This is a genomic window from Sandaracinobacteroides hominis, from assembly GCF_016464365.1.
Taxonomy (GTDB): Bacteria; Pseudomonadota; Alphaproteobacteria; order Sphingomonadales; family Sphingomonadaceae; genus Sandaracinobacteroides; species Sandaracinobacteroides hominis.
In genome coordinates this window covers 113,574-169,284 of the sequence record NZ_JADCUC010000004.1, presented here as the reverse complement: position 1 = coordinate 169,284, position 55,711 = coordinate 113,574, and the positions used below count along the sequence as shown (strand labels likewise).

The window sequence follows — 55,711 nt, the reverse complement described above, 5'->3', positions numbered from 1 at the left end:
TGAGCAGGCTGAACAGGGTGGGGATGAGGCCGTTTTCGAAGCCGAGGATATAGGCACCCAGCATCCAGCCCTGCGTGAGCGAGGCGAGAAGCGAGCCGGCGAAGAAGAGGAAATTCCAGCGCGGCTTCTTGTGTGCGGGGGCCTTTACCCGGAACTCGAAGGCGACGCCGCGCAGGATGAGGCCGATCAGCATCAGCGCCACCGGCAGGTAGAGCGCGGTGAGGATGATGCCGTGCGCCAGCGGGAAGGCGACCAGCAGCAGGCCGATCGCCAGCACCAGCCAGGTTTCGTTGGCGTCCCAGAAGGGGCCGATGGAGGAGATCATGCTGTCGCGGTGCTCGTTGGACTGGCCCAGCGAGAGGATGCCGATGCCGAGGTCGAGACCGTCGAGGATGACGTAGAGCAGGATGGAAATGCCCATCAGCCCGGCGAAGATGACGGGCAGCCATTCGGCCGGGAGGAACGGGTTCATGGGCGACCCTCCGGCACAGCTTCGGGGGTGAGGACGGGCGGAAACATCTCGCGCTCATCCTCTGGCGGGCCTGCGTCGCCGGCCTTCTTCGCGAGGTGGAAGAGCGTGACGATATAGGCCGCGAGCAGCGCGACATAGGTGGCGAGGTAGAGGAGGAGGGTGGAGAGGACCATCGGCGCCGGCACCTTGGCGACGGCGTCTGCCGTGGTGAGGATGCCGGTGACGAGCCACGGCTGCCGGCCGATTTCGGTGACGTACCAGCCGGCCAGCGTGGCGATCCAGCCGGCGAAGGTCATGCCGACGAGGGTGTAGAGCAGCCATTTGGGCAGCGCCTCGGGGCCGCGCCTGCGCATCAGGAAGCTGCCTGCCCAGGAGACGGCGAGCATCAGCAGGCCGATGCCGACCATGACGCGGAAGCCGAAGAAGACGGGCTTTACCGGCGGGTGCTTGCCGGGGAAATCGTTGAGGCCGGGGACGGTGCCGTCGGCGCGGTGGGTGAGGATGAGGCTGGCGCCGGAGGGGACGGCGATTTCCAGATGGTTCTTGCGCTGCGCCTCGTCGGGCCAGGCGAAGAGGATGAGGGGGACGTTTTCGGCGGTGTCCCAGTTTGCTTCCATCGCTGCGACCTTGGCCGGCTGGTGATGGAAGCTGTTGAGGCCGTGCTGGTCTCCGGCGAAGATCTGGATGGGGATGAGGACGGCGGCGGTGAGGACGCCTGCCTTCAGCACCTTGGCGACGGCTTCGGTCTGGTCTCCGCGCAGCCAGCGCCACGCCGATACGCCCGACAGCAGGAAGGCGACGGTGAGGCCCGAGGCGAGCAGCATGTGGATCAGGCGATAGGGCATGGAGGGGTTGAAGACGACCGCCCACCAATCGGCGGCGTGGACGACGCCGTCGCGGATTTCGTGGCCGGTGGGGGTCTGCATCCAGCTGTTCAGCGCGATGATCCAGAAGGCGGACAGGGTGGTGCCGCCCGCCACCAGCAGCGTGGCGCCGGTGTGCGCCCAATCGGGAACGCGGCGGAAGCCGAACAGCATGATGCCGAGGAACACCGCCTCCAGGAAGAAGGCGGTGAGGACTTCATAGGCAAGGAGCGGGCCGGCGACATTGCCGACCTTTTCCATGAAGCCGGGCCAGTTGGTGCCGAACTGGAAGCTCATGGTGATGCCGGAGACGACACCCATCGCGAAGCTGAGGGCGAAGACCTTCACCCAGAAGCGGTAGGCTTCCATCCAGGCGAAGTTTCCACTGCGGTTGTAGGCGAGCTTCATCCCCAGCAGCATCCAGCCGAGCGCGATGGTGATGGTGGGGAACAGGATGTGAAAGCTGATGTTTGCGCCGAACTGGATGCGCGAGAGGAGCAGAGGACTGAGCTCTGACATCATGGTCTCCGGTGGTTGTGCTTCGCCATTTTGGGGATGCTGGGCCTGTGGGCGCGCGGACGCAAGGCCTCATGGGGTCGCAGCCCGGAACCCGATGGGTTCGCAAGCGCGACTGCGCGCCCGAGCTTATGCGAGACGGCGGGCGCATCCCTACAAGCAGATACAGCGCCCTTTATGGCCGACGAACTGCCGGAACTGCCTGGGGCTGCTGCGGTTCTTCTTTCCGGAGGCTGAATGCCCCGACTATGAACGGAGAATAAAGCCATGACGAAGTTGATGATTGCTGCGATGGCAGCGCTGGTTGCCACCGGCGCTGCGGCGCAGGTGACCGAGACCCCGCCCGCCAACCCTGCCAACATGCCGATGGCGGAACCTGCGGCGCCGCCTGCTGCCGGCCCCGATGAGGCGCGTATCCGTGCCGATCTTTCGGCTTCGGGCTATACCGATCTGCAGGGACTTTCGAAGGATGGCGACGGCTGGAAGGGCACTGCCATGCATGGCGGCAAGCGGGTGCCGGTGAAGATCGGCGCTGACGGCAAGCTCGTCCCGCAGAAATAGGCCGTACGGTCTCCTGACGGCCTGCAGGGTCGCGAGAGAGGGGAGAGGCCCGGTGCAGGAAGGCGCCGGGCCTCTTTTCTGGTGGAACAATGCGGGGGCGCGGGGCGTTGCATGTGCAGATGATCAGAGGAGGCCGAAATGGCAACGCATCGGGAAGACAAGGTTTATGTGGAGCCGGAGCGCCGGGAAATGGTCTATCGCGAGGAGCGTGGACCGGGCGGGGTGATCTTCGGCGTGGTTCTGGTGGCGGTGCTGGCGCTGGCGATAGCCTGGGCGCTGGGGCTGTTCAACGTCGATACGTCGGGCAAGCTGGAAGCACCTGAGGTGGCTGTGACCGGTGGCGAAGTGCCGACGGTGCAGGTTGAAACCGCGGACGTGAACGTGGGCACCGAGAAAAAGACCATTGAGGTGCCGACGGTGAGCGTGACCAAGCCGGGCGACGACGGCAGCGCTTCGAACTGAGGCGTCACATGTGAAAAGGGCCGCTGCGCGGGGAGCGCAGCGGCCCTTTTTTGTTTGTGGAAATAGATTGCCGGTTGGCGAACCATTGGATAAAGTTCGCCATATGGCAAACAATCTCGCGCATCTCGATTCGGCCTATCATGCACTGGCGGACCCGACCCGCAGGGGAATGCTGGCGCGGCTGGGGGCGGGCCCTGCCAGCGTGAAGGAGCTGGCGCAGCCGTTCCGGATCGGGCTGCCGACCTTTCTGAAGCATCTGAAGGTTCTGGAAGCCTCGGGACTGGTGCAGACGCGCAAGGACGGGCGGGTGCGCACCTGCGCCCTGCGGCCGGAGCGGTTGGCCGAGGCGGAAGCCTGGCTGGCGGCGCAGCGGAACCTCTGGGAAGCCCGCACCGACCGCCTGGCGGCGCTGGTGGAGAAGGCATGAAGAAGGGGCCGGCGACCCCTCGTCACCGGCCCCTTCGCTGTTTCCCGATCAGGGGGGCGCGATCGGGAAAAGCTGGCGTCTTGCGGCGCGGGGCGCCGAGGGAAATCAGTTCACGATCATCTGCAGCATCCAGCTGTTCTGCTCGTGCTGGGCGAGCCTGCCGGTGAGCAGGTCTGCGGTGACGACGTCGTTGTTCTTTTCGGCGACATCCACCGCCTCGCGCAGGGTCTGGCAGAGCAGGCCGTTGTCGCGGATGAGCATGCTCACCTGCTTGTCGGCATCGCCATCGCCTTCCTCGTCGCGGATACGGCCCATCTTGCCATAGCTGGTATAGCTGGCGGGCGCCGGCTGGCCGAGGGCGCGGATCCGTTCGGCGATCTTGTCGATCGCCGCATAGAGATCCTCATACTGGGCTTCCGTCAGCTTGTGCAGGCCGAAGAAGTTCGGCCCGGCGACGTTCCAGTGGACGCCCTGCGTCTTGATGAACATCTGGTAGCTGTCGGCGAGCACATGCCCCATCGCGTCTGCGACGGCTGCATAGGCGCCGGCGGAAAGTCCGGTTTTCGGCTTGAAGGCGGCGCCTTCGTGCGTGTCGGTGCGTTTCATCTGCGTAGCCATTATCGGAGCCTTTTTACTATAGCGGGCTTCGGCCACGGACCATCGAGGCGATGATGCCGATCACGAAGAGCGCAATGAAGATGTAGAACAGAATCTGTGCGATTCCGGCGGAAGCGGTGGCGATCCCGCCGAAGCCGAACAGCGCTGTCAGAAGCGCAATGGCCAGAAAGCCCAGTGCCCATCCGAGCATGGCAATTCTCCTTCCGTGAAACATGTATCTTCAGAACGGCCGTCTCTGGGACGATCAGTCTGTGCTGTGGGTTTCCAACGGAGGCGCTTCGGGATTGTTCCCGGAATAGGGGCGATTGCCGAGGTGGATGGTGATGGCGGCGGCGCTGGCGCTGAGCTCCACCTGTTCGAGGCGGCCGCCCAGCTGGCGGGAGATGTTGTCGAGCAGGCGGGCAGCGGCGCGTTCGGGCGGGATGGCGGGGCCGAGGCCGGAGCCTTCGACGCCAATGGTGAGGCCCTTCTCGCCCGCATTCAGCGAGATCACGATCTCTCCGCTGCCGCCTGGACACCCGCGGAGCGCGAGCCGGTCTGCGGCCTCTACGATCCACAGCGTGAGCGGGATGGCGGTGTCGATCACCACGGCATGGTCCTCGATCTCGCACAGGATGTTGAAGCCGGCGAAGACGCCGTCGTCCTGGCTGAGCAGGCGGCAGAGCGGTTCGACCAGCCGCGAGGTGGACAGTGCGGCATTTTCCGAACTGTCGAACAGCAGGCGGTGGACGAGGGCGAGGGCCCCGACGCGCAGGCGCAGGTTTTCGAGGCCGGGCGCGCGGTTGTCCTTGGGAAGGGAGTCGATCTGCAGGCGCACATAGCTGGCGATGATCTGCAGGTTGTTGCGGACGCGGTGGTGCAGCTCGAACGTAAGGGCGCGCTGGTAGCTGAGATTGTCGGACACCTGCTTGTCGCGTTCGGAGATGGCGCGGGCCATGCCGTGGAGATCGGCGGCGAGGCCGCGGATCTCGTCGGGCGCGGCGGCAAAGCGATCGTCGCCGGTGCGCAGCTTGCCTTCGCCGATGTCGTGCGCCAGCCGGCCCAGATGGCCGATCCAGCGCAGGATGGCGCGATTGGCGCCGAACCAGATGGCGACCGAGGCGAGGAACAGCGCCAGCACCGGAAGTGCGAAGGTGGAAGCGGCGATCCACCAGCGCGGGCCGAAGACGCCCGGCTGCGGTGCGGCGTAGATGATATTGTAGGAGGCGCCTGTCGCCTTGCCCTTCAGATCTGCGGTGCCGACGTGCAGCGGGGCGACGGCATAATCCCAGATCTGGCCCTGGCTGTCGCGGACGGAGCGGGCGTTGCTGCTGTCGGTCGGCAGGGGGATGCGGCTCCAGCTGACCGGGCGGCTGGAGGCGACCACCCGTCCGTTGCCGTCGACGAGAAGGACGATGGTATCGTCCCGCGAGTTGCGGGTGGCGATCAGCCGCTTCAGCCAGGCGAGATCGATGGAGGCGCTGAGCACGCCCTCGAACTCTCCGTCCGGGCCGTTGACGGGGAGCATGGCCCACAGCACCTCGCGCTTCGAGAATTCGCCATAGAGCGGCTTGGAGACGTTGAAATGCGTGCGAGGCATCTGCGCCCAATAGGGATAATGGGTGATGTCGCCGCCGATGGCTTCGGGATTGCTGGCGCAGCGGATGCGTCCGTCCGCGTCGATGAAGGTGAGATAGGAATAGACCGGGAAGGCGCCGACGATGGTGGCGAGCGGCTTGCTGCAGCGTTCGGCATCGGACGAACGGACATCGGGGTTGGCGGAAAGCAGGGTGAGGATGCCCTGGGCGGCGTGGATGACGTTCAGCTCTGACGAGGCCGTCAGGGCTGCCGCCTCGGCCAGTTTCTGCTGCTGCTCCTGCGCATCGAGGCGGATGCGGGCGACGCCGTTCCAGGTGGCGAGGATGGCGAGTGGCAGCAGCGAAACCGCGAGGATGATGAGCAACACCCTGCGGATCCCGCTGCGGCGGGTTATTCCATCCAGACCGGGAAGGGAGATCCGCTCGTACGGCACCGGTTGTCAGGTAGCCGGAAGCGAGGGATCGGATCTTTCGGCGCGAGCAGGTCGCGACGGTTGGTCTTCGGGGCCATCCATGTAGCGCTTCAGTGCGGTGCGGCCGCGGGTTATGCGGCTTTTGACGGTGCCGAGCGGGCAATCCATCACGTCGGCGATTTCCTCCCACTGCAGTCCGGATTCCATCAGCACCAGCGCTTCGCGCTGTTCTGCCGGCAGGGTGGAGAGGCCGCGCTGCAGATCTGCGAGCAGGATGCCGCCGCCCTGCGTGGGCATGCTATGCTGGGTGTGGGCGGGGACATCGGGATCGTAGGGCACGAACCGGCGGGCGACGACGGCCACGGTGTAGAAATGGTTGCGCAGGATGCGGAAGATCCAGGCGCGGAAGTTGGTGCCGGGGGTGAAGCTGTCGCGTGCGGCCCAGGCCTTTACCAACGCCTCTTGCGCGAGATCGTCGGCGAGATCGCGGTTGCCGCAGAGGCCGCGGGCGAACGCGCGCAGCGACGGGACGATGGCGACGAGATCGGCGCGGAAGCGGGCGTCGTTCGAGGCACCGCGGCCTTCGGCCGGCCTTTCTGCGGTGGCCATCATGCCTGGCCCTCAGACTGGGAATTGGTCGGCGTGGCACGCGCGGCGTCGACACGATCGAGGATGTCGAGGAAATCATCGGGGATCGGCTCGGCCTCGGCATCGGCCCACAGCCGGCGCAGCCCGTCTGCGATTGGGTCGGCCTTTCCCGGCGCTGTCCGGCCGCGCGGAACGTCTGCCGCCTTCAATTCCGGCCCCGAAGGCTCCGGACGCTTGTGGTTATCCATAATCAGACCCCTGAAATCCGCCTGCCACGCACCTACATGTCACGCGGCCGTTGTGCACTGTCTGACCGGGAACGGACCATGGCCGGTAAAGTTCCGCAAACTTTTCTCAGGGCTGCGGAACTTTTCCCAAGGCACGCGGTTTTTGTGCGGAACAATTTCACGCCAGAGGGGACATGATGGGCAATACGAGTTCGATGCGAGACCTTCTGGGACCGCAGCTGCCCTATCTTAGGCGCTATGCGCGGGCGCTTTCCGGATCGCAGAAGAGCGGGGACGCCTATGTCCGCGCGGTGCTGGAAACATTGGTGGAGGCGCCGGACACGCTGGCTGGCACGACCCACCCCAAGCGCGATCTGTTTCGGCTGTTCCACGCCTATTGGTCTCCGCACCAGCAGGCCGGCGGGCTGCCGAACGCGGGCCGCCATGCGCTGCTGCTGACGGCGGTGGAAGGGTTCGGCATGGAAGATGCGGGCGCCATTCTTGGGATAGAGCAGGCCGACGTGGCGCAGGCGGTGGCCAGTGCGCGCGCGGAAATTGCCGCCGCGATCCGCTCTCGCGTGCTGATCATCGAGGATGAGCCGGTGATCTCCATGCATCTGGAGCAGATCGTGGAGGATATGGGCCATGACGTGGCGGCGACGGCGATGACCCGCGACGAAGCGGTGGCCGAGGCCGAGCGGGTTCGGCCCGACCTGGTGCTGGCCGATATCCAGCTGGCCGACGGTTCTTCGGGGCTGGATGCCGCCAGGGACATTCTGGAGCGCTTCGATGTGCCGGTGATCTTTATCACCGCCTATCCCGAGCGCCTGCTGACCGGAGAGCGGCCCGAGCCGACCTTCCTGGTTACCAAGCCATTCGAACCGGAAACGGTGGTGGCGACCATCGGGCAGGCGCTGATGGCGCGCTATCCGGAGCTTGCGCCCGCCGCCTGACCGGGAACAATCGGCGCCCGCAAAGGTTGTTGTGATGCCGCCTCCGGCCGCTCCCCTGCGGGTCTGGAGGCGGTACCGGAACAAGGTTCGCGAGGGAGCTGGGCGATGATCAAGAGCACAAGCGCCGAGGCGCGGGATATCGCGAGCGAGGGCGACGATTTCGAAACGGCGTTGACCGATCCTGCGGCCTATTATGCAGATCCGGAAGCCATTGTGGCCGATCCCGGATTGTCGCACGCCCAGAAGAAGCGTTTTCTGACGGAATGGGAGCAGGACCTGACCGACCGTCAGGTGGCCGATCAGGAAGGCATGACGCCGACCGATCCGGCGCTGCAGGATGCGGATGCCGAGCTGCTGGACCGCATCCGCATGGCGATACAGACTCTGGAGACGGAATCCGACAGCGAGGGGCCGACACCCCGGCGCTGGTGGCAGCGGCTGCGCGCTGCCTGAGGACAGGAGCGACCCTGAACTGCCGGCGGTCTTGACCGCCGGCATTTTTTTGCGTCTGGGGGCGGCCGCCCTTGCCTGGGCTGGCTTGCGGTGCAGAGTGACGATCATGGATAGCCGAAGCGCATGAACATGCTGGGGAAAACGCCCATCTCCCGCCGGCATATCGCCGAATGGTGGACGCTGGGGCTTGGCTTGCTGCTGGTGATCCTGGCTGGCGCGATGACCGTGCGGATGGTGCGGCTGAACGCGGAACAGAATGCCAGCGTGGCGCATACGCTGGAGGTGCTGGCGGCGGGTGCGGCGCTGCACATTGCCGTGACCGAGGCCAATTCGGCACAGCGTGGCTATCTGCTGACCGGGCATCCGGTCTTTCGCCAGCGCTATGAGCGGGCGCGCGCCGATATCTGGCCCAATGTCGACCGGCTTGGCCGGATGACGCTGGACAACAGCGCGCAGCAGGCGCGCGTGCAGAAGATGCGGCAGGTATTGGCGGCGCGGCAGGCCGAGTGGGATACGGTTGGCCGGATGGCCGACACGGGCGACGTGAAGGGGGGCGCCGGCCGGCAGCTGGTCGGACTGGAGCTGACCGAGGATTTCCGCAACATCCTGCAGCAGATGACGGACGATGAGAATGCGCTGCTGGCGCAGCGGCGGGCGAGTGCGGACGCCAGCGGCGACTGGGTGTTGATCATCGGGGTTGGCGGGCTGGGTATGGCGGCGATGCTGGTGGGGCTTTCCATCACCACGCTGCGCCGCCGGGCGGCGGAGCTGGAGACGGCGAACGCGGAGGTGCGCCGGCTGATGGGCGGGCTGGAGGATCGGGTCGCCGAACGGACGCAGGATCTTGCCGAGGCGAATGAGGAGATCCAGCGCTTTGCCTATATCGTCAGCCACGACCTGCGCAGCCCGCTGGTGAACATCATGGGATTTTCCGCCGAGCTGGAGGAAGTGCAGGGACAGGCGGCCCAGCTGGTGGAGCGGCTGGAGCGGGAAGCGCCCGGCCTGCTGGCGGACAGCGAGCGCGAGGCGCTGTCGGCGGAGCTTCCCGAAGCGCTGGCGTTCATCCGCGCCTCTACCGCGCGGATGGACCGCCTGATCAAGGCCATCCTCTCCATTTCGCGCACGGGGCGTCGGACACTGGCTGCGGAGCGTGTCGATCTTTCGGCGCTGCTGGGCGGACTGGCGGTGACGCAGCAGGCGCAGCTTTCAGAGACGGAGGCGCAGCTGACGGTGGGGCCCATGCCCGAGATCGAAAGCGACCGGTTTGCGCTGGAGCAGATATTCGCCAACCTGATCGACAATGCCGTGAAATACCGGCGGGACAGCGTGCCGCTGACGATCGACATCACGGCAGAGGATCTGGGCAGCAAGGTGCGGGTAAGCGTTGCCGACAATGGCCGCGGCATCGCCCCCGCCGATCAGGAGCGGGTATTCGAGCCTTTCCGCCGGGCCGGCGTGCAGGATCGGCAGGGCGAGGGAATTGGCCTTGCGCATGTGCGGGCGCTTGCGCGACGGCTGGGCGGCAGCATATCGCTGGAAAGCATGTCCGGAGAGGGGAGCCGGTTCCTTGTAACCCTGCCGAAGAAACTGCCGCAGACCTGGGTGGCAGAGGAGTGAAGATGCCTGACAGCAAGAACCATCGCCATGTGACGATCCTGATGATCGAGGACGACATGGGCCATGCCCGTCTGATCGAGAAGAACATCCGGCGCGCCGGCGTGTGCAACGAAATCGTCCATGTGGCCGACGGCACCTCTGCCATGGAGAAGCTGTCGAGCGGGCTGGCGGCGGATGAATGCCCGCTGCTGGTGCTGTTGGACCTGAACCTGCCCGATATGAGCGGGGTCACCATCCTGGAGCGGCTGAAGGCGGATGCGCGGTTGCGGCGGATTCCGGTGATCGTGCTGACGACGACCGACGACGCCCGGGAAATCCAGCGCTGCTATGATCTGGGGGCGAACGTCTATATCACCAAGCCGGTGGACTATGACCAGTTTGCCACTGCAATCCGCCAGCTGGGGCTGTTCCTGTCCGTGATGCAGGTGCCAGAGCCCAACGCATGAGCGCGAAACTGCGACTGCTCTATATCGACGACGACGCCGCCTTTGCCCGGCTGGTGACGCGCGCGCTGACCCGGCAGGGCTTTGACGTGGTGCATGCGACCGACGGCGCGGCCGGCCTGCAGGCGCTGGACTCCGTGGAAGCGGGCGGAGGGCCGTTCGATGCAGTGGCGCTGGACCATGTGATGCCGGGCATGTCCGGGCCGGAGACGCTGGACGCCATCTGCCGACGCAAGCAGCCGCCGCCAGTTATCTATGTGACTGCCGCCGACGAGGGGAAAGTTGCGGTGACGGCGCTGAAGGCGGGCGCGGCGGATTATGTGCTGAAGGACCTGGGCGGGGTGTTCTTTGACCTGCTGGGGGAAACCATCCGGCAGGCGGTGGTGAACCAGCGGGCGCGGCGGGCGCAAGCGGCGGCGCAGGCGGAGATCGCCGCCGCGCGGGATCGTGCCGAGGCGATGCTGCAGGAAGTGAACCACCGGGTGGCGAACAGCCTGGCGCTGGTTTCGAGCTTTGCCCATCTGCAGGCGGCACAGATGCCCGAGGGCGACGGTCGCGATGCAGTGATGGACCTGAAGCGGCGGATTGCGGCGGTGGGGCAGGTGCACCGGCGGCTGTATACGTCGGAGGATGTCGGGCGGGTGGAGCTGAGCTCTTACCTGCAGGGGCTGGTCGACGAGCTGCGCGCCACGGTCGCCGACGAATGCGGGGTGACGGCGATCCGGCTGCAGGCGGAGACGGTGCTGATGCCCACCGACAAGGCGATTGCGCTGGGGGTGGTGCTGTCGGAGCTGGTCACCAACGCCTGCAAATATGCCTATCCGGATGGCTTCGGCGGCGAGATCGCGGTGAGCTTGCGACGGGAGGACGAAGACACCCTGCTGCTGGTGGTCGCCGATGAGGGGGTGGGCTTTGCGCAGGGGCAGGTGCGCGGGTCCGGCCTTGGCCGTCGGATCATCCAGGCGATGTCGAAGAGCCTGAAGGCCGAGTTGCGCTATGAACCGGCCGAGCAGGGCACGCGGGCGGTGCTGAAGTTCCCGGCCGGGTGAGAGCCGGCCGGGAGACTTTATGGCCTAGCGGACGCTGCCGCGACGGATCAGGTTGACGATCCCCAGAAGGACCACCGCACCCAGGAAGGAAACCAGCAGCGAGCGGATATCGAAGGCGCCGCTGGTGATCGGTGCGCCGCCCAGCAGCGGGGTCAGGAACCAGCCGGCAAGGACTGCGCCCAGAATGCCGACGATGACGTTCATGATAAGGCCCTGCTGGCCGTCGGTACGCATGACGATGCTGGCGAGCCAACCGAGGACGCCGCCAACAATCAAAATGATAATCCAGGTCATCTGCTTCCCTCCATGTGGGACTTCGGGGATCGGCCTTTGGAGCCGGCCCATTTTGGTCGGTCCTTTTTGAACCTGCGGAAAGAACGTCTGGCCGCAGATATTGTTCCATCGCACGAAAAAGGGGCGGCACCCTTGCGGATGCCGCCCCCCTCATGACGCCCCCGGGGGGATGGGGACGCCTTGATCGAAGCTGTTACTTCTGATCGCGGACGGCTTCTGCCTTGTTATCGCCCTTCGCTTCGACGTTATCGGCCTTGGCCTCGGCCTGGGCACGAATGTTATCCGCCTGCGTTTCCATGTTGGCGGCAGCCGCATCGGCCCTGGCTTCGCCGGTCGCCGTCATGCTGTCGCCCGTTGCCTCAACCGAATCGGCCTTGTTCTCCAGCGCATCGGCCTGAACTTCGGCGTTGTCGCGGATGGCGTCTGCGGTGGCGTCGGCGTTTTCCTCGATGGCGTCGGCCTTCTTTTCGGTGGCCGACTGGTTGCAGGCTGCAAGGCCGAGCAGCATCGCTGCTGAAATAAGCTGGATCTTCATATCCTGTCCTCTTCCCTCTGACACAGGTCGCGCGCGACCGAATTTGTCGGCCGTTACCGGGCTGAACCGGGGAAGGAGGCAAAGGTTCCCGATTGCGGAACGATTGCCATCGCGTTAGCGGTAACAGGAAAACTGAGGGGAGAGGCGGATGCTATCGCGACGGGCGGTTCTGGCGGCAGGAGCAGGGCTGGCGGCAGCGCCTTCGATGGCGGCGGGCGGCGGCCCGGTGCAGCCGAGCTGGGCGTCGCTCGCCGAACATGCCCGCGTTCCCGACTGGTTCCGGGATGCGAAGCTGGGGCTGTGGTCGCACTGGGGACCGCAGTGCGTGCCGGAGTTCGGCGACTGGTACGGCCGGCAGATGTATATGCAGGGCAACCCGTTCTACGCGCATCATGTGAAGACCTGGGGTCACCCGTCGTCGTTCGGCTTCATGGAGTTCATCGGCCGCTGGCGAGCCGACAAATGGGAGCCGGAGCGGCTGACCGAGCGCTACAAGGCAGCGGGGGCGAAATATATCGTCTCCATGGCGAACCACCACGACAATATGGACCTGTTCCAGAGCAGCCATCACGCCTGGAACAGCGTGCGCACGGGGCCGGGAAAGGACATAGTCGGCACCTGGGAAAAGGCGGTGCGCAACGCCGGGCTGAAGTTCGGCGTTTCCAACCACAGCTCGCACGCCTGGCACTGGTGGCAGACCGCCTATGGATATGATGCGGAAGGGCCGCTGGCGGGGGTGCGCTATGATGCCTATCGGCTGCGCAAGGCCGATGGTGCCGGCAAGTGGTGGGAGGGGCTGGACCCGCAGGAGCTTTACACCGGGCCGTCGATGGTTATCCCCGACGGCATCCGCAGCATTGCCGAGATGAACGCCTGGCACGAGGCGAACGACGGGCAGTGGCTGGAGACGGTGCCGACGAACAACCCCGGCTTCGCACCTAACTGGCTGGCCCGGCAGAAGGAGCTGGTCGAGCGCTACGATCCCGACCTTGTCTATATGGATAATCACGCCCTGCCGCTGGAGCAATATGGGCTGGAGGCGGCGGCGCATTATTATAACCAGTCGATCGCCCGGCGCGGGCGGATGGATGTGGTGCTGACGGGAAAAAAGCTGTCGGCGGAACAGCGGCGCGCGATTACCGACGATGTCGAGCGCGGTTTCGTGGAGGGGATTCGCGCCGAGCCGTGGCAGACCTGCACCTGCATCGGCAGCTGGCACTATGATCGGCCGCTGTATCTCCGGAAGGGCTACAAGAGTGCAGAGCAGGTGGTGCAGCGGCTGCTGGATGTCGTTTCGAAGAACGGCAATCTGCTGCTTTCCATTCCGCAGCGCGGCGACGGCAGCATCGACGACGAGGAGGAGAAGATCCTGGACGCGATGACGCGCTGGATGGCGGTGAACGGCGAGGCGGTGTTTGCCAGCCGGCCGTGGAGGCGCTTTGGCGAAGGGCCGACGCAGGCGGTGGAAGGGATGCAGAACGAGGAGAAGGCGAGCGCTTTCACAGCCAAGGATGTGCGCTTCACGGCGCGCGACGGGAAGCTCTATGCGGCGTTTCTGGGCTGGCCGGAGCGGCCTTCGCGGGTGGTGTCGCTAGCGGGTTTGCCGGTGGAGCGGGTGACCTTGCTGGGGCGCGGAGCGCTGCCGTTCCGGATGGGAGCGGGCGGGCTGGAAGTGACTTTGCCGGCGAAGCGGGATGGGGAGTTTGTGCCGGTCTTGCGGTTGGAGGGGCCGGGGCTGATCTAGAGCCGGCTTATTGCGGCGGCGGCGAGCGCGATCAGCCGAGGATGCCGGGCAGGTCGAGGCCCTTGTCGCGGGCGCAATCCAGCGCGATTTCATAGCCCGCGTCGGCGTGGCGCATGACGCCGGTGGCGGGATCGTTCCAGAGCACGCGTTCGAGGCGGCGGGCGGCTGCCTCCGTCCCGTCGGCGACGATGACCATGCCGGCGTGCTGGGAATAGCCCATGCCGACGCCGCCGCCGTGGTGCAGCGACACCCATGTGGCGCCGCTGGCCGTGTTGAGGAGGGCGTTGAGCAGCGGCCAGTCGGAGACGGCGTCGGTGCCGTCGCGCATGGCCTCCGTCTCGCGATTGGGGCTGGCGACGGAGCCGCTGTCGAGGTGGTCGCGGCCGATGACGACGGGTGCCTTGAGTTCGCCGCTGGCGACCATTTCGTTGAAGGCGAGGCCGAGCCGGTGGCGATCGCCCAGACCGACCCAGCAGATGCGGGCGGGGAGGCCCTGGAACCTGATCTTCTCCCGCGCCATGTCGAGCCAGCGGTGCAGCGGGGCGTTGTCGGGCAGCAGCTCCTTCACCCTGGCGTCGGTCTTGTAGATGTCTTGCGGGTCGCCCGAGAGCGCGGCCCAGCGGAAGGGGCCGATGCCGCGGCAGAAGAGCGGGCGGATGTAGGCGGGGACGAAGCCGGGGAAATCGAAGGCGTTGGTGACGCCCTCGTCTTTCGCGACCTGGCGGATGTTGTTGCCGTAATCGACGGTGGGGACGCCCGCGGACTGGAAATCGAGCATGGCGCGGACGTGGGTGGCCATCGATGCCCTGGCCGCCCGTGCGACCGCTTCGGGGTCACGCTCCCGCTTCTCGATCCATTCGGCGACTGTCCAGCCGGCGGGCAGATAGCCGTTCACCGGATCGTGGGCGCTGGTCTGGTCTGTGAGCAGATCGGGCCGGACGCCGCGACGGAACAGCTCGGGGAGGATTTCGGCGGCGTTGCCGAGCAGGCCGACGGAGGTTGGGGTTCTGGCGCCGGTGACGATCTCCATCGCGTCGTCGAGGCTGTCGGTTGCGCGGTCCAGATAGCCGGTGCGCAGGCGCATTTCGATGCGGCTTGGCTGGCATTCGATGGCGAGGCAGGAGGCGCCGGCCATCACCGCCGCCAGCGGTTGCGCGCCGCCCATGCCGCCTAGGCCCGCCGTCAGCAGCCAGCGGCCTGAGAGGTCGCCGCCATAGTGCTGGCGGCCCATTTCGACGAAGGTTTCATAGGTGCCCTGCACGATGCCCTGGGTGCCGATGTAGATCCAGCTGCCCGCCGTCATCTGGCCGTACATGGCGAGGCCGCGCCTATCGAGTTCGTTGAAATGCTCCCAGTTTGCCCATTTCGGGACGAGGTTGGAGTTGGCGATCAGCACGCGCGGGGCATCGGCGTGGGTGCGGAAGACACCTACGGGCTTGCCCGACTGGACGAGGAGGGTCTCGTCGTCGTTGAGGCGGCGGAGGGTTTCGACGATCTTGTCATAGCTTTCCCAGTCGCGCGCCGCGCGGCCGATGCCGCCATAGACGACCAGCTCCTCGGGGCGCTCTGCCACGTCGGGGTGGAGGTTGTTCATCAGCATGCGCAGGGGCGCTTCGGTGAGCCAGCTTTTCGCGGTGCGTTCCGTGCCGGTCGCCGGGCGGATGATGCGGCTGTTGTCGAGACGGGTCATGTGCTGGGCTCCGTGGCGAAGGCTAGGCAGGCGGCGAGGATGGTTTTGAGATCGGCGATGACAGGCGTTGCCGGATCGAACGGCGGCGGCCAGTTTTCCGGACCCGGTCTGGCGGGCTCGGAGAGATAGGCGCGCATCGCCAGTTCCATCTGTATCGCGTGATAGCCGTCCGCTGGGCGGCCATAGTGGCGGGTTGTCCAGCCGCCGCGGAAGCGGCCGTTCAGGACATGGGTGCGGCCGGTGGATTTCGTGGCGGCGACGACTGCGGATTCCAATGCCGGGTCGCAGGTTTCGCCGCCGTTGGTGCCGATGTTGAAGACCGGAAGTTCGCCTTCGAACAGGCGCGGGACATGGCTGATGATGCTGTGGGCGTCGTAGAGGACGACCTTGCCGTGGGCAGCGTGCAGGCGGGCCAGTTCGGCGGACAGGGCGGCGTGGTAGGGATCGAAATAGGCAGCGCGACGGCGGGCGATTTCGGCGTCGCCGGGGGTTTCGCCGCTATAGAGCGGTTCGCCATCGAAGGTGGTGCTGGGGCAGAGTTCGGTGGTGGTCTGCCCCGGATAGAGCGACGCACCGGAGGGATCGCGGTTCACGTCTATCACGCTGCGGGAAATGCGGGTGCGGACGAGGGTGGCGCCGATGTCGGCAGTGAAGGCGTAGAGCCGGTCCACCCACCAGTCGGCGTCCTTGCGGGCGAGCCAGGGCGAGACGAACTGCGCCTCGATATCGACCGGAATGTCGGTGCCGGTGTGCGGCAGGCCGATCACCAGCGGGGCGGTGCCGCGATGGATTTGCAGGAAGTCGTTCATGCGAGGGTGGGGAGATCTGCGCCGGTGGAGGCGATCAATGCGCCGGAGCGGATGAGGGCGTTGGCGGCCTCCATGTCGGGGTGGAAGTGGCGGTCGTCCTGCAGCATCGGCACCTTGGCCCGGAGGGTTGCACGGGCGTTTTCGAGGTGCTGGCTGGAGCGCAAAGGGGCGTGGAAATCGCAGCCCTGTGCGGCGGCGAGCAGCTCGATTCCGACGACGGCCTGCGCGTTTGCGGCCATCTCCAGCAGGCGGCGGCTGCCATGCGCGGCCATCGAGACATGGTCCTCCTGATTGGCGGAAGTCGGGATGGAATCGACGCTGGCGGGGGTTGCGCGCTGCTTGTTCTCGGAGACGAGGGCGGCTGCGGTCACCTGCGGAATCATGAAGCCGGAGTTGAGGCCGGGGCGGGGGGTGAGGAAGGCGGGGAGGCCGGAGAGCGCCGGATCGACCAGCATGGCGATGCGGCGCTCGGTGATGGAACCGATTTCACACAGGGCCAGCGCCAGCATGTCGGCGGCGAAGGCGACGGGTTCGGCGTGGAAATTGCCGCCGGAGAGCGCCTCGTCGGTGTCGGGGAAGATCAGCGGATTGTCGGAGACGCCGTTTGCCTCGGTGGCGAGCGTGGTGGCGGCTTGTCGCATGATATCCAGCGCTGCGCCCATCACCTGCGGCTGGCAGCGCAGGCAATAGGGGTCCTGCACGCGGGCGTCATTTTCCAGATGGCTGGCGCGGATGGCGGAGCCGGCCATCAGCCGGCGCAGCGCATCGGCCGTCTCGATCTGGCCGGGCTGGCGGCGCAGCGCGTGGATGCGCGGATCGAAGGGGGTATCGGAGCCTTTCGCCGCCTCGGTCGCGAGCGCGCCGGTGACGAGGGCGGACTGGAACAGCTGCTCGGCTTCGAACAGGCCGGCGAGCGCGTTGGCGGTGGAGAATTGCGTGCCGTTGAGGAGGGCGAGGCCTTCCTTCGGGCCGAGGGTGAGCGGCGTGAGGCCGGCGGCTTGCAGCGCGGCGGCGGCGGGGAGGCGCTGGCCGGCGACCTCCATCTCGCCGACGCCGATCATCGCCGCTGCCATGTGGGCGAGCGGGGCGAGATCGCCGCTGGCGCCTACCGAGCCTTGCGACGGCACCACGGGCGTGAGGCCGAGGCGCAGCATGGCCTGCAGCAGGGCGATGGTTTCGGGCTGCACGCCAGAGGCGCCCTGGGCGAGGCTGGCGAGCTTCAGCGCCAGCATCAGCCGGACGATGGCGGTGGGCGATGGCTGGCCGGTGCCGGCGGCGTGGCTGAGGACGATGTTGCGCTGAAGCGTGGCGAGGTCGGCGTCGCCGATGCGGAGGCTGGCGAGCTTTCCGAAGCCGGTGTTGATGCCATAGACCGGTGCGCCGCGGGCGAGGATGCGGGCGACGGCGGCAGCGCTTTCGGCGACCAGCGGCGCGCAGGCGGGATCGAGGGTGACGGCTGCGCCGCGATAGATGGCGCGCCATTGTGCCAGCCTGACGGCTCCGGGCTTTAGAATCAGGCTCACGCCAGGGTCTCCCTATCGGTTGACAGGCCGCGCCAGACGCGGGTGTGCAGCGGGTTGGCGGCAATGCGATAGACAAGCTCGGCCGGGCGCTCGACGCTCCAGATGGCGAGGTCGCAGCTCTTGCCGGGTTCCAGCGTGCCGGTTTCGCCGGCGAGGCCGAGGGCGCGGGCGGCGTTGCGGGTGACGCCGGCGAGGCATTCGTCGACCGTCAGGCGGAACAGCGTGGCGCCCATGTTCATCGCCAGCAGCAGCGAGGTGAGCGGCGAGGTGCCGGGGTTGCAGTCGGTGGCGATGGCGATGGGGACGTTGGCGGCGCGGAGCGCGTCGACGGGGGGCAGCTGCGTTTCGCGGGTGAAGTAGAAGGCCCCGGGCAGCAGCGTGGCGACGGTGCCGGCGCGGGCCATGGCGGCGATTCCGTCGGCGTCGAGATGTTCGAGATGGTCGGCGGAGAGAGCGCCTGCCTTGGCGGCGAGTTGCGCGCCGTGGAGGTTGGAGAGTTGTTCGGCGTGGAGCTTTACCGGCAGGCCCAGGTGGCGGGCGGCGTCGAACACGCGCGCGGTCTGGGCGGGGGTGAAGCCGATCCCTTCGCAGAAGGCATCGACGGCGTCGACGAGGCCGGCGTTGGCGGCGGCGGGCAGCATGTCGGTGCAGACGGCGTCGATATAGGCGTCGCTGTTTCCGGCATATTCGGGCGGCAGGGCGTGGGCGGCGAGGAAGGTGGTTCGGACACGGACCTGGCGGGCTTCGCCGAGCGCCCGGGCAGCGCGTAGCATCTTCATTTCGGCGTCGCGGGTGAGGCCGTAGCCGGACTTGATCTCGATGGTGGTGACGCCCTCTGCGAGGAGGGCGTCGAGGCGCGGCAAGGCGCTATCGACCAGTTCGGCCTCGGTGGCGGCGCGGGTGGCGCGCATGGTGGAGACGATGCCGCCGCCGGCGCGGGCAATTTCCTCGTAGGAGGCGCCCGCCAGCCGCAGTTCGAACTCGTGCGCGCGGTTGCCGGCGTGGACGAGATGGGTGTGGCAGTCGATTAGGCCTGGAGTGATCCAGCGGCCCTCGCAGGCGATGGTCTCGGCAGCCTCAAAGGCGGGCGCGTCGGCTGCCGGACCGGCGTAGAGGATGCGACCCTCCGCTGCAGCGATGACGCCGCCCTCGACGATGGCATGCTTGGCGAAGTGGGGGCCTTCGCCCGCCATCGTCGCCAGCCGCGCATCTTTCCAGAGCCTGTCGCACCGCATGTCCGAATCTCCCGAGGGGGCCAGGATTGCACTGTTATCTGATAATGTATAGACATAATTGCGGAGGCAGCGAACGATGACTCGAAAATCCCTGCATTTTACGCAGATGCTGCAGCCGGGCGGCTGGGCGGATAACGTTCGGATCGGGCTGGCCGATGGCCTGATCGCTTCCGTGGAAAGCGGGGTGTCGGCAGCAGCCGCGGACGAGCGGCATGGCGCGGCGCTGCCCGGCCTGCCGAACCTGCACAGCCATGCCTTTCAACGCGGCATGGCCGGGCTGGCGGAAGTGCGGGGGCCTTCGGATGACAGCTTCTGGACCTGGCGGGAGACGATGTATCGCTTTGTCGAGCGGCTGACGCCGGACGACCTGCAGGTGATTGCGGCGCTGGCCTATGTGGAGATGCTGGAGAGCGGCTTCACGCGGGTGGGCGAGTTTCATTACCTGCACCACGACCGTGATGGGCGGGCGTTTGCCGACCCGGCGGAGATGAGCGGGGCGATCGTCGCGGCGGCGGGCGAGAGTGGAATCGCGCTGACGCACCTGCCGGTTTTCTATGCGCATTCGGGTTTTGGCGGGCTTGCGCCGGGCGAGGGGCAGCGGCGGTTTATCCATGATGTCAGCGGATTTGCGGCGATGCTGGAGCGGTTGCGTCCGTTGCTGGCGGGGTTGCCGGATGCCGTGCTGGGGGTGGCGCCGCACAGCCTGCGGGCAGTGACGCCGGACGAGCTGGCGGCGGTGGCGGGATTGGTGGACGGGCCGGTGCATATCCATATTGCCGAGCAGGTGAAGGAAGTGGCGGATTGCCTCGCCTGGAGCGGGGCGCGGCCGGTGGAGTGGCTGCTGGCGCATGCGCCCGTCGACCGACGCTGGTGCCTGGTGCATGCGACGCATCTGGTGGACGCGGAAGTGCGTGGGCTGGCTGCCAGCGGGGCCGTTGCCGGGCTCTGCCCGATTACCGAGGCGAATCTGGGGGACGGGTTGTTTCCGTCGGCTGCGTTTCTGGCGGCGGGCGGGGTGTTCGGGGTCGGGTCTGACTCCAATGTGCTGATCGATGCGACGGAGGAGCTGCGGCTGCTGGAATATGGGCAGCGGCTGGCGGGACGGGCGCGGAACGTGATGGCGCCGGCGGGTGGATCGACTGGCGGCGCCTTATGGCGCGGGGCTGTGGCTGGCGGGGCTCGGGCATTGGGGGCTGTCGAGGGGCTGGCTGTGGGGGCTCCGGCGGATTTCGTGACGCTGGATCTGGCGCATCCGTCGCTGGTGGGGCGGTCTGGCGATGCGTTGCTGGACGGGTTGGTGTTTGCGGCCGGGCGGGGCGGGATCGACGGGGTTTGGCGGCGGGGCCGGCGGTTGGTGGAGAAGGGGCGGCATGTGGAGCGGGAGCGGATTGCGGCCCGCTATCGGCGGGTTTTGGCGGGGTTGCTGGGTTGAAGCCGCTGAACGAGCGGATCCGGCTGGATATCGAGGGGCGGATCATGTCTGGGGCCTGGGAGGCGGGGCGACGCATTCCGGCCGAGCATGAGCTGATGGCCGAATATGGCTGTTCGCGCATGACGGTGAGCAAGGCGATTTCGGCGCTTGCGGCGCGGGGGCTGGTGGAGCGGCGGAAGCGGGCGGGAAGCTTTGTGGCGGCGCCGCGGGTGCATCGGGCGACATTGGAGATTCCGGATATTTCGGCCGAGATCGAGGGGCTGGGGCAGGCCTATCGGCTGAACATTCTGGAGCGGGCGGAGCGGGTTGCCTCTGCGGAGGACAGGGATTTGCTGGCGGTTGCCGGTGGGGCGGTTCTGGCCCTGGATTGCCTGCATCTGGCGGATGGATCGCCGTTTGCGGTGGAGGCGCGGCTGATCAATCTGGCCATTGTGCCGGAGGCGCGGGAGGTGGATTTTTCGGTGGAGAGCCCGGGGCGGTGGTTGCTGGGGCATGTGCCGTGGACGGATGCGCGGCACCGGATTTCCGCCGTTGCGGCCTGTGGGCGGGTGGCCGGCTTGCTGGGTCTGGCGGTGGGGACGCCTTGCCTGTGTGTGGAGCGGTGGACCTGGCGGACGGCCGAGCGGATTACCTATGTGCGGCAGACGCATGCCGCGGGGCATGCGCTGACGGCGCGCTTTGTGGCCTAGCTGTGGTCTGGCGGCGCATATGCGGGCGGCTCGCAGGATGGCTATCGTCCGCTCCGGGACAATCGGTTCTGGATCGGCGGTGGTTCCGGGAACGCGAGTCACGCTGTCCCCGGAACTAGCTGTGCTGGAATTATTGTAGTGGGGGCAAGTGCCATTCACCCCGCATTGCGGCTTCCGAGGGGCCGTAGATGCGGCCGACCAGGCTGTATGGCCCCAGCGGCGCAGGCAGCCAGTTGGACTCATTCTCGGCGCCGGGCGATTCATGGCTCACATAGATGGTGAGCGAGCCGTCCGCGCCCATCTTCAGGCCCTTGGTGCGGTCGCCGATGGAGTAGCGGTTGATCGCATTGTCGTAGAGGAAACGGTCCGGCAGCGTATAGAGTGTGGCAGACCAGAAGAACTTGGCCTCGGGCAGCGTTCCCGGGGCAAAGTGAATCTTCGACGGCTTCGTGCCGTCGCCGATATAGCCGCCATACCAGGCTTCCTCGATGGAATTGCCGTAAAGGCCCATCGCGGCGGCAACCGCGCGTTTCATATAGTCGTTGCCGTTTTCCTGCCGTGTGCCGAACAGGCCGTTGGAGCCCTTGGTCACATCGACGACCTTTTCCAGCGAAGCGGCGGCATCCGCCACGCCGGCATCGATTGCGGCCAGCAGCGCTGGATCGACCTTTGCTGCGTCCCAGGCCCGGCCCGGCCCGATGCCGATGTCTTCGAAGCGCTTGCGCAGATCGATTTCGCTTGGATCTGCCGGCTGGGCGAACTGCAGGAGAAAATTGAGGTAGGCGATGAAATCATGGCCACGGGCGCGGGCGGCATCATACTTGGGAAAATCGATTGCCGGTGCGGCCGGGGGCGCGGCCTTGCCGAGAAAGGCGCTGAGCGGCTGCAGCTTCATGCCCGCCTGCACGGCTTTTACCGCGGGGACGTCGTCCGGGCCATCCAGCTGCGTGCGGGTGAGCGTGCCGACGATGTCGGTTTCGGCGTGGAAGGCCTGGGTGATGCCGGCGGGAACTTCGCCCTTCCAGCCCGGCCCTGCGAAGAGGAAGTGGCCGGCGCCGTTGCCGGTCGCGCGGGAGCCGACATAGGCGAAATTATAGGTGAAGAGGTCGACCCACTGGCTGACATAGTAGCGGCCGGCGGGCACATCGGGGACGCTGAGAACCCAGGGTTCGGCGCGGAGGTCGAGCCAGGCCCAGCTATAGGGCGTGTCGTTGTTGGGGGTGACGACGTCGTGGTTCTTTGCCGTGAAAGGCTCGGAATAATGGCGATAGCGGCCAAAGCCCCCGACATATTCGGGGGCGCTCGAATCCACCGCCTGCTTGTACCAGGTGTTGTAGTTCTCGATCATCGGAAACGCGTATATCCAGGCTTCTGCGGCAATCGCGCGGGCCTGCTCTGAGCTGATTTTTGTCATGGGAGTCTCCTTGATTGTCAGGCGAGATCTACGCTTGGCGATTCCCAGCTTCCGTCGAGCAGTTCGGGCTTGGGCAGATAGTAGCGCAGCGCCAGCATGAACGGCCCATCCGGCGCCGGAAGCCAGTTCGCCTCCCTGTCGGCACCGGGGGAATCCTTCTGGATATATATCGTCAGGCCGCCATCGGCATCGCGTGTGAGGTCGGGCAGCATCGGGGCGTTTATCAGGTAGCGGTCGATCGGGTTGGCGACCAGCAGCTGATCGGGGAGATTGTACATGGTAAGCGACCAGAAGGCGTTGACCGGCGGAAACTTGCCGGCGGCGAAGCGCAGGGTGTAGCGGCCCTTGCTGCCATCCAGAGGCTTGCCGCTGCTGTCGGTCTCCAGGATGGGATAGAGCGCTTCATCGCGGGAGTTGGCGCCGATGCCCATCTGTGCGCCCACCGCGCGGGCGACATAGTCATTGTGGAGATACGCACGGGTTCCGAACAGCGTGTCCATCTTGCCCTTCTGGGCTTCGCGACGGTCGTCGATGCGCTTTTGCCCGTCCGCCATGCCGGCTTCCAGCGCGGCGCGGAATTCCGGTGTGCGCGTGGCGGCATCGAAGTGCTTGCCCGGTATGATTCCGATCGACTCGAAGCTGGCGCGAAGTTCGGCCTCGCTGGGATGGGTGGGTGCGAAGGGGAGCAGGAACGCCAGGATGTCGAAGAACTCCAGCGACGTTCGCATCGGCTTGGGCATGAGCGGTTTGGGCCAGTCGATAGACGGTGCGGCCGGGGGTGGCGCCTTCCCAAGAAAGGCCGATAGCGGCTGCACCTTGTATTGGGCCTGGATCGCCTTCACATTTTCGAGGTCGGCGGGATTGAACAGCTGGGTGCGGCCGACGACGTTCACCATCTGCGTTTCGGAGCGGATCACCTTGGTGATGCCTGCCGGCGCGTCCCCCTTCCAGTCGGGGCCGGCAATCAGGAAGTTCCCGCCGCCATTCCCCGTTGTGCGGGTGCCGATATAGTCGAAATTGAAGGTGTAGAGATCCATCAGCTGGAAGACGAAATAGCGACCATCCTCCATGGGCGGGATGCTGATGACGATCGGCTCCGCCCTGAGATCGAGGCCGGCAAAGCTGTAGGGCGTATCGGAATTGGGGGTGACGAACGCCCGGTCTTCGGGCGTGAAAACGCGCGCGATGTTGAGGATGGAGTTGAACGGCCCCTTATATTCCCTGCCGCCCTTGTCGACCGAAAATGCATACATGGTGAGATACATATCGACCATCGGAAAGCCGAAGACATAGGCTTCGGAGGCGATCTTGCGTACCTGAGGAAGATCGGTGGCGAGGGATTCCGGCATGTGCTCGCTCCAGATATTGGTGTTGTCTCGGAGCATAGAACGAGCTTCAAGCGTTAACCATAACCGAATTGATTCATCTGTAAGCCGATCCGTCAGAGGCTCGTTTCGCTACGGGCGGCGCACGACCAGCGGTTTGCCGGTGTAGGTGATTGGGGTGCCTGTTGCCGGGCTGTCCAGACCCACGCCTTCTCCCATCCAGCGCACCACGATCTGGCGGGTGGGTTGCATGTTTTTCCAGCTGCCGGTGCGGGGGCCTATGGTTAGCGTGCCTGTGCTGTCGTCGTAGCTGAGGGGGATGCGGCTGTAGCTGCCTTTTTCGAAGGCGTGGGTTTTGCCGTCGTCTTCGTAGAGGCTGAACTGGCCGTTGGCTCCGGGGTAGACGAGGAGGGTGAGGGGGGCGTCGGGTTTTTCGTCTACGTACTGGGTGACGGGGCCGGTGGGGATGATGCTGCCGGCGCGGACGTGGACGGGGAGTTTTTCGGCGGGGGCCGCTACCTGGACGGTCTGGCCGCCTTTCAGGCGTTGGCCGGTGTCGAGATCATACCAGTCGGTGCCGGCGGGGAGGTAGACCGGCCGGGTGCGTTGCTTGAAGACGGTGACGGGGGTGATCATCAGTTCGCGGCCGAAGAGATACTGGTCGCCGATGGATTTTACCTGTGGATCGGCGGGGAAATCCATGACGAGGCCGCGCATCAGGCTGCCGCCGTTGTAGTGGGTTTCGGCGGCGAGGGAATAGATCCAGGGCATCAGCCGGTAGCGGAGTTCGGTGTAGTGGACCATCGCGGCGCGCATGGGCGAGCCTTCGGGGGAGATGTTGTAGATCTCGCGGTAGGGGGCTTCGCCGTGGCTGCGGAAGAGGGGGGTGAAGGCGCCGAACTGGAACCAGCGGAGGTTGAGCTCGCGCCATTCGTCGAGGTGGGCCGGGTCTTGCCTGGTGAAGCGGTCTTCGAGGGCGAAGCCGCCGATGTCGTGGGTCCAGTTGGGGACGCCGGACATGGAGGCGTTGATGCCGGCGGGGATCTGTTCGCGCAGATCATCCCAGCGGGAGGCGATGTCGCCTGACCAGATGGCGGAGCCGGTGCGCTGGATGCCGCCGAAGCCGGAGCGGGTGAGGATGAAGGGGCGGGTGTTTGGCGTGAAGCGGCGCTGGCCCTGATAGACGTTGGTGGCGTTGGGGACGGAGTAGCTGTTGTAGAGCGAGGCGCCGGACTGGCCGGGGATGGGGCCGGAGGGGTTGGGGCCCATGATCCAGCCGCGTTCCTCTGGCGAGAGGTTGGAGTGCATGTCGGGTTCGGAGGCGTCGAGCCACCAGGCGTCTACGCCGAGCTTTGCCAGGCGTTCCTGCATCTGGCGCCAGAAGAGGCGCTTTCCGGCTGGGCTGTAGGGATCGTAGAAGCTGTTGAGGTAGCCGGGGCCGACCCAGTCCTTGTTTCCCATTTCGATGTTGCGGGTGTACATGGCGCCGGCCTTGTCCAGCTCCTTGAAATTGGCCGTGGTGGGGTAGAATTTCGGCCAGACGGAGATCATGAAATTGGCGTTGAGCGCGTGCACTTCGTTGAGCATCGCCTGCGGATCGGGGAAGCGTTTGGCGTCGAACTCGTGGCTGCCCCAGTTGGGGTCTTCCCAATAGCGCCAGTCGAGGACGATATTGTCGAGCGGGATGTTGAGCTTGCGGTAGGTTTTGACGACGTCGACGATTTCGGCGCTGGTGTTGTAGCGCTGGCGGCTTTGCCAGAAGCCATAGGCCCATTTGGGGAGGAGGGTGGCCTGCCCGGTGAGCTGGCGGTAGCCGGCGATGACGCCGTCCATGTCCTTGCCGGCGACGACGTAATAATCGACCGCCTGCGCGAGTTCGGAGGTGAGGGTCAGGGCGTGGCGCTCGTCTTCGGGTTGGGGGGCGCTGTGGTGGAGCGAGATGTAGCCGGCGTTGGGCTCCCATTCGATGCGGATTTCGACGGGCTTGCCTGCCGTCATCTGCAGGTCGAAATTATGATACCAGGGGTGCCAGTTCTGGCGCCAGCGGTCCATGACGAGTTTGCCGTCGGCGTAGAGCTTGAAGTAGCTGGAGCCGTAGAGGCGGAAGCGGTGGAGGCCGGAAGTGGCCGGGGTGACGCGGCCGCTCCATTCGACGCGCTGGGTTTGCACGGCGTTGCCGGCGGTGTTCTGGCCGCCTTCGGCGGCGACGGTCTGCGCCCTGGCGGCGGCGGGCCAGTTCCTCAGGTCGCGGATGTGCTGGTAGTTGATGCTGCGCTCGCTCTGCTGAACGGCGAGCTTGTCGTTGAGATAGTAGCGGGCGGTCCAGCCGGGGCTGCCGTCGACGCCCTCGACGGCGAGGCTGGTGGGGGCTTCGCCGGCGAGATCATAGGGCTTGGGGTTGCCGAAGCGGCTGATCGAGTTGTTGTCCCACAGCAGGCCGTAGTTGCGGGTGGAGACGACGAAGGGGATGGCGATGACGAAGTTGTATTGGGCGAGTTCGACGTCTTCGCCATTGTAGTTGAACTGGCCGTTCTGGTGCTGGCCGAGGCCGTAGAAGCCTTCGTCGGTGCCCTTGTTGAAGCGCTGGGTGATGCGGAGGAACGGCATGCCTTCGCTGCTGGTGGGGGTGAACTGGGCTTGTTGCGCTTCGGTGAGGATGGGCTGGCCTGCCGCGTCGGTGAAGCTGACATTGCCGTCTGACAGGCGGACGGTGGCGGTCAGCGCCGGGGTGGAGAGGGTGACCTGGCCGTTGGCTTCAGTGGTGGTGAAGCCTGAGGTTGCGGGCTTGGCGATGACCTGGATGCTGGGGGGGAGCTTCGGGTCGGGGCGGTCGCTTTCGATGACGCGGATGAGGCCGTTGCCATAGACCTTCAGCTCGACGCGCTTTTCGGAGCCGGTGGTGGGCTGGACGACGAGTCCGGTGGGGGTTTTCTGCCAGGCGGCGAAGGCGGGGGATGCGAGGGCGGTGGCCAGCAGGAGGGTTGCGAATTTCATGTGTCTCTCCGGTTCAGCGGATGCTGGCGAGGGTTACGCGCAGGACTTGCTGCGCGCCGGTGAAGTTGAGGCCGTAGTCGGTCTGGTCGCCGTTCCAGAGGCGTTCGAAGACCCATTTGCCGTCGACATAATGGCCCTCCTCGACGCGGTTGAAGAGGAGCTGGTCCTTGCCCGGGTTGGTGAGGGCGAATTCGATGCGGGCGTTGAAGCCGGTGACCAGATATTCGTCGGGGCCGAGCTGGGCGACCGCGAGGCCGCCGGAGGGCCATTCATTGCCCCTGGGCGCGTCCATGCCGAATTGCGGGCGGCCGAAGGTGACGGTGGCCTTGTATTTGCCGAGGTCCATCGTCTGGGTGTGTTTCGCAGCCGGGTCGGTGGGTTCGGCTACGCCCCAGACCTTGCCCTCGGCCGCGGCCTTGGCCCAGACGCCCTGCATCGGGGCGAAGAGCTGGTAGGTGCGGCCGAAGGCGGCGAGCGTTTCCTCGCTGATCTTCGGCGCGCCCAGCGGGAAGTTGGAATAGCCGGTGGCGTCCATGCCGAAGGGGGAAAAGCCGATGGCGTTCTTGCCCAGCGTGGCGAAGAAATAGCGGGCATATTCCTTTCCGTTGCCGGTTTCGGCGACGAACAGGGGGTTATCCGGCCGGGCATAGTGGCGCAGGAATTCGAGATAGGCCTTGTGGTCGGGGTTGTAGATGTCGGGCGAGACCCAGTCGATGTGCGGGGCCGATGCCTTCCAGACGTCGATGACGGCATGGGACGGGCCGCCGGAGGCGAATGTGTTCGGGTCCTGCCAGCCGAACGGATCGCTTTGCAGCGCGGCGTTGGCATACATGGGGAGCGGCTTCACCGCCTTGCCGGCGGCGGCCACGGCATCGATGTAGCTGGCGACGGCCCAGCTGTGGAAATAGAGCTCGGCGTCGCGGCCGAAGAGCTTGGTCCAGTTGCCGGGGCCCTTCCTGAAATATGTGCGCACAGCCTCGGGAACAGGCGCTGCAAACAGCCGGTTCGCCTCCGGGCTGTAGTCGCGGGCGCTGCGATAGGTGCCGGCCTCGTTCTGCACCTGCACGACGATGACGGTGTTTTGCGGATCATTCGCCTTCAGATGCTGCATCAGCTTCACGAAGGCGCGCTTGTCGGCCTCCAGTGTCGATCTGGCGAAGGGGGACAGCGCGTAGTGGGTTTCGCCTTTCGCATCGAGCATCCGCGGGAAGCGCTTGTTGTCGAGCTTTACCCAGGCCGGGGTGTAGTTGGGGCTGGTGTTCTTCCAGGTGGCGAACCAGAGCAGGATCAGGCGCTTGTCGTTGGCGCGGGCCTCCTTCAGCAGCTGGTCGAGGAAGCTGAAATCGAACTTGCCCTCGGTCGGTTCGATCTGTTCCCAGGCGATCGGCACCTGCACGGTGTTGGCGTGCAACTGGTTCACCACCGGCCAGACCTTGGGGAGAGCGGCGGGCCAGGCGCTGCTGTTGTTCACCTGCGCGCCAAGCACGAGGAACGGCTGGCCGTCGACGAGGAGGGCGTGATTGCCGTTCTTCGTTTCCAGCCGGGGGAGTTCGGCGGAGAGGGCGGGGGCCGCCAGAAGAGCGGCTGCGAACGCCAGGCTACCAAACCGCATCGAGTTCCTTTCCGGGTGTGAGTTGAGGCGCCCGGCAGTGGGCGTCGATCCATTGCGATTGCGTGGGCATGGCTTGGGCGGCGCTGGCGACTGCGCCGCGCATGCCGGTGAGGATACGGTCCAGTTCGGTGGGGCGGCGGTCGTCTGCCAGCGGGTCGTGGCCGATGGGGTCTATGCCCTGCCCCAGCAATACCGCGAGCCAGCTTGCCTCCTGAAAGACGTCCAGCTCGCGCGGGAGCAGCCGGCCGGAGAGGCGGAACATCTCGATCTTGTCGGCCAGCGTATCGGGGATCTGCATCTCGCGGCAGCTGCGCCAGAAATCGGAGTCCGTGCGCTCGTTGGCCCTATAGTGGAGGACGAGGAAGTCGCGGACGCGCTCGAACTCGATCACGGTCTGGCGGTTGTATTCAGCCGCGATGCGCGGATCGAAACGGGCGTCTGGGAACCAGTGCAGCAGGCGGGTGATGCCCGACTGAATGAGGTGGATGCTGGTCGATTCCAGCGGCTCCAGAAAGCCCGAGGCGAGGCCCAGCGCGATGCAGTTGCCGTGCCAGAAGCTGTCGCGGCGGCCGGTGGTGAAGCGGAGCGGGCGGGGATCGTCGAGCGGCTGGCTGTCGAGGTTTGCGAGCAGGGTGGCGGCTGCCTCGTCGTCGGAGAGATGGGCACTGGAATAGACGATGCCGTTGCCGGTGCGGTGCTGCAGCGGGATGCGCCATTGCCAGCCGGCCTTATGCGCGGTGGAGCGGGTGAAGGGCGTGGTTTCCGGCACCTTGCCGCTGGGGACGGCGAGTGCCCGGTTGCAGGGGAGGTAGCGCGTCCAGTCGTGATAGGGGACGCCGAGTGCTTCGCCGAGAAGGAGCGAGCGGAAGCCGGTGCAATCGAGGAACAGGTCCCCGGCCAGGCGGCCGCCGTCGTCGAGCTCGAGGGCGGCGATGTGGCCGTTTTCGGGGTTCAGCTCGACATGGGCGATCTTGCCTTCGCGGCGCAGGACGCCGCGTTCGGTGGCGACGGAGCGCAGGTGCCGGGCATAGAGCGCGGCGTCGAAATGGAAGGCGTAGGAGAAGGTGGAGAAGATCGAGCGTGGATCGTCGCCGGGGCGCTGGAAGCGGCCGAGCATGGCCGCCTGCGTGGTAAGGGAATAGGCGGCAAACGGGCTTGGGTCGCCAAGCTGGCGGGCGCGGAGCCAATGCTGGTGAAAGGGGGCGGCGCCGAAATCGTCGCCATAGCGGCCGAAGGGGTGGAAGTAGCGGTGGCCCTGGTTCAGCCAGCCGACGAACTCGATTCCGAGCTTGAAGGTGGCCTGCGTTGCCTTGACGAATTCGTCTTCGGCGAGGCCGATCAGGCCGTTGAACAGGTGGATGGGCGGGATGCTGGCCTCGCCGACGCCGACGATGCCGATCTCGTCGGATTCGACGAGCGTGATGCGGACGCCGGGGACGAGGGTGGCGAGCGCGGCGGCGGCCATCCAGCCGGCGCTGCCGCCGCCGGCGATGACGATCTGGCGGACGGGCTCAGCGCTCATGCGGCTTCGCCGAGGCTGTCGGGGGCGGCGCAATGGCGGCGGATATAGGCGGCGTGCAGGGGGAGTGAGTCTGCGAGGTGGGCGATGTCGCGGCGGCGGTTGGCCAGCGTGCGGGCGATCAGGCTGGGGTCGGCGCTGCTGGCGCTGGTGTGTGGGACGATACCATTGCCGAGGAGGATCGAGACCCAGCTGGGTTCGCGGTAGCTTTCCTGTTCGAGCAGCGGGATTTCGGCCTGGGCCTTCCATGCTTCCAGCTTGGCGCTGAGGGTGTCCGGGAGGGCCATGTTGGCGACGTGGCGCCAGAGCGGCTCGGGCCGTTGGCTGGGGCTGTAGTGGAGGATCAGGAAGTCGCGGACGCGCTCATACTCGTTGATGGTTTCGCGGTTGAAGCGGTCGGCCAGTTCGGGCGCGAAGTTGCGGTCGGGGAAGAGTTCGGTGAGGCGGAAGAGCGAGGTCTGGATGAGCTGGATGCTGGTCGATTCGAGCGGCTCCAGGAAGCCGCCCGAGAGGCCGATGGCGACGACGTTGCGGTTCCAGAACCGGCGGCGGCGGCCGGTGGTGAAGCGCAGGATCCGGGTTTCGGCGAGCGGTTCGCCCGCGATCCCGGCGAGCAGGACGTCGCGGGCGCGGTCGTCTGTGGTGAAGGCGCTGGAATAGACGTGGCCGTTGCCCTCGCGGTGCTGGAGGGGGATGCGCCACTGCCAGCCGGCCTCCTTGGCGGTGGAGAGGGTGGCGGATGGCGGCGGGCCGGCGCGGCTGGTGGGGACGACGACGGCGCGGTCTACCGGGAGCCAGTGGGTCCAGTCTTCGTAGCCGGTCTGGAGGGCCTGTTCGATGAGGAGGCCGGCGAAACCGGAGCAGTCGAGGAAGAGGTCGGCGGCGAGGGTGCGGCCGTCGGCAAGGGTGACGCTGGCGACGTGGCCCGTCCGGGGGTCGAGCGCGGTGCTGGTGAGGCGGCCTTCGATGCGGGTTACGCCGCGGTTTTCTGCGTAGGTGCGCAGGTAGCGGGCATAGAGGGCGGCGTCGAAGTGGAAGGCATAGGCATAGTCTGCCGCCAGTTGCCGGCTGTCTGCGGCGGGCGGCGCGAAGCGGCCGCGGGCGGCGATGGCGGCGGAGAGTGACAGCTCGTCGATGGGAAAGGGCTGGCCGGCGGCGAGCCAGTGGTGGTGCGGCGAGAGGCCGTCGATGGCGGCGCCATGGTCGCCGAAGCCGTGGAAGAAATGATTGCCGACATGGCCCCAGTCGCGGAAGCCGATGCCGAGCTTGAAGCTGCCGTTGGTGGCGGCGACGAATTCATTTTCGTTGAGGCCCAGCGCGGCGTTGAACTGGTGCAGCAGGGGGACGGTGGCTTCGCCGACGCCGACGGTGCCGATCTCCTCGGATTCGAGGAGGGTGATCCGGGTATCTGTTCCCTTGAGGAAGCGGGCGAGGAGCGCGGCGCTCATCCATCCGGCGGTGCCGCCGCCGACGATGAGGACCTTGGCGATGGGGTGGTCGGACATGCGCTTATCCATCTCCCGAAAAGCGGACAGCCGGGGGAGGCCCGGCTGTCCAGGGTTCGGGGTGGGTATCAGAATAGCAGGTTGGCACGGAAGGCGATGCGCCGATCGGTATCCGTCCAGCTGTAGCGCGGGTGCAGATCGGTGCCGCCGACATCGAGGTAGGTGCGGGCGTTGAGCAGGTTGGTGATCTGGATGCCGGCCTTCAGATTCTTGGTGAACTGATATTGCAGCGAGCCGTCGAGCTGGCCGAAATCCTCGAACCAGACCGGGGCGTTGAGGTTCGCCGCCGACGTGGTGAGCAGGTATTTCGAGCGCCAGTTGTAGGCGAGGCGGGCGGAAATGCCGAACATTTCATACATGCCGGCGAGGTTGAAGCTGTGCTTCGACATGCCTTCGAGCGGCAGCGGGCGATCGGCGTTCACGATCTGGTTGGGATCGAGCGAGTTGACGGCGAGGTTGGAGCCGCCGGTGGAGTCGACGAAGGTGTAGTTGGCCTGGATGCCGATGCCGGCCCAGCCGCCGGGCAGGAAATCGGCGAACTGCTGGGCGGCGAGTTCGAAGCCCTTCACCTTGCCGCTGGGGCCGTTCATGTTGCGGGTGACGTCGAAGGTGACCGTCTGGCCGTTGTTGGTGAAGGATTCCTGGGCGACGCCTGCATAGACGAAGTCCTTGATGTCCTTGTAGAACAGCGCGATCGTGAGGCTGTTCGAGGCGCCGTGATACCATTCGGCGCTGAAGTCGATCTGGGTGGCGATCGTCGGCTTCAGATAGGGGTTGCCGCCGGTGCCCGTGCGGGCGGCGACGGCTGGCGGTGTGCCATCGCTGTTGAAGTTGAAGCTGAGCGAGTTGAACGGCACCATCTGCGCGAAGTTCGGACGGACCATCGCCTGGCCGATGGCGAAGCGGAGCTGCACCTCGTCGGTTGCGAAATAGCGGAAGTTGAAGGTGGGCAGCCAGTTTTCGTACTTGTTCTTGTAGCTCTGGTCGTCGAGCCGGATGCCGCCGCCGCCGCCGGTGAAGGCGACGGCTTCTGCCAGAGGCTGGCAGGCGGCCGGGTTGCCCGGGTGCGCGGCGATGCAGGCAGGCAGGCTGTTGGTCACCGGGTTCACGATCAGCGTGCCGGTGGCGGTGTTGTCGGTGCGGACGTAGCGGATGCCGATGTTGCCGTCGAAAGTGCCCCTTTCGCCGGAATCCGGCGAGCCGAAGCGCAGCAGCGCATAGGCGGCCTTGGTTTCCTCGGCCTGGTTGGTGATGCCGCCGGTGACATTGTCGGCGCCGCCGGTTGCCGTTTCGTAGCTGGCCGGCGTGAGCGGCGACCAGCCCCAGCCGGCGCTCAGCGTGCTCTTCAGATAGTCATAGGCGGCGACATTGTTGTGGACGAGATCCGGGGTGCCGAACCAGCCGGCAGTCGGGACGGCGATCTTGCCGCGGAAGAAGTTGTTGTAGTTGAACAGCTCGACCTGATTAGGGAGGTCGCCGTTTGGCGGATTGCCCTGTTCGTCGAGGAATACCGCATTGGGGCCGCCGCCCCACTGCTGCTGGCTGAGCAGGGCCCAGTTCCAGCCGGTCTGGCGGGTGATCGAGTTCTTCTGGGTGAAGCGGACGCCGGCCTTCAGCGACTTCAGGAAACCGCCCTCGTCGAAGCGGTAGTCGATGTCGGCGCGCTGCGCCCAGGAACCGGCCTCGTTATCCTCGATATGGTCCATCGCGGCGGCCCACCAGTAGTTGGACTTGTCCGCGAGCGGAGCGCCGGCTTCGGTCACCGTCATGCTGGGGGAGTTGCCGCCGGTTTCCCAGCTGATCGTCGGGCGGGCGCCGTTGTAGAAGCCCTCCTTGACGCCGAACTGGGTGAAGGAGGTCATCGAGAGGATCTTGGCGGTGGAATGCACGCGCTGGACATCCGCCGAGATCGTGAATCGATCGCTGATATCGTAGGACCAGTTGATCGAATAATCCTGGGTAACCTTGTCCTGCTTGCCATAGCGGGTGTTGAAGGTAAGCGGCTCGGCGGTCAGTTCGCCCTCCACCAGCACGTTGCGATCGTCGAACTTGTAGTTCGGGTTGGTCATGCTGGCCGGATTGGTGACGCTGCCCACGGCATTCTCGATGTCGCGCGGGGTGGCCTTGGCGTAGACGCCTTCGAAGGTGAAGGTCATTTCCGGGATCGGGCGCACCTGCACGACGCCGTTCAGGGCGACGCGGCGCTGATCCCAGTCGATGCGGCGGAAGCCGACGGAGTTGGGCATATAGTAGGTGGTGCCGGCGACCATGTTGGGTGTGGCGTTGGTGGCATTCGGCGTCAGCGGCTCGTAGCGGCCGAGCTGGATGGAATCGGTGCGGTTGCCTATGTTGTTGATGCTGCCGGAGAAGAGGATACCGAATTCGCCGCCGGAGACATCCCACTTGTTGGAATAGAGGGCGTTGCCGGAGAACCAGCCCTTTCCGCGCAGGTCGCCATAATTGTAGTCGCCGGAGAGGGCGATGATCTGGCCCCTTTCCGAAAGCGGCTTGCGGGTGCGCAGGTTGACGACGCCGCCGACGCCGCCCTCGATCATGTCGGCGGACGGGTTCTTGTAGACGTCCACCCCGGCGACGAGATCGGCGGAAATATCCTCAAAGCTGAGCGAACGGCCGTTGGAGGCGGAGAAGGTATCGCGGCCGTTGAGCTCGGAGCGGACCCAGGAGAGGCCGCGCACGAAGATGCCGCCGCCTTCAGCGGCCAATCGGGCCGGATCGCGGTTTTCGTTGGTGCGTTGCAGGGTGACGCCGGGGATGCGCTGCAGGGCTTCGGACACGGAGCGGTCCGGCAGCGAGCCGATATCGGACGCGGTCACCGAATCGACGATGACCTCGGCGTTCTTCTTGATGTTGCGGGCGTTGGTGGCGGCGGCGCGCAGGCCGGTGACGACGATTTCCTCGCCGTCGCCCGGAGAAGCCGGGGCATCTGCCGCGGCGGCGACGCCGGGCGCCGTTTGCGCGTGGGCCGGAAGGGCAAGCAGCGAGACAGCCATCACGCAGATGGAAGCGCCCGACAGCAACAGGCGGGTGCCGCCGCCCGAAGCCCCGGATGCGACTGTGGTATCCCGATCGAAACTGGCCATTATCCACTCCCCTTGACGCCTTTGCGGCGCATCAACATTGATTTCGGTGCCGGATCCGACGCGCCCCCTTGGGGGTGGCCCGACCATCCGGACGCAGTTTCATTCCGCATTTTTTCGTTAGCGACCGACCGCAGATACACCGGCGGAATCAGCCACCACCACTCCGAATGATAGCGCTACCGTTTTGAACGGTGACTGTAAACAGGTTTATCGTATAAATCATTTCTGCCGGTTGGTGTGGCCGCCTTGCATCAGTGCCTTCCGGGCAATCGTCGCCTGTCGGGCGATTGCCATGGTTCGCTGCAATATCAGACAATAGGCCGCTTCAGGCCTGGCGGAGATTGTCCCAGGCGGTGCGGAAATCGGCGGCGTTTGTCGCGACCTCCGATGGCTCCAGACCGGGGCGGAACAGCGCCGAGCCGAGGCCGAAGCCGGCGGCGCCTGCAGCCAGCCATGGCGCCATGTTGGCGGGGGTGATTCCACCCACCGGCAGGACGCGGGTGGCGGTGGGGAGGACGGCGCGCATCGCCTTCAGCACGGCTGGCGACGCTGCCTCTGCCGGGAACAGCTTCAGCGCGGTGGCACCAGCGCGCAGTGCCGCGAAGGCTTCGCTGGGGGTGGCGATGCCGGGGATGCCGATGAGCTGGCGGCTGGCGGCTTCGGCGATGACGGCCGGGTTGCAATCGGGCGAGATGATGAGGCTGCCGCCGGCCGATTGCACGCGGGCGACATCGGCCGGATCGAGGACGGTGCCGGCGCCGAGGACTGCGGCGGTGCCGAGACGGCTGGACAGCCGTTCGATGCTGTCGAGGGGGCGCGGCGAATTCAGCGGCACCTCGATCAGGGTGAAGCCGGATTCGACCAGCGTGTCGCCGATTGCATCTGCCGTTTCGGGGGTGAGGCCGCGCAGGATGGCGACGAGCGGGAACCGGGCGAAGGCTTGCTCGAAGGTCATGGCTGCAGTTCCCGGATGCCGGCGAGGAAGGCGGTTTCGCTGTCGACCTGTGTGGTGCTGCCGCCAAGCACTTCGATGGCGGTGGCATAGAGCGTTGAAAGCGGCGGGTTTGCGAGCAGGTGGACATGTGCGCCGCTGGGCATTTGCGCTGCGACTTCGGCGCCGATGAGCAGGCCGGAAGCATAGGAGGCGGCATCCGAATCCGGCGCGAGGCCCAGCACGCTGCGGGCGCGGATGGAGAAGAGGCTGGCGGCCAGATCGCGGCGGGCGCCCTCTGCCACACCGCTGAGGAAGGCCGTGCCGGGGGTGGCGTCTTGCCCGGCGAGCTGGCGGGCGAGCAGGCTGTGCTGGCGCAGCAGGGCGTAGAGCTCGCCGGTCATCGCGGTGGTGAAATCGGCTATGCGGCCGCCCTCCAGCCTAGCCCATTTGCTGTGGGTGCCTGGTTGCACCACGAGGGCATCCGGCGGCACCAGGCCGGCTGCAACGGCGCCGAGGACCTGCACTTCCTCGCCGCGCATGATGTCTGCCGCTGCCGCCACGCCGGGGACGATGGCGGTGCGGGTGTCGACATGGAGCAGCCGCGCCCGAAGGTCGGCGAGGCCGGCCGGCAGCGGTGCATAGGGCGCTTCTCGCCAGCCGACGGTGGAACCGGCCATGCCGGCGATACGGACGGGAAGGTCGCCGAGCCGGGCGCGGATCGCGGCGAGCTCGGCGGGATAATCCTGTGGCTTCAGCTGGCCGGCGCCCTTGCCGTCGCGTTCGGTGGCGGTGATGTCGCCGCCTTCGAGGCGCCAGACCCTGCGGTTGCTGGTGCCCCAGTCGATGGCGAGGAAGGCGCCGCCGCTTACCACCAGCTGGCGTAGAGGGCGATGAGGATCGCCACGACCGCGAGCGCCGCGACGTTGAAGCTGGTCGGCGTTGCGGTGGACACCCCCCTGGTGACGATGCGGTTGGTCGCCGCCGGTTGCGGGCGCGCCAGCGAGACGATGACGGCGAGCGCCAGTGCAGCGAAGAAGACGATGGCCATCCGATCGATGAAGGGGATTTCCGGCGCCAGGAACTTCAGCAGCAGCGAGCCGCCGAACGAAACGACCGCGGCGGTAAGGGCGCCGGCCTCTGTGGCGCGCGGCCAGAACAGGCCGAGCAGGAAGATGACGACGATGCCCGGCGTGAAGAAGCCGGTATATTCCTGGATGTACTGGAAGGCCTGGTCGAAGCTGCCCAACAGTGGCCGGGCGGTGACGATGGCGAGCAGGATCGCGACCGCGGCGGCGGTACGGCCGACGGTGACGAGGCGATGCTCGGAGACGTCCTGGCGCTGGGCGCCCCCTTTTTGCGCATAGAGATCGAGCGTGAAGATGGTGGCGATGGAGTTGATCTTGGAGGCGGTCGACGCGATGATCGCCGCCACCAGCGCTGCGAAGACGAGGCCGAGCAGGCCGGGCGGCAGCAGGCGCATCATCGTGGGATAGGCTTGATCGGGGCGCTCCAGATTCGGTGCGAGCACGACGGCGGCAATTCCGGGCAGGACGATGATGACCGGCATCAGCAGTTTCAGGAAGGCAGCGAAGACGATGCCCTTCTGCGCTTCCGCCAGCGATTTCGCGGCGAGCGCGCGCTGGATGATATACTGGTTGAAGCCCCAGTAGCTGAGGTTGGCGATCCACATGCCGCCGATGACGACCGATAGGCCGGGGAGATCGCGATAGAAGGGATGGTCCCTGGAGAGGATCATGTCGAAGTGGCCGGGCTGCAGTTCGGTAAGGCGGTGGAAGCCGGCGATGATGCCCTGCCCGCCGCTGATTTCGTTGAGCGTGAGGCCGGAGACGATGAGGCCGCCGAGCACCAGCAGCGTCACCTGCACGATGTCGGTCATGGCGACGGCCTTCAGCCCGCCCCAGAGCTGGTAGAGGAGGGCGAAGAGGCCGAGGCCGATGAGGGCGATGGTCTGGTCGAGGCCGGTGACGCCGGAGACGGCGATGGAGCCGAGCCAGATGATCGAGGTGAGGTTCACGAAGATGTAGAGGCCGAGCCAGAACACCGCCATCAGCGTGCGGATGCGCGGGCCATATCGTTCGTTCAGGAACTGCGGCATGGTGTGAATGTCGTTGGCGAGGAAGATCGGCAGGAACCATTTGCCGACGATCAGCAGCGTGGCGGCGGCCATCCATTCATAGGAGGCGATGGCGAGGCCGATGGCATAGCCGGAGCCGGACATGCCGACGATCTGCTCGGCGGAGATGTTGGCGGCGATGAGCGAGGCGCCGATGGCCCACCAGGGCAACGCCTTGGACGCGAGGAAGTAATCGGTGCTGTTGCGTTCGTGGCCGGCCTTTTCGCGGGACACCCATTGGGCGAGCGCGAAGATGCCGATGGCGTAGGCGGCGACGACGACCAGATCGATTGTGGCAAGACCCACGGACACTTCCCCTCCCGGCGGGGCGCATTTTTGCGCTTGCGCTTGTCGATTGATTTATACGACAAAACGATGGAGTAAAGAGAGATCGGCGCGGCCCACGCGATATTGCCCGCCGGCTGCAAGGGAGAGCATGCCGAACAACGCCAACGCGAACGGAGGGGAAGGCCTGGGCCGCAACCTGACGCATGGCATGCTGGACGTGCTGGGGCGGGCGATCGTGACCGGGCGCTATGAAGCGCGGCCTTTCCCGACCGAGGCGGAGATTGCGAAGGCGCACGGCGTCAGCCGCTCGGTGACGCGGGAAGCCGTGAAGATGCTGACCGCCAAGGGGCTGGTGAGCGCGCGGCCGCGGCAGGGCACGATCGTGCAGCCGCCCGCCGCCTGGAACCTGTTTGACAGCGATGTGCTGCGCTGGATCCTGGAGCGGAAATTCTCCGTCGAACTGTTGCGGCATTTCAACGAGCTGAGGATCGCCATCGAGCCGGAGGCGGCTTCGCTGGCGGCGCGGTACCATGAGCCGGCCGACCTGGAGCGGATCCGCGAGGGGCTGGCGCGGATGGAGGCGGCCGAGCGCGGGCTGGACGATACGCTGGAGGCGGACATCGCCTTTCATGTGGCGGTGCTGCAGGCGTCGCAGAACCCCTTCTACAACCAGTTCCGGCAGATGGTGGCGACGGCTTTGAAGACCTCGATCCGCTTTACCAACCGGATCAAGGGACGGTCGGCGAGCGTTGCCGATCATGGCGCGGTGGCGGAGGCGATTGCGCAGGGCGATCCGGAAGCGGCGCGGGCGGCGATGCGGGGGATCATCGGCGATGTGCTGGAACTGATCGACGAGGCCGCCGATGTGCCGGGGGTGGAGCCCTAATGGCTGTCGCGCGGTAGGCCCTTTTCGGCGAGGCGCTGATATTTGACGGCGTTTTCCAGCACGGCGCCGGTTTCGAACTGGCCGACGAGGTTGCGGTGGATTTCCTGCCAGGGCGTCTGCGAGGCCGGGATGTAGCTGTCGTCGATGCGGCGGCTGGCGAGTTCGGCTTCGCTGACGAGGAGGTCGACGCGGCGCTTGCCGAGGTCGACGCGGACGCGGTCGCCGCTGCGGATCAGGCTGAGGCCGCCGCCGACGGCCGCTTCGGGGGAGGCGTTGAGGATAGACGGGCTGCCGCTGGTGCCGGACTGGCGGCCGTCGCCGAGGCAGGGGAGCGCGTGGACGCCGGCGCGGATGAGGGCGGCGGGCGGGCGCATGTTCACCACTTCGGCGCCGCCCGGATAGCCGACCGGGCCGGCGCCGCGCATGATGAGGATGCTGTTTTCGTCGATGCCCAGCGAGGGATCGTCGATGCGGGCATGATAATCTTCGGGGCCGTCGAAGACGAAGGCGGTGGCCTCAAAGGCGTCCGGATCGTCCGGGTTGCTGAGATAGGCGGCGCGGTATTGCGGGGTGATGACGCTGCGCTTCATGACGGCGCTGTCGAAGAGGTTGCCCGAGAGGATGGTGAGGCCGGCCTTTTCCATCAGCGGATCGGCGAACGGGCGGATGACGCGGGCGTCCTGCGTGCGGTCGGCCTCGACGTTTTCGGCGACTGACTTGCCGTTGGCGGTGAGGGCGGAGCCATCCAGCAGGCCGGCGGCGAGGAGTTCGCCCATGACCGCCGGGACGCCGCCGGCGCGGTAGAAATCCTCGCCCAGATATTCGCCCGCCGGCTGCATGTTGACCAGCAGCGGGATGTCGGCGCCGTGGCTTTCCCAATCGGCGAGCGTGAGTTCGACCCCGATGTGGCGGGCGATGGCGTTCAGGTGGATCGGCGCGTTGGTGGAGCCGCCGATGGCCGAGTTGACCCGGATCGCGTTGAGGAAGGCAGCGCGGGTGAGGATGTCGGACGGGCGGCGGTTGGTTTCCACCATTTCCACGATCTGACGGCCGGTTTCCCAGGCGCATTGCTGGCGGTCGCGGTGCGGGGCGGGGATGGCGGCGGAGCCGGGTAGCGACATGCCAAGCGCCTCGGTGAGCGCGTTCATCGTCGTCGCCGTGCCCATGGTGTTGCAGAAGCCGGTGGAGGGGGCCGAGGAGGCGACGAGGGCGATGAAGCCCTTGTAGTCGATCTCGCCGGCAGCGAGCATTTCGCGTGCCTTCCAGATGATGGTGCCGGAGCCCGTGCGCTCGCCCTTGAAATGGCCGTTGAGCATGGGGCCTACGGACAGCGCGATGGCCGGGATGTTCATGGTGGCGGCCGCCATCAGGCAGGCGGGCGTGGTCTTGTCGCAGCCGATGGTGAGGACGACGCCGTCGATCGGATAGCCGTGCAGCAGCTCTACGAGGCCGAGATAGGCGAGGTTGCGATCGAGGCCGGCGGTGGGGCGCTTGCCGGTTTCCTGGATCGGGTGGACGGGGAATTCGATGGCGATGCCGCCGGCTTCGCGGATGCCCTGCTTCACGCGATCTGCCAGCACGATGTGGTGGCGGTTGCAGGGGGCGAGGTCGGAGCCGGTCTGGGCGATGCCGATGATGGGGCGGCCGGATTGCAGTTCTTCGAGGCTGAGGCCGTAGTTCAGGTAGCGCTCTATGTAGAGCGCGGTCATGTCGGGGTTTTCGGGGTTGTCGAACCAGGCGCGGGAGCGGAGTGGCGGGCGCGCGGCTGCGCGGGATGGCAGACGTGCGGCTGCGCGGGATGGCAGGCGTGCGCCGTCGGCTGCCGGTTCGTCTCCATTGGGTCCCATGGTCTCTCCCGCAGCGTTGTTATTCTGCCTGCGGTCGGGTGATAGCGTGGGGGTTTGTGTTTAGAAAGAGATTAATATGATAAAAGGCGGAAGCGGCCGAGGCCTTTGGGCTTCGACAAGCTCAGCCTGAGCGGGGGGAGGCTAAACCTGAGTAGGGGGAGGCTCAGCCTGAGTGGGTGGAGGCTCAGCCTGAGTGGGTGGCAGCTAAGCCTGGGTGGGTGGAGGCTCAGCCTGAGTGGGTGATGGGTGGTCAGGTGATGGGTGGCTATCAGCAGGTGTGGATGTCTGATCCTCCCCCCCGTTCCTGCCCGGGCAGCGCCCTATAGGCCCAGCAGAAGCCTTGCCATCAGGTTTCGTTGGATTTCGTTGGAGCCGCCGTAGATGCTGGCGGCTCGGTTATTATAGTAGCGCGGCATGGCGGTGAGGCTGTGTTCGGGGCCGACGGTGGGGAGCTGGCTCATCGGCTGGCGGGCCGCGGTTTGCTCGACCGAGCCGTAGAGGCTGGCAGCTTCTATCCCGAGTTCGTCGATCTTCTGCATCGCCTCGGTGCTCTGCACCTTGAGCAGGGAGGAGAGCGGGCCGGGATTCTTGCCGCCGGTGACGGCGGAGAGGATGCGTTGTTCGGTGGCTTCTATGGCGGAGAGGGTGATTTCCATCTCGACGAAGCGGCGGCGGAAGGCCGGGTCTGAAAGCACGCCTTCGCCCGAAGCCTGTTCCTTCACGCGCCTGAGGCCGGCCTTCAGGCCTGCCGAGGCGCGGCCGCCGCGTTCGAATTCGAGGAGAACCTTGGCCACGGTCCATCCATCGTTCTCGGCGCCGACGCGGTTGGCCTGCGGCACGCGGACATCGTCGAAGAAGACTTCGTTGAGGTCGTGATCGCCCGAGAGCGAGAGGATGGGGCGGACGGTGATGCCCGGCGTCTCCATGTCGATCAGCAGGAAGGTGATGCCCTCCTGCGGCTTGCCGGCGGTGGAGGTGCGGACGAGGCAGAAGATGCGGTTGGCGAAATGGGCGTGGGTGGTCCAGATCTTGGAGCCGTTGAGGATGTAATCATCGCCATCGGGCACGGCGGCCATGCGCAGGCTGGCGAGATCGGAGCCGGAGCCGGGCTCGCTGTAGCCCTGGCACCAGTAGTCCTCTCCCGAGAGGATGCGGGGGAGATAGTGCGCCTTCTGCCCGGGGGTGCCGTAGCGCATGAGGACGGGGGCGACCATCTTCAGGCCCTGCGGCGCGAGCGACGGGGCCGATGCCGCGGCGCATTCGCTGGCGAAGATCCAGCGCCGGGTTTCGCTCCAGCCGGTGCCGCCATATTCGACGGGCCAGTCGGGGGCGACCCAGCCGCGCTTGTGCAGGATCGCCTGCCAGGCGAGGTTCCACTGCTTGTCGATGAAGACGGAGGTCTGGCGGGCGCCTGCCTCGCGCAGTTCGGGTGTCAGTTCGCTGGCCAGGAAGGCACGGACTTCGTCGCGGAAGGCGAGGTCCTCTTTCGAGAAGTCCGCAGATGCGAGATCGGGCTGCATCAGTTCACCCTGCGGGTCTTGCCCGCCCAATAGGGCTCGCGCAGTTCGCGGCGGAGGATCTTGCCCGAGGCGTTGCGGGGAAGGGCGGCGATGATGTCGACCGACTTCGGCGCCTTGAACGAGGCGATGCGGCTGCGGGCGAAGGCGATGATGTCTTCCGGGTCGATCGTCATGCCGGGCCTGGCGACGACGACGGCCTTTACCGCCTCTCCCCATTTCTCGTCGGGGACGCCGATCACGGCGACTTCGGCGACGGCCGGGTGGCCGTATACGGCGCTTTCGACTTCCGCCGGATAGACATTCTCGCCGCCGGAAATGATCATGTCCTTCACCCGGTCCTGGATGAAGAGATAGCCGTCCGCGTCCATGTAGCCGGCGTCGCCGGTGCGCAGCCAGCCGTCTTCGGCGACGGTGGCCCTGGTCGCTTCGTCGAGCTTCCAGTAGCCGGCCATGTTGGCGTAGCTGCGCGTGGCGACTTCGCCGACCTCGCCGCGCGGGAGCTCGTTGCCGTCGGCGTCGACCACCTTGATCTCGACTCCGGGGAGCGGCAGGCCGGCGGCGCGCATCCGCTGGTTGCCGGCGGGGTCGTGGTCTTCGGGGGGCAGGTAGACGATGGTGCCTGTCGTCTCTGTCATCCCATATTGCTGGCAGAAGCCGCAGCCGAACACCTCCATGCATTCGCGCAGCAGGTCGAGCGGGATGGGGGAGGCGCCGTAGAGGATATATTTCATCCGGCTGTAGTCGATCTCGCGGGCGCGCGGCTGGCGGACGACGATCTGCAGCGCGGCAGGCACCATGAACATCTTCGACACCTTGTCGTGCTCGATATAGTCGAGCACCTTCAGCGGATCGAATTCGCGGGCGACGATGCCCTTGGCGCCGTTGACGAGGCCGACGAGGCCCCAGCCGGTGCCGCCGATGTGGGCGACGGGCATGGCGACGAGACTGATGTCGTCGGGGCCCCAGTCGTTCCATGGCATGGGGTTCGCCATGCTGATCTTGCGGCCGGTGAGCAGATTGTCGTGCGTGAGCATAGCGCCCTTGGGCTTGCCGGTGGTGCCCGAGGTGTAGAGCTGGATGGTGACGTCGGAGGATTTGACCGTTGCGGCGGGTTCGCTGGCGGGCTGGGCGTCGCGCCAGGCTTCGAAGGCCGGGGTTTCGGTGGCGATCACGGGCCGGGTGTCGCCCAGCGTTGCCGCGTGGACCTTTACCAGATCGACGAATTCCGGGCCGACGAAGAGGATCTGCGCCTCCGCATTTTCGACGATGTAGGCGATCTCGGGCGGGGCGAGGCGCCAGCCGACGGGGACCATGACGATGCCGGCCTTGGCGGCGCCCAGCAGCAGTTCGAAATACTGGTCGCTGTTCTTGCCGACATAGGCGATGCGCTGGCCCTGCCGGACGCCGGCGGCAAGGAGGGCGTTGGCGATCTGGTTGGTGTGGGCGTTCAGCTGGGCGAATGTGGTGGAGCGGCCTTCGAACTCGAAGGCGATCGCCTGGGGCCGTTCGTCGGCGTGGACGCGGACTATGTCGCCCAGCGTGTGCATCCGCTCGAAATTCACCTTCGCCATCTCAATTCTCTCCCTCAGGCCTCCGCCGGCCTGCACTTGATGGTACAAGCCGGCGGCAACTGCGCCTGTTCATTCGCAGGGGTGCCGCCCCTGGAAGTTGAAGCGCCGCGGACACGATGGATATCGGCATTGTCGCCATTGCCGCCCGCGCCGGGGTGAACCATGCGATGATCCGCTATTTCTTCGGCAGCAAGGAAGGGCTGCTGGTGCGGGTGGCCGATCCGCTGCGGGTGAAGCATGTGGCCGAGGGGCTGCTGCAGCCGATTGCCCATGCGCAGGCGCGAATCATTGCGGAGGGGGTGGCCAGTGGCGCGTTCCGGCCGATCGACCCGAAGCTGTTCTACTTCAATACCATCGGTGCGGCGGACGGGCTCTATTCCAACCGCTTCACGCTGTCGGCGGTGTTTGGCGGCATTCCCAATGCCGATCCGGAGATGCACATCCGCTATCGGGAGCAGACGGTCGAGATCCTTCTGCGCGGGCTGCTGGCTTAGGCGATCAGTCCGGCCAGCAATTGCCTTGCCAGCGCGGCGATGTTGCTGCGGTGGCTTTCGCCCAGATCCTGCCAGCCCATCACCGGCAGCGAGATCGGCGCCTGGGTGGTGAAGGCCGTGAGCGAGGCGAGCAGCATCAGCGCCCCGGTGCGTTCCTGTTCGCCGGCAGACTGGTGGCCGCGGGCGATGGCGAGGAGATCGGCGACCAGCAGGATGCCGGGCTGCCACAGCTCCTGGTAGAGGAGGGAGAAGCCCGGGCCCTGCTCGGTCATCTCGCGCAGGACGAAATCGGTGCCGAGGCGCTGTTCGGGGTCTGCGGCGATGGCGGAGACCAGCGCATCGAGCAGCTGGCCGAGCAGGACGGCGGCGGCACTGGACGACAGGCTCTGCGTGTCTGCCGCGCGGCGGGCGCCCAGTACCAGCGGCAGCATATGTTCGCGGTAGGAGCCGACGATCGCCTCGGCGCAGGCGCGGTGCAGGCCTTCCTTGTTGCCGTAGTGGTAGGCGATCACCGGAAGCGTCACGCCGGCGGCTGCGGCGATCATGCGGGTGGTGGCGCCGGCATAGCCTTCGCGGGCGAAGGCGCGCATGCCGGCTTCGAGGATGCGGCGGGCGGTGGCGTCTGGCGCGGGCTGGTGGAGCGGGGCGCGCGTGCCGGGGGGTGTGGCGGTGGCGGCGGCTGCGGATTCCATGGGGATTTGCATAGCATGAACTGGCTTGCGGCATAGCCTATCAGTTGATAGGCTCGTGTGGAGGCGTGTCGGATGAACGCACAGGAGCAGATTTCTCCGGCCGGGAAGGCCGACGGCGCCCGCGAGCTGAGCTTCGATTTCCGCAATCCGGTGGGTGAGCCATCGCTGGTGCCGCCGGACGGCATCCAGTGGCGGGTGTTCCGGAATCCGATTGCGCTGATTGGGATCTGACACTGGCGGACCGCCTGGCGCTGCCGGGCGATTTCTCCTGGCTGTCGGCTTCAGCGCAGCAGCGGATCCTCGCGACCAAGCCAGCCTGACAGCCAGCGTTCGGCCATGGCGCAGGCATCGGCCGAGGTGAAGGCGCCGGCATCGAGCGAGAGTTCGAGCCAGAGGCCGTCGACGAGGGCGGTGACGGCGATGGCGGCGGTCCGGGCTTCGGCGGCGGGAGCGCCGGCTGCGCGGAGCAGCTCTTCCAGTTCCGAAAGGGAGGCCGTGTAGATCTGCCGGTGCAGGGCGGCGATGTCGGGCCTTGTCTTCACCAGGCTCCAGAAGGCGAGCCAGGTCGCCAGCAGCTCCGGCGCGGATATCGGTGGGGCGAAGCTGCCGGTTACATAGGCGCTGAGGCGGGCGCGGGGATCGCCGCCGGCGGCCTCGACGGCGGTGGCGAGCGCCTCGCTCACCTGTGCTGCGACATGGACGTAGGTTGCGGCGATCAGCTCGTCGATGCCGGCGAAATAGTGGCGCAGCAGCCCCGGCGAGACCCCGGCGCGGGCGCATATGCTGCGGACGGAAACCCCCGTTGCGCCATCCTCGGCGAGGCCGGCGGCACAGGCTTCTATCAGCGACTGGCGGCGATTGTCCGGATCGCGGACGAACGGAGCGCGGGACGACATTTGTCCCGTGTAGCAGCATTGCGCCGGCCACGCGAGCTTGTTATACATCTGTGCAACAACGGAGCGGATAATGGCCTCGCAGCTTGACGAAACAGCAGATCCGGATGCCGGCTGGTCGCTGCCGGCGTGGATCTATCGCGACCCGGAATGGTATGCGGCCGAGTGCGCGCGGGTGATGCGGCCGTCCTGGCAGATCGTCTGCCATCTGAACGACATCCCGAATGTGGGGGACTGGCAGAGCCTGGAATTCCTGGGCGAGAACATTCTTGTCGTGCGCGGCGAGGACGGTAGCCCGCGCGCCTTTACCAATGTCTGCCGGCACCGCGGCTCTCGGCTGGTCGATGGGGATTCCGGCTGCGCGAAGAAGCTGGTCTGCCCGTATCACGCCTGGGTCTATGAGCTGGACGGTCGCTTGTCGGGCGTGCCGATGAAATCCTCCTACCCGCCGTTCGACATGGCCACGCACGGGCTTTCGCCGGTGGAGCTGGAAATTTGGCGCGGATTTGTGTTCGTGCGGCTGGCCGGCGGTTTGCCGGGTGTTGCCGAGATGATGGCGCCCTGGGATGCGGAAGTGGCGCCTTATCGTTTCGAGGACATGCAGCCGCTGGCGCCCGTGCGCCGCCGCCGCCGCGAGGTGAACTGGAAGAATCTCTGCGACAATTATTCCGACAATCTCCACATCCTGCCGGCACATCCCGGGCTGAAGCGGATGTTCGGGCCGAACTATGTGACGAAGGCCGCGAAATGGTCCGACTGGCTGGGCGGGCCGCTGCTGGAGCCGGGCAAGGGGGCGAGCTGGTCGGAGCGGGTCTATCACCGCTTCCTGCCGCATGTGCCGCACCTGCCGCCGGAGAAGCAGAAGCATTGGTGGTATATCAAGCTGTGGCCCAACATCGCCTTTGATATCTATGCAGACCAGATCGATTTCATGCAGTTCCTGCCTGTCGGGCCGACGACGACGGTGCTGCGCGAGATCAGCTACGCGCTGCCAGACGACCGGCGCGAGATGCGCGCGGCGCGCTATGCCAACGGCCGGGTGAACCGGCTGGTGAACGCCGAGGATACCGAGCTGGTGAGCCGGGTACAGGCGGGCATGGCCTCCGAGCGCTTTACCGTGGGACCGCTGTCTGAAAGTGAAGTCTGCCTGCGCAGTTTTGCGTCGAAGCTCCGCAATCTTATCCCGGAGGCGCGCCTCCATCATCCGCCGGCTCCGGGCTGGAGCCGCCGCCATCTGCAGGGCGCCTGACATGACGAAAAAATACGATGCCGTAATCCTCGGCGGCGGGCACAATGGCCTCGTCTGCGCCTTTTATCTGGCGCGCGCCGGGCTGAAGGTGCGGGTGCTGGAAGCGCGCGACATCATCGGCGGCGCCTGCGTGACCGAGGAGTTCGCCCCCGGATTCCGCAACTCTACCGCCAGCTATACCGTCAGCCTGCTGAGGCCGAAGGTGATCGCCGACATGAAGCTGGCCGACCATGGCTTCCGCATCATCGAGCGCACCATCTCCAATTTCTTCCCGATGGACGGCGACTATCTGAAGCTGGGCGGCGGCACGGCGCGGACGCAGGCGGAGTTTGCCCGTTTCTCGAAGAAGGACGCCGAGACTTTCCCGGCCTATGAGGAAGCGCTGGAAGGTGTCGCCGAAGTGCTGCGGGCGATTTCGCTGAAGACGCCGCCGAACGCAGGTGGCGGTGTGCGCGCGCTGCTGGCCGCGGCCTCTCAGGGGCGGCCGATCCTGGGGCTGGATATCGAGGCGCAGCGCGATGTGCTGGACCTGTTCGTGCGCTCGGCGCGCGATTTCCTGGACGGCTGGTATGAAAGCGATGCCGTGAAGGCGGCGTTCGGCTTCGACGCCGTCGTCGGCAACTATGCCAGCCCCGATACGCCGGGCTCCGCCTATGTGCTCCTCCACCATGTGTTCGGGGAAGTGAACGGCAAGAAGGGGATGTGGGGCCATAGCGTGGGCGGCATGGGCGCCATCACCCAGGCGATGGCGAAGGCCTGCGAACTGGCCGGCGTGGAAATCAGCCTGGAATCGCCTGTCGCCGAGGTGCTCGTGAGCGGGGGCAAGGCCGTGGGCGTGAAGCTGGTGGGCGGCGAGGAGATCGCCGCCGATATCGTTGCCGCCAACGTGGGCCCTGCGCTTCTCTACAGGAAGCTGGTGAAGGAGAGCGACCTGCCCGCCGACTTCGTGCGGCGCATGGCCACCTTCCGCACCGGGTCCGGCACCTTCCGCATGAACCTTGCGCTGTCGGAACTGCCCGACTTCTCCGTGCTGCCCGGCAAGGAAAAGGCCGAGCACCACACCAGCGGGATCATCATCGCCCCGACGCTGGACTATATGGACCGCGCCTTCACCGACGCGAAGATCGGCGGCTGGTCGAAGCAGCCCATCGTCGAGATGAAGCTGCCGACGACCGTCGATTCGTCGCTGGCGCCGGAAGGCATGCATATCGCCAGCCTGTTCTGCCAGCAGTTTGCCCCCGAGCTGCCGGATGGCCGCAGCTGGGACGATGCCCGCGAGGAAGCCGCCGACCATATCATCGACTGCGTGACCCGGCACGCGCCCAACTTCAAGTCCAGCATCATCGCCCGGCAGATCCACTCGCCGCTCGACCTTGAACGCAAGTTCGGCCTGATCGGCGGCGACATCTTCCACGGCCGCATGAGCCTGGACCAGCTGTGGTCGGCGCGGCCGATCCTGGGATATGGCGAATACCGCAGCCCGATCGACGGGCTCTATATGTGCGGCTCCGGCACGCATCCCGGCGGCGGCGTTACCGGCGCGCCGGGGTATAACGCAGCGCACGAGATTCTCGCGGATCGGAGCTTGTTCGGGCGCTTGTTGCGCCGGGCTTGAGGGGTGCGGGGTTTGGAACCCGCCCCGCCTCGAAGCCCGATCGCGATTTTCAGTCGACCATTTCGGCGACGATGCGGCGCAGTTCGCGCCGGCTGAGGGTGCCTTGCACCCGGTTTTGCCGCGCCGCATTGGCGGCGCGTTGCCCGGCCTTGGCCGGACGGTTCATTTCAATTTGCATGTCATTCCCAAGGGCGCGTTTCGTGCGCGCCTCTTCTGTTCAAGTTATGTGTATTCAGCGCCGGAATGGCCCCTTGCGAGGTCCGCCGCCGCCGCCGCCCACCGTCTTTTCACGGAAGATGATGCGGCCTTTCTCAAGGTCGTAGGGCGTCATTTCGACAATGACGCGATCCCCGACCACTGACCGGATGCGATGCTTGCGCATCTTTCCGGCCGTATAGGCAATGATGCGATGGTCATTCTCCAGACGAACGAAGAAGCGTCCGTCCGGAAGAATTTCCTCGACCTGCCCATCCATCGTGAGCAGCTCTTCCTTTGCCACAGGCTCAGGCGAGCTTCACGTTGACGGCCGACATCTTGCCGCGACGATCCTGTTCCAGCTCGTAGGTCACGCGTTGGTCGCGATCGAGCGTTTGCAAGCCCGCAGCTTCCAGAGCGGTGATATGCACGAAGCTGTCACCCGAACCGTCTTCGGCGGCGATGAAGCCATAGCCCTTGTCGGCGTTGAAGAATTTGACAGTACCTGTCAGCATTTTGGTGTCCTTTCCGCGAACACATGAGTTCCGTCCCGCAAATTGCAGGGGGAGCGAGGTAGCGATGAAAGGAAGACTTCGACCTAGGGAAAGCCACTCTATTCGCAAGGAATACCGGGCTCTAACAGACACTCAAGCTTCGTCTCAACCGACGTCAGCATCCCCTACATGGGCGTTTTGTCGCAAAATGGCAAGAGCGGCGCGATATCGGCACTGCGGGTGGCTTTCAAAGCCCTGGTCGCAACGCTAGGTTCCGCCTCCATGCGCAGCCTGATCCCCGCAGCCGCCCTTCTCCTCACGCTTGCCTCGTGCGGCAAGGTTCAGGAAACCGTCGATGCCCTGCCGGTCGCTTCCGGCCTTGTCGCCCGGACACTGTGCACCGCCATCTTTGTGCAGGGGCGAAGTGAAGAGGATGTGCGGCCCTTTGAGCTCGGGAAGTCGCTGGATTCCCGGCTGGGCCTGATCAAGGCGAGCGTGGACCGGGAAGCGGGCGAGGTTTCCGCCGGGCCTCTGGGCATGAACTCGATGACGGCGGGCCACACCCCCGGGCTGGGCTGTGCCGTCGCCCGCCCCGGAGAAGGGCCTGGCACGCCGTCCAACATGCCCATCGATCCGCGCCCCTGGCCGGCGGGCGACACGGTTTCGCCCGTGCCGCCAAAGATCGCCAACCCGGCGGCGCTCGATGCTGCGATCGCCGCCGCCTTTCGCACCGGCAGCTATGGCAATCCGGCGGTCGATCCGGTCACCCGCTCCATCGTCATCATCCACAATGGAGAGCTGGTGCGTTCGGTGAGTGCGCGGGGCTTTACCCCCAACACGCCGCAATATTCCGCCTCCATGGCGAAGACGATTTCCTCGGCGCTGGTCGGCATCCTTGCCGCGCAGGGGAAGCTTGCCGTCGCCGACACCGGTCTGCTGCCGGAATGGACCGTCGATCCGAAGGACCCGCGCCGCGCCATCAGCATCGACAATCTGCTGAACATGGAATCCGGCCTTGGCTTCAACGAGGACTATGGCCCCGGCGGCGATCCGGCGCAGATGCTCTATGCGGAAAACTCCGCCTCGCTGTTTGCCGCGGGCAAGCCGCAGCGCGATCCGCCCGGCACGCGCTGGTATTATTCGAGCGGCGACACCAACATCCTGATGCGGGTAGCGCGGTTGAAATCCGGCCTGAGCGACGCGCAATGGGATGCCTTCCCCCGCAACGCGCTGTTCAACCCGCTGGGCATGCGAACCGCCATCTTCGAGCAGGATGCCGGGGGCGATTTCATCGGCTCCACCTTCGTCTTTGCCGGCGCGCTGGACTGGGCGCGCTTTGGGCTGATGCTGGCGGACGGTGGCATGGCCAACGGCAGGCAGGTGGTTCCCGCCGAATGGGTGGCGCGGATGTCGACGCCGACGGCGCTTTCAGGCGGGCGCTATTCCACCCAGACCTGTTTCCGCGGTGGCGTGCCCGGGCAGAAGGGGCGGACGCTGGAGCTGGCGGGCTATGCCGGGCAATATGTGACCATCGTGCCCGAAACCCGCACGGTGATCGTGCGGCTGGGCTTTCAGCCGGATCGCTCCGCCTGGGATCAGGAGCGGTTTCTGAAGGCTGTTTTCCCGGCGCTGGGCGTGACCGCGCCGTATGAAAACCGCAAGGAAGACTAGCCTATCGCCGGGTTCGCCCTGCCCTACCCCGGAGAGCAGGTGCCGGCCCGATAGCCTGACATCACCAGCCCTGGTAGCGCGGCCCGGCCGCACCGATCCTGTTCCGGGGGAGGGAAGGCGCCTTTTCGGGCGCGCGGCGGATGGGCGTGGCCGGGCCGGTCATTCCGGGGAGAGGTGAACTCTCCCCGGAGGAACGCATCAGAAGGTTGCGCGGAAACGCACGCCGAAGGTGCGCGGCGGCGCCAGATAGGCGTTCTGGTCGCCGGTCTGCAGCGGGGTGGCGAACAGTTGCGAGGGGTAGATCTCGTCGAAGAGATTCTGTGCCCAGACTTCTGCCGTCACGCCCGAATGCAGGCGGATGCCGAGGTTGGCGTTGACGAGGCCGACGGCATCGCGGCGGGCGAGCGAGGCCGTGTTGATATATTGCGGCCCGCTATACTGGTACTGCACCCGGCCGACGAGGTTCATGTCGTCGTTGAGCGGCGTGTCGAGGTTGATCGCGGCATTGCCCTGGAACTTCGGCGCGAAGCGGAAGCGTTGACCGGAGAGGACGGGATCGATGTTGGCATCTTCGCCCATCTTCGCCTCGGGGATCCAGGTGCCGTCGAGGTTAAGGATCAGCGCGTCGCTGAGCTTGAAGGTGTTCTCGATCTCGACGCCGTAATCCTTGGCCGACTTGGCGTTCAGCACGGTGAAGCGCAGGCCGACGAACTGGGCCACCTGCATGTTGCTGATGTCATAGTAGAAGAACGAGATGTTGGTGCGGGCGCGGCCGCCCCAATATTCGGTCTTGGCGCCGATTTCATAGGCGTTGACCGTTTCCGGATCGTAGGTGGGGTCCAGCGGAACGGCTCCGGGCACGATAGCCGGGTTGTTGAGCACCGTGCCGGCGCCGTTGGAGTCCATGTTGACGCCGCCCGCCTTGAAGCCGCGGTTGTAGGTTGCATAGAGCATCACGTCGTCGTTCGGCTTGAACTGGCCGCCGAAGGTGCCGCTGAACGCCTTGGAGGTGCGGCTGTCGTCGTAGGACGGGCCGGGTGAGACACCGAGCACCCTGAAGACCGCGTTGGGCGACGGATCGTAATAATCATAGTCGAACGAGCCGGTCTTTTCCTCGACCGAATAGCGGATGCCGGCGAGCAGGCTGAAGCCGCCGCCGAGATCGGCGTTGGCGTGGGCGAAACCGGCGTAGGACTTGGACGTGCCGCGCATGGCTTCGGCGGCGACAAGGCCGGCTGCGGCCTTGCCGGTGCCCGGCGGCAGGCCCTGCGCTGCCAGCAGCGTGTTCCAATAGACCTGCGCCTGCTTGCCCCAATCGATGTCGCGGCTCATGTTTATGCGCTCGTCAGAGAAGAAGGCGCCCAGCACATAATCGGTGTTCAGCGACGAGATGTGGCCGTTGAAGGTCAGTTCCTGCGAGAAGAACTTGCTGCGGAAGGTTTCATCGAGGATCAGGATGTCGGCTCCGGAGAATTCGGCGTCCATGTCGACCTGGCCGACTTTGAACCAGCGGAGCGCGGTGACGGACTTGATGGTGTCGTCGCCGACGTCGACATCGACCAGCAGGGTACCGCCGTAGTCCTCGATCTCCTGGTCGCCGTTGGTGCTGAGGGTGGCTTCGAAATCACCCAGCTTGGTGGAGGGCAGCTTGCGGCCGTTGGCGAGGGTCAGCGCGTTGATCAGCGGCTGCGTCGGGCCGTCGATATAGTTGGACGTCGCATAGCAGCAGTCGCCCTCGCTCTTGGAATAGTCGGCGATGAGGCGGATGGAGACGGTTTCCACCGGCTCGAACAGGATCTGACCCTTGGCGGCGTAGGAGAAGTTGTTGTTCAGTGGCCGGCCGCTGGTGGAATCGGTGTAGAAGCCATCCTGCAGCGAGCTCATGGCGGCGATACGCACGGCTAGCTTGTCGTTCACCGGCAGGTTGACGGCACCGCGTGCGATCACCGTGTGGTAGTTGCCGGCGGTCACGTCCAGCAGCCCGCTCTGACCATCGAGCGAGGGGGCAGCGGAGGTGAGCAGCAGCGCGCCGGCCGTGGTGTTCTTGCCGAACAGCGTGCCCTGCGGGCCGCGCAGCACCTGCAGATTGTCGATGTCGAGGAAGTTGTTGAGCGCGGCGGCGGCGCGGGTGCGATAGACGCCATCGATGAAGACGCCGACCGAGCCTTCGAACGAGCGGCTGTTGCCGGTGGTGCCGAGGCCCCGGATGATGAGGTTGGCCGACGAGGAGGCGATGTTGGTCACCCGGAAGCTGATCGAGGGGCTGATCGCCTGGATGTTGGAGACATTGTCCACCCGGGCGTTGGCCAGCGTTTCGGCATTGGCGGCGGTGATCGAGATCGGCACGTCGCGCAGGTCCTGGCTGCGGCGCTGGGCGGTGACGATGATGTCCTCGAGGCCGTCGCCGGAGGTTTCGGTGGTCTGCGCGCGTGCGGGCATGACGGGCACAAGTGCGGCCACACTGGCGGTAAGCCAGAAGCGAATGTTCAAGTTGTAACTCCTCCCGGGCGCGCCATCTTCCAATGTGCGGCGCAGTCCTATGGGGGCTTCCTAACCGATCAGTAAGGGGCGGGCAAGCAACCCGAACCCAGCTGATTCGAGAGGGTATGCCAACGGATCGTCAGGGCTTTGTTCCGATGCCGTTCAGGATGCTTTCCACCAGTTCCTCGCCATAGATCTGCTTCAGCGCCAGCCCGCCGTCTTCGAGTTCGAAGGCGTATTTCATCGCATAGAGGCCGTAGTAGAGATGGTCGCAGGCGCCGATCACCTGGAAGTAGAAGCTCATCGGGTTGATGTGGCGGAACGCGCCCGTTCGCTCGCCCTCCTGCAGGATGGCGGTCTGGGCTGCCACCATCGGCTTCACGATGTTGACGGAGATCCGCCGCCGCGCTTCGTCGCTGGTGGACAGCAGATGGTGCATCAGCCGGCTGAGATAGGGATAGGTGCAATAGACGTTGAGCACGCCGAGAATGTGCAGCCTGAGCTTGTCGCGGGGGGGCATGTCGCGCCGTACCAGCCCCTCCAGGCGGCCGACCGAATCGCCGATGATCTTTTCCAGAAGCGCCAGCAGCAGGCCGTCCTTGTGGCCGAAATGATATTTGATCAGCGCCAAGCTGGTGCCGCTGCGCCGGGCGATGTCGTGAATGGAAACGTCGATTCCGCCACGCTCGGTCATCAGCTCGCCGGCCGCCTGCATCAGGTGCGCGCGGCCGAGCCCCGCACACCGGCGATCGGCGGCGGCGCCAGCCGTTTCGGCCATCGCAGATAGTCCCACAAGTCCCTCCCCCCGGGCGTTTACCGGATTTCGGACAATCCTAACGCCTGATAAACGGCAGCGCGAGTGGCAAAATCATGGAATGACCTGCCTCAATCGAAATCGAGGTCTCCCCAGGCCGGCTCCCTGAGATAGGGGCCGATATCCACGTCTTGCAACGACGCCGGCTTCCATTTTGGCGACTTGTCCTTGTCGATCAACTGGGCACGTACGCCTTCGAAGAAATCGTGCCCGCTCTTGATGCCACCAACCATGCGATATTCAAGCTTCAGGCAGGCCTCGATCGGCGCGCCTTCGCCTTCCCGGAGCGCATGCAGGGTAAGCTTGCAGCTGGTGGGGGAGCCGGCGCGGATGGCGGCGGCCTGCGCCAGCGCCCAGTCGTCGCCGCCGTCGAGCGATTCGAGGATCGCCTCGACGCTGTCGTGGCCGAAGTGGAAATCGATGCCTTCGCGCAGGGTCGGGATGGTGAGCGGCCCGGGATCGCTGTCGAAGGTCGCCAGCACTTCGGCGATGCTTTCGTGGCTGTGCGCGAGGCGTTCCTTCAGCACGGCAATCTCGGCGGCGGGAACGAAGTGGGTGCAATAGCCGATGGCGACGCAATCGCCGCCCTTCACCCGGGCGCCCGTGAGGCCGGCCCAGGTGCCGAGCTCGCCGGGAAAGCGCGGGAGCGCATGGGTGCCGCCGACATCGGGGATGAGGCCGATGCCGGTTTCCGGCATGGCGAACATCGTCCGCTCGGTGGCGACGCGATAGGGCGCGTGCACGGAGATGCCGACGCCGCCGCCCATGGAGATGCCGTCCACCAGCGCGATGTAGGGCTTGGGATAATGGGCGATGGCCTGGTTCATCCGGTATTCGTCGTGGAAGAAACCTTCCCACTCCGCCGTGCCGGCCGTCCCCGAGGCGTGCAGGCCGACAACGTCGCCGCCGGCGCAGAAGGCCCGGTCGCCGGCGCCCTCCACCACCACGGCCTCGACCTCGTCGTCGATGGCCCAGTCCATCAGCTGCCGGTGCAGCGCCACGCACATGCCGCGATTGAGGGCGTTCAGCGCCTGCGGCCGGTTCAGGGTGACGAGACCGATGCGGCCCGCCTTGGAAAACAGTATCTCGTCGTTCATTGGTAGGTACTCCCGTCGAGGCGCCGGTAGATCGCCTTGGCCAGATCATAGCGCCCGGTCGTCGTCTTCATGTCGATCTCCGGATAGGTGCAGACATCCTGTTCGGAGCGGTTGCCGATCGCCAGCACGACGCAATCGGCGTGGCTGTTGTTTTCGAAACGGTGGCCGATGGGGTC

The 55,711-nt window shown here is 66.1% G+C and carries 51 protein-coding genes (2 of these 51 only partly in view); 17 read left to right on the top strand and 34 right to left on the bottom strand.

Annotation, left to right across the window (positions count from 1 at the left end):
* Both IM784_RS10280 and IM784_RS10275 read right to left on the bottom strand, forming a co-directional pair.
* On the bottom strand, window positions 1-472 hold the start of the coding sequence (locus IM784_RS10280; protein WP_199555236.1) for a cytochrome d ubiquinol oxidase subunit II. It extends 536 nt beyond the left edge of the window; only the first 472 of its 1,008 coding nucleotides appear in the window; the start codon lies at window positions 470-472; its stop codon lies off the left edge, out of view.
* The gene (locus tag IM784_RS10275; RefSeq protein ID WP_199555235.1) at window positions 469-1,857 is read right to left on the bottom strand and encodes a cytochrome ubiquinol oxidase subunit I; all 1,389 of its coding nucleotides are present in this window, start codon (window positions 1,855-1,857) and stop codon (window positions 469-471) included. The genes IM784_RS10280 and IM784_RS10275 overlap by 4 nt, the downstream gene beginning before the upstream one ends.
* 261 nt (window positions 1,858-2,118) lie before the next feature.
* Here IM784_RS10275 and IM784_RS10270 point away from each other — a divergent pair, with 261 nt between their 5' ends.
* The 3 genes from IM784_RS10270 (at window position 2,119) to IM784_RS10260 (ending at window position 3,301) form a co-directional block, all read left to right on the top strand.
* Window positions 2,119-2,412: a hypothetical protein gene (locus IM784_RS10270; protein WP_199555234.1), complete on the top strand. Its 294-nt coding sequence runs from the start codon at window positions 2,119-2,121 to the stop codon at window positions 2,410-2,412.
* A gap of 138 nt (window positions 2,413-2,550) precedes the next feature.
* Complete coding sequence (locus IM784_RS10265; RefSeq protein ID WP_235976963.1) at window positions 2,551-2,874, top strand: hypothetical protein; 324 nt, start codon at window positions 2,551-2,553, stop codon at window positions 2,872-2,874.
* A gap of 103 nt (window positions 2,875-2,977) precedes the next feature.
* Entirely contained in the window at window positions 2,978-3,301 is a 324-nt protein-coding gene (locus IM784_RS10260; RefSeq protein WP_199555233.1) for an ArsR/SmtB family transcription factor, read from the top strand.
* Window positions 3,302-3,406: 105 nt separating this feature from the next.
* On the opposite strand, the gene IM784_RS10255 is transcribed toward IM784_RS10260, so the two are convergent.
* From IM784_RS10255 to IM784_RS10235, 5 genes are all read right to left on the bottom strand, one after another.
* On the bottom strand, window positions 3,407-3,919 hold the full coding sequence (locus IM784_RS10255) for a Dps family protein (RefSeq protein ID WP_235976961.1): 513 nt from the start codon (window positions 3,917-3,919) through the stop codon (window positions 3,407-3,409).
* A 16-nt stretch (window positions 3,920-3,935) separates the two neighbouring features.
* A complete protein-coding gene (locus tag IM784_RS10250; RefSeq protein ID WP_199555232.1) occupies window positions 3,936-4,109 on the bottom strand; it encodes a DUF1328 domain-containing protein in 174 nt (57 codons plus the stop codon).
* Between the two features lie 54 nt (window positions 4,110-4,163).
* Window positions 4,164-5,864 carry a sensor histidine kinase gene (locus IM784_RS10245; RefSeq protein ID WP_199555231.1) on the bottom strand — a complete coding sequence of 567 codons (1,701 nt, stop codon included), beginning with the start codon at window positions 5,862-5,864 and terminating at the stop codon, window positions 4,164-4,166.
* Window positions 5,865-5,936: 72 nt separating this feature from the next.
* Window positions 5,937-6,521, bottom strand: coding sequence for a sigma factor (locus IM784_RS10240; RefSeq protein WP_199555230.1), 585 nt, complete (start codon window positions 6,519-6,521; stop codon window positions 5,937-5,939).
* Entirely contained in the window at window positions 6,518-6,745 is a 228-nt protein-coding gene (locus tag IM784_RS10235) for a NepR family anti-sigma factor (protein ID WP_199555229.1), read from the bottom strand. Before IM784_RS10235 ends, IM784_RS10240 begins: the two co-directional genes overlap by 4 nt.
* Window positions 6,746-6,939: 194 nt before the next feature.
* On the opposite strand from IM784_RS10235, the gene IM784_RS10230 reads away from it, so the two are divergent.
* From IM784_RS10230 to IM784_RS10210, 5 genes are all read left to right on the top strand, one after another.
* Complete coding sequence (locus IM784_RS10230; RefSeq protein WP_199555228.1) at window positions 6,940-7,677, top strand: response regulator; 738 nt, start codon at window positions 6,940-6,942, stop codon at window positions 7,675-7,677.
* A 105-nt stretch (window positions 7,678-7,782) separates the two neighbouring features.
* Window positions 7,783-8,130, top strand: coding sequence for a hypothetical protein (locus IM784_RS10225; protein WP_199555227.1), 348 nt, complete (start codon window positions 7,783-7,785; stop codon window positions 8,128-8,130).
* A gap of 123 nt (window positions 8,131-8,253) precedes the next feature.
* On the top strand, window positions 8,254-9,747 hold the full coding sequence (locus IM784_RS10220) for a sensor histidine kinase (protein ID WP_199555226.1): 1,494 nt from the start codon (window positions 8,254-8,256) through the stop codon (window positions 9,745-9,747).
* 2 nt (window positions 9,748-9,749) lie between these two features.
* On the top strand, window positions 9,750-10,193 hold the full coding sequence (locus tag IM784_RS10215; RefSeq protein ID WP_199555225.1) for a response regulator: 444 nt from the start codon (window positions 9,750-9,752) through the stop codon (window positions 10,191-10,193).
* The gene (locus tag IM784_RS10210; RefSeq protein WP_199555224.1) at window positions 10,190-11,239 is read left to right on the top strand and encodes a response regulator; all 1,050 of its coding nucleotides are present in this window, start codon (window positions 10,190-10,192) and stop codon (window positions 11,237-11,239) included. Before IM784_RS10215 ends, IM784_RS10210 begins: the two co-directional genes overlap by 4 nt.
* A gap of 24 nt (window positions 11,240-11,263) precedes the next feature.
* Here the strand turns inward: IM784_RS10210 and IM784_RS10205 are convergent, their stop codons facing one another.
* Both IM784_RS10205 and IM784_RS10200 read right to left on the bottom strand, forming a co-directional pair.
* Complete coding sequence (locus IM784_RS10205) at window positions 11,264-11,533, bottom strand: GlsB/YeaQ/YmgE family stress response membrane protein (protein ID WP_199555223.1); 270 nt, start codon at window positions 11,531-11,533, stop codon at window positions 11,264-11,266.
* A 193-nt stretch (window positions 11,534-11,726) separates the two neighbouring features.
* Window positions 11,727-12,068: a hypothetical protein gene (locus IM784_RS10200; RefSeq protein ID WP_199555222.1), complete on the bottom strand. Its 342-nt coding sequence runs from the start codon at window positions 12,066-12,068 to the stop codon at window positions 11,727-11,729.
* Between the two features lie 148 nt (window positions 12,069-12,216).
* Here IM784_RS10200 and IM784_RS10195 point away from each other — a divergent pair, with 148 nt between their 5' ends.
* Entirely contained in the window at window positions 12,217-13,812 is a 1,596-nt protein-coding gene (locus IM784_RS10195; protein ID WP_199555221.1) for an alpha-L-fucosidase, read from the top strand.
* 31 nt (window positions 13,813-13,843) lie between these two features.
* Here the strand turns inward: IM784_RS10195 and hutU are convergent, their stop codons facing one another.
* Genes hutU through hutI form a run of 4 tightly spaced genes read right to left on the bottom strand, consistent with a single transcriptional unit; the run spans window position 13,844 to window position 19,069 of the window.
* Entirely contained in the window at window positions 13,844-15,502 is a 1,659-nt protein-coding gene (gene hutU, locus IM784_RS10190; protein ID WP_199555220.1) for a urocanate hydratase, read from the bottom strand.
* The gene (hutG, locus tag IM784_RS10185) at window positions 15,499-16,311 is read right to left on the bottom strand and encodes an N-formylglutamate deformylase (protein ID WP_199555219.1); all 813 of its coding nucleotides are present in this window, start codon (window positions 16,309-16,311) and stop codon (window positions 15,499-15,501) included. Before hutG ends, hutU begins: the two co-directional genes overlap by 4 nt.
* Window positions 16,308-17,834 carry a histidine ammonia-lyase gene (hutH, locus tag IM784_RS10180; protein WP_199555218.1) on the bottom strand — a complete coding sequence of 509 codons (1,527 nt, stop codon included), beginning with the start codon at window positions 17,832-17,834 and terminating at the stop codon, window positions 16,308-16,310. The genes hutG and hutH overlap by 4 nt, the downstream gene beginning before the upstream one ends.
* Window positions 17,831-19,069, bottom strand: a complete 1,239-nt coding sequence (hutI, locus tag IM784_RS10175; protein ID WP_199555217.1) for an imidazolonepropionase — start codon at window positions 19,067-19,069, stop codon at window positions 17,831-17,833. The genes hutH and hutI overlap by 4 nt, the downstream gene beginning before the upstream one ends.
* Before the next feature lie 76 nt (window positions 19,070-19,145).
* Between hutI and IM784_RS10170 the strand changes: the two genes are divergently transcribed.
* Window positions 19,146-20,501 carry a formimidoylglutamate deiminase gene (locus IM784_RS10170; protein ID WP_199555216.1) on the top strand — a complete coding sequence of 452 codons (1,356 nt, stop codon included), beginning with the start codon at window positions 19,146-19,148 and terminating at the stop codon, window positions 20,499-20,501.
* Window positions 20,498-21,190: a UTRA domain-containing protein gene (locus IM784_RS10165; protein ID WP_199555215.1), complete on the top strand. Its 693-nt coding sequence runs from the start codon at window positions 20,498-20,500 to the stop codon at window positions 21,188-21,190. The genes IM784_RS10170 and IM784_RS10165 overlap by 4 nt, the downstream gene beginning before the upstream one ends.
* A gap of 130 nt (window positions 21,191-21,320) precedes the next feature.
* Here the strand turns inward: IM784_RS10165 and IM784_RS10160 are convergent, their stop codons facing one another.
* The 10 genes from IM784_RS10160 to IM784_RS10115 form a co-directional block, all read right to left on the bottom strand.
* A complete protein-coding gene (locus IM784_RS10160) occupies window positions 21,321-22,604 on the bottom strand; it encodes a DUF1254 domain-containing protein (protein ID WP_199555214.1) in 1,284 nt (427 codons plus the stop codon).
* Between the two features lie 17 nt (window positions 22,605-22,621).
* The gene (locus tag IM784_RS10155) at window positions 22,622-23,989 is read right to left on the bottom strand and encodes a DUF1254 domain-containing protein (protein ID WP_199555213.1); all 1,368 of its coding nucleotides are present in this window, start codon (window positions 23,987-23,989) and stop codon (window positions 22,622-22,624) included.
* Window positions 23,990-24,061: 72 nt separating this feature from the next.
* Complete coding sequence (locus IM784_RS10150; RefSeq protein WP_199555212.1) at window positions 24,062-26,923, bottom strand: glycoside hydrolase family 31 protein; 2,862 nt, start codon at window positions 26,921-26,923, stop codon at window positions 24,062-24,064.
* Between the two features lie 13 nt (window positions 26,924-26,936).
* Window positions 26,937-28,535, bottom strand: coding sequence for a DUF5597 domain-containing protein (locus IM784_RS10145; protein ID WP_199555211.1), 1,599 nt, complete (start codon window positions 28,533-28,535; stop codon window positions 26,937-26,939).
* The gene (locus tag IM784_RS10140) at window positions 28,522-30,057 is read right to left on the bottom strand and encodes a tryptophan halogenase family protein (RefSeq protein WP_199555210.1); all 1,536 of its coding nucleotides are present in this window, start codon (window positions 30,055-30,057) and stop codon (window positions 28,522-28,524) included. The genes IM784_RS10145 and IM784_RS10140 overlap by 14 nt, the downstream gene beginning before the upstream one ends.
* Complete coding sequence (locus tag IM784_RS10135; protein ID WP_199555209.1) at window positions 30,054-31,559, bottom strand: tryptophan halogenase family protein; 1,506 nt, start codon at window positions 31,557-31,559, stop codon at window positions 30,054-30,056. Before IM784_RS10135 ends, IM784_RS10140 begins: the two co-directional genes overlap by 4 nt.
* 68 nt (window positions 31,560-31,627) lie before the next feature.
* Window positions 31,628-34,660 carry a TonB-dependent receptor gene (locus IM784_RS10130; RefSeq protein WP_235976954.1) on the bottom strand — a complete coding sequence of 1,011 codons (3,033 nt, stop codon included), beginning with the start codon at window positions 34,658-34,660 and terminating at the stop codon, window positions 31,628-31,630.
* Between the two features lie 325 nt (window positions 34,661-34,985).
* Window positions 34,986-35,615, bottom strand: a complete 630-nt coding sequence (locus IM784_RS10125) for a 2-dehydro-3-deoxy-6-phosphogalactonate aldolase (RefSeq protein ID WP_199555208.1) — start codon at window positions 35,613-35,615, stop codon at window positions 34,986-34,988.
* Entirely contained in the window at window positions 35,612-36,466 is an 855-nt protein-coding gene (locus tag IM784_RS10120; protein WP_328799506.1) for a 2-dehydro-3-deoxygalactonokinase, read from the bottom strand. The genes IM784_RS10125 and IM784_RS10120 overlap by 4 nt, the downstream gene beginning before the upstream one ends.
* Window positions 36,460-38,034 (bottom strand): sodium/sugar symporter, encoded by a 1,575-nt coding sequence (locus IM784_RS10115; protein ID WP_199555207.1) that lies wholly within the window; start codon window positions 38,032-38,034, stop codon window positions 36,460-36,462. Before IM784_RS10115 ends, IM784_RS10120 begins: the two co-directional genes overlap by 7 nt.
* A 130-nt stretch (window positions 38,035-38,164) precedes the next feature.
* Between IM784_RS10115 and IM784_RS10110 the strand changes: the two genes are divergently transcribed.
* Entirely contained in the window at window positions 38,165-38,902 is a 738-nt protein-coding gene (locus IM784_RS10110; RefSeq protein WP_199555206.1) for a FadR/GntR family transcriptional regulator, read from the top strand.
* Here IM784_RS10110 and IM784_RS10105 read toward each other — a convergent pair.
* The 3 genes from IM784_RS10105 to IM784_RS10095 all read right to left on the bottom strand — a co-directional run bounded on the left by IM784_RS10105 (window position 38,899) and on the right by IM784_RS10095 (window position 43,840).
* The gene (locus IM784_RS10105) at window positions 38,899-40,611 is read right to left on the bottom strand and encodes an IlvD/Edd family dehydratase (RefSeq protein WP_235977029.1); all 1,713 of its coding nucleotides are present in this window, start codon (window positions 40,609-40,611) and stop codon (window positions 38,899-38,901) included. The two genes, IM784_RS10110 and IM784_RS10105, sit on opposite strands and share 4 nt — an antisense overlap.
* Before the next feature lie 458 nt (window positions 40,612-41,069).
* Window positions 41,070-42,269 (bottom strand): acyl-CoA dehydrogenase family protein, encoded by a 1,200-nt coding sequence (locus IM784_RS10100; protein ID WP_199555204.1) that lies wholly within the window; start codon window positions 42,267-42,269, stop codon window positions 41,070-41,072.
* Window positions 42,269-43,840 (bottom strand): fatty acid--CoA ligase, encoded by a 1,572-nt coding sequence (locus tag IM784_RS10095; RefSeq protein WP_235976952.1) that lies wholly within the window; start codon window positions 43,838-43,840, stop codon window positions 42,269-42,271. The genes IM784_RS10100 and IM784_RS10095 overlap by 1 nt, the downstream gene beginning before the upstream one ends.
* A gap of 116 nt (window positions 43,841-43,956) precedes the next feature.
* Here IM784_RS10095 and IM784_RS10090 point away from each other — a divergent pair, with 116 nt between their 5' ends.
* Window positions 43,957-44,334, top strand: coding sequence for a TetR family transcriptional regulator (locus tag IM784_RS10090; protein ID WP_199555203.1), 378 nt, complete (start codon window positions 43,957-43,959; stop codon window positions 44,332-44,334).
* Here IM784_RS10090 and IM784_RS10085 read toward each other — a convergent pair.
* Window positions 44,331-45,026, bottom strand: a complete 696-nt coding sequence (locus IM784_RS10085) for a TetR/AcrR family transcriptional regulator (RefSeq protein ID WP_199555202.1) — start codon at window positions 45,024-45,026, stop codon at window positions 44,331-44,333. The two genes, IM784_RS10090 and IM784_RS10085, sit on opposite strands and share 4 nt — an antisense overlap.
* Window positions 45,027-45,098: 72 nt before the next feature.
* On the opposite strand from IM784_RS10085, the gene IM784_RS10080 reads away from it, so the two are divergent.
* Window positions 45,099-45,257 (top strand): hypothetical protein, encoded by a 159-nt coding sequence (locus IM784_RS10080; RefSeq protein WP_199555201.1) that lies wholly within the window; start codon window positions 45,099-45,101, stop codon window positions 45,255-45,257.
* Window positions 45,258-45,307: 50 nt separating this feature from the next.
* On the opposite strand, the gene betI is transcribed toward IM784_RS10080, so the two are convergent.
* Window positions 45,308-45,922, bottom strand: coding sequence for a transcriptional regulator BetI (gene betI, locus IM784_RS10075; protein WP_199555200.1), 615 nt, complete (start codon window positions 45,920-45,922; stop codon window positions 45,308-45,310).
* 70 nt (window positions 45,923-45,992) lie between these two features.
* On the opposite strand from betI, the gene IM784_RS10070 reads away from it, so the two are divergent.
* Together IM784_RS10070 and IM784_RS10065 are read left to right on the top strand one after the other, a co-directional pair.
* Entirely contained in the window at window positions 45,993-47,168 is a 1,176-nt protein-coding gene (locus tag IM784_RS10070) for an aromatic ring-hydroxylating oxygenase subunit alpha (protein ID WP_199555199.1), read from the top strand.
* 1 nt (window position 47,169) lies between these two features.
* Window positions 47,170-48,783, top strand: a complete 1,614-nt coding sequence (locus tag IM784_RS10065) for a phytoene desaturase family protein (protein ID WP_199555198.1) — start codon at window positions 47,170-47,172, stop codon at window positions 48,781-48,783.
* Window positions 48,784-49,015: 232 nt separating this feature from the next.
* Here IM784_RS10065 and infA read toward each other — a convergent pair whose 3' ends face one another.
* The gene (gene infA, locus IM784_RS10060; RefSeq protein ID WP_199555197.1) at window positions 49,016-49,282 is read right to left on the bottom strand and encodes a translation initiation factor IF-1; all 267 of its coding nucleotides are present in this window, start codon (window positions 49,280-49,282) and stop codon (window positions 49,016-49,018) included.
* Between the two features lie 4 nt (window positions 49,283-49,286).
* Entirely contained in the window at window positions 49,287-49,493 is a 207-nt protein-coding gene (locus IM784_RS10055) for a cold-shock protein (protein WP_199555196.1), read from the bottom strand.
* Window positions 49,494-49,754: 261 nt separating this feature from the next.
* Here IM784_RS10055 and IM784_RS10050 point away from each other — a divergent pair, with 261 nt between their 5' ends.
* The gene (locus IM784_RS10050; RefSeq protein WP_199555195.1) at window positions 49,755-51,143 is read left to right on the top strand and encodes a serine hydrolase domain-containing protein; all 1,389 of its coding nucleotides are present in this window, start codon (window positions 49,755-49,757) and stop codon (window positions 51,141-51,143) included.
* Between the two features lie 198 nt (window positions 51,144-51,341).
* On the opposite strand, the gene IM784_RS10045 is transcribed toward IM784_RS10050, so the two are convergent.
* From IM784_RS10045 to IM784_RS10030, 4 genes are all read right to left on the bottom strand, one after another.
* Complete coding sequence (locus IM784_RS10045; RefSeq protein WP_235976950.1) at window positions 51,342-53,633, bottom strand: TonB-dependent receptor; 2,292 nt, start codon at window positions 53,631-53,633, stop codon at window positions 51,342-51,344.
* A 130-nt stretch (window positions 53,634-53,763) separates the two neighbouring features.
* On the bottom strand, window positions 53,764-54,402 hold the full coding sequence (locus IM784_RS10040; protein ID WP_199555194.1) for a TetR family transcriptional regulator: 639 nt from the start codon (window positions 54,400-54,402) through the stop codon (window positions 53,764-53,766).
* A gap of 107 nt (window positions 54,403-54,509) precedes the next feature.
* The gene (locus IM784_RS10035; protein ID WP_199555193.1) at window positions 54,510-55,535 is read right to left on the bottom strand and encodes an enoyl-CoA hydratase/isomerase family protein; all 1,026 of its coding nucleotides are present in this window, start codon (window positions 55,533-55,535) and stop codon (window positions 54,510-54,512) included.
* Window positions 55,532-55,711, bottom strand: the 3' portion of a protein-coding gene (locus IM784_RS10030) for a cupin domain-containing protein (RefSeq protein ID WP_199555192.1). The gene runs 21 nt beyond the window's last position; the window shows 180 of its 201 coding nt (coding positions 22-201); its start codon lies beyond the right edge, outside the window; the stop codon is at window positions 55,532-55,534. Before IM784_RS10030 ends, IM784_RS10035 begins: the two co-directional genes overlap by 4 nt.

What these genes read in the sequence shown, in the direction of transcription:
- IM784_RS10145 (WP_199555211.1), bottom strand. Translation starts at nt 28,535, where the DNA reads ATGCGGTTTGGTAGCCTGGCGTTCGCAGCCGCTCTTCTGGCGGCCCCC.
- IM784_RS10270 (WP_199555234.1), top strand. Translation starts at nt 2,119, where the DNA reads ATGACGAAGTTGATGATTGCTGCGATGGCAGCGCTGGTTGCCACCGGC.
- IM784_RS10140 (WP_199555210.1), bottom strand. Translation starts at nt 30,057, where the DNA reads ATGAGCGCTGAGCCCGTCCGCCAGATCGTCATCGCCGGCGGCGGCAGC.
- IM784_RS10055 (WP_199555196.1), bottom strand. Translation starts at nt 49,493, where the DNA reads ATGCTGACAGGTACTGTCAAATTCTTCAACGCCGACAAGGGCTATGGC.
- betI (WP_199555200.1), bottom strand. Translation starts at nt 45,922, where the DNA reads ATGTCGTCCCGCGCTCCGTTCGTCCGCGATCCGGACAATCGCCGCCAG.
- IM784_RS10155 (WP_199555213.1), bottom strand. Translation starts at nt 23,989, where the DNA reads ATGCTCCGAGACAACACCAATATCTGGAGCGAGCACATGCCGGAATCC.
- IM784_RS10100 (WP_199555204.1), bottom strand. Translation starts at nt 42,269, where the DNA reads ATGCAGCCCGATCTCGCATCTGCGGACTTCTCGAAAGAGGACCTCGCC.
- IM784_RS10085 (WP_199555202.1), bottom strand. Translation starts at nt 45,026, where the DNA reads ATGGAATCCGCAGCCGCCGCCACCGCCACACCCCCCGGCACGCGCGCC.
- IM784_RS10250 (WP_199555232.1), bottom strand. Translation starts at nt 4,109, where the DNA reads ATGCTCGGATGGGCACTGGGCTTTCTGGCCATTGCGCTTCTGACAGCG.
- hutG (WP_199555219.1), bottom strand. Translation starts at nt 16,311, where the DNA reads ATGAACGACTTCCTGCAAATCCATCGCGGCACCGCCCCGCTGGTGATC.
- IM784_RS10200 (WP_199555222.1), bottom strand. Translation starts at nt 12,068, where the DNA reads ATGAAGATCCAGCTTATTTCAGCAGCGATGCTGCTCGGCCTTGCAGCC.
- IM784_RS10160 (WP_199555214.1), bottom strand. Translation starts at nt 22,604, where the DNA reads ATGACAAAAATCAGCTCAGAGCAGGCCCGCGCGATTGCCGCAGAAGCC.
- IM784_RS10095 (WP_235976952.1), bottom strand. Translation starts at nt 43,840, where the DNA reads ATGGCGAAGGTGAATTTCGAGCGGATGCACACGCTGGGCGACATAGTC.
- IM784_RS10105 (WP_235977029.1), bottom strand. Translation starts at nt 40,611, where the DNA reads ATGACCGCGCTCTACATAGAGCGCTACCTGAACTACGGCCTCAGCCTC.
- IM784_RS10275 (WP_199555235.1), bottom strand. Translation starts at nt 1,857, where the DNA reads ATGATGTCAGAGCTCAGTCCTCTGCTCCTCTCGCGCATCCAGTTCGGC.
- IM784_RS10035 (WP_199555193.1), bottom strand. Translation starts at nt 55,535, where the DNA reads ATGAACGACGAGATACTGTTTTCCAAGGCGGGCCGCATCGGTCTCGTC.
- IM784_RS10235 (WP_199555229.1), bottom strand. Translation starts at nt 6,745, where the DNA reads ATGGATAACCACAAGCGTCCGGAGCCTTCGGGGCCGGAATTGAAGGCG.
- IM784_RS10070 (WP_199555199.1), top strand. Translation starts at nt 45,993, where the DNA reads ATGGCCTCGCAGCTTGACGAAACAGCAGATCCGGATGCCGGCTGGTCG.
- IM784_RS10215 (WP_199555225.1), top strand. Translation starts at nt 9,750, where the DNA reads ATGCCTGACAGCAAGAACCATCGCCATGTGACGATCCTGATGATCGAG.
- IM784_RS10230 (WP_199555228.1), top strand. Translation starts at nt 6,940, where the DNA reads ATGCGAGACCTTCTGGGACCGCAGCTGCCCTATCTTAGGCGCTATGCG.
- hutI (WP_199555217.1), bottom strand. Translation starts at nt 19,069, where the DNA reads ATGCGGTGCGACAGGCTCTGGAAAGATGCGCGGCTGGCGACGATGGCG.
- IM784_RS10135 (WP_199555209.1), bottom strand. Translation starts at nt 31,559, where the DNA reads ATGTCCGACCACCCCATCGCCAAGGTCCTCATCGTCGGCGGCGGCACC.
- IM784_RS10220 (WP_199555226.1), top strand. Translation starts at nt 8,254, where the DNA reads ATGAACATGCTGGGGAAAACGCCCATCTCCCGCCGGCATATCGCCGAA.
- IM784_RS10225 (WP_199555227.1), top strand. Translation starts at nt 7,783, where the DNA reads ATGATCAAGAGCACAAGCGCCGAGGCGCGGGATATCGCGAGCGAGGGC.
- IM784_RS10210 (WP_199555224.1), top strand. Translation starts at nt 10,190, where the DNA reads ATGAGCGCGAAACTGCGACTGCTCTATATCGACGACGACGCCGCCTTT.
- IM784_RS10195 (WP_199555221.1), top strand. Translation starts at nt 12,217, where the DNA reads ATGCTATCGCGACGGGCGGTTCTGGCGGCAGGAGCAGGGCTGGCGGCA.
- IM784_RS10255 (WP_235976961.1), bottom strand. Translation starts at nt 3,919, where the DNA reads ATGGCTACGCAGATGAAACGCACCGACACGCACGAAGGCGCCGCCTTC.
- IM784_RS10170 (WP_199555216.1), top strand. Translation starts at nt 19,146, where the DNA reads ATGACTCGAAAATCCCTGCATTTTACGCAGATGCTGCAGCCGGGCGGC.
- IM784_RS10050 (WP_199555195.1), top strand. Translation starts at nt 49,755, where the DNA reads ATGCGCAGCCTGATCCCCGCAGCCGCCCTTCTCCTCACGCTTGCCTCG.
- IM784_RS10265 (WP_235976963.1), top strand. Translation starts at nt 2,551, where the DNA reads ATGGCAACGCATCGGGAAGACAAGGTTTATGTGGAGCCGGAGCGCCGG.
- IM784_RS10260 (WP_199555233.1), top strand. Translation starts at nt 2,978, where the DNA reads ATGGCAAACAATCTCGCGCATCTCGATTCGGCCTATCATGCACTGGCG.
- IM784_RS10065 (WP_199555198.1), top strand. Translation starts at nt 47,170, where the DNA reads ATGACGAAAAAATACGATGCCGTAATCCTCGGCGGCGGGCACAATGGC.
- IM784_RS10130 (WP_235976954.1), bottom strand. Translation starts at nt 34,660, where the DNA reads ATGGCCAGTTTCGATCGGGATACCACAGTCGCATCCGGGGCTTCGGGC.
- IM784_RS10110 (WP_199555206.1), top strand. Translation starts at nt 38,165, where the DNA reads ATGCCGAACAACGCCAACGCGAACGGAGGGGAAGGCCTGGGCCGCAAC.
- hutU (WP_199555220.1), bottom strand. Translation starts at nt 15,502, where the DNA reads ATGACCCGTCTCGACAACAGCCGCATCATCCGCCCGGCGACCGGCACG.
- IM784_RS10150 (WP_199555212.1), bottom strand. Translation starts at nt 26,923, where the DNA reads ATGAAATTCGCAACCCTCCTGCTGGCCACCGCCCTCGCATCCCCCGCC.
- IM784_RS10240 (WP_199555230.1), bottom strand. Translation starts at nt 6,521, where the DNA reads ATGATGGCCACCGCAGAAAGGCCGGCCGAAGGCCGCGGTGCCTCGAAC.
- IM784_RS10125 (WP_199555208.1), bottom strand. Translation starts at nt 35,615, where the DNA reads ATGACCTTCGAGCAAGCCTTCGCCCGGTTCCCGCTCGTCGCCATCCTG.
- IM784_RS10080 (WP_199555201.1), top strand. Translation starts at nt 45,099, where the DNA reads ATGAACGCACAGGAGCAGATTTCTCCGGCCGGGAAGGCCGACGGCGCC.
- IM784_RS10090 (WP_199555203.1), top strand. Translation starts at nt 43,957, where the DNA reads ATGGATATCGGCATTGTCGCCATTGCCGCCCGCGCCGGGGTGAACCAT.
- IM784_RS10205 (WP_199555223.1), bottom strand. Translation starts at nt 11,533, where the DNA reads ATGACCTGGATTATCATTTTGATTGTTGGCGGCGTCCTCGGTTGGCTC.
- IM784_RS10040 (WP_199555194.1), bottom strand. Translation starts at nt 54,402, where the DNA reads ATGGCCGAAACGGCTGGCGCCGCCGCCGATCGCCGGTGTGCGGGGCTC.